The organism is Nostoc cycadae WK-1 (assembly GCF_002897135.1).
Lineage (GTDB): Bacteria > Cyanobacteriota > Cyanobacteriia > Cyanobacteriales > Nostocaceae > Nostoc_B.
Window position 1 is genome coordinate 300,277 of sequence record NZ_DF978421.1, and the last position, 57,671, is coordinate 357,947.

Sequence of the window (57,671 nt, forward strand, 5' to 3'; positions counted from 1 at the left end):
CATTGACTCGCACATTAGTAGCATTTTTAGAGCGCTCAAAAGAACGAAATAAAATTGCTGTAGTTAATAAAACAACCACCAATGCTACCATAGCCACTGTTGGCAATACAAAACCAGCATTTACAGATTCTCTTCTTCTCTTGCGGAGAAATAAAGTTCGCAGCAGCCAATTAATTTGCTTTTTAACTGCAAATAAAGAGTATTTACTAATTTTTTTGGAGATTATTTTGATTATCTTGACTAGCTGGCGTTTTAAAGACATAACTGCTTTCCTGTCAAGTGATTTGATGCTAATTTATTTTTGGCAATTGTGAAATTTACCTGTTGAGTAATTCTCCAGGCTCAAGTTTTTTATTGATTGCTAATTTTTCTTGATGCTATTGAACTAATTCTTCAACACAGTGAAACACCAGACAATGATGTTTAAGTTATATCATTGCTAAACTTTTTATATTTTCCGGAAAATACTGATTTTTCCAATTAAATGAATTTGCTGCTGATATGGGATAAAATACGGAGGCTTCATATTAACTTTAAAGATATATATTCCAATGGAATACAACTTTATGAAGCTGGATTTGGGAAGATACGCTTAGGCTACCCAACTTTAGAAGAAAAAATATCAATTGAATATAAAAAATATGAATTAATTAAAAACCTCCCTATTGTGGGGAGGTTAATAGCATCAATATTTTGAATTCATTAGCTGTTGATACCTTGCTTGAAGGTGAGTTTAATTAATCTCATTGCCTCATCCTAACTATTTCAAAAGATGAGCATGAAAAACTCACAACTAGGTATTTATATACAAAAGGTGCATAAATACCAACTCGTTGAATTCACCTTGCGGGATGGTTTAGTAATGGTTCAGGTTAATACCTGCTTCTTTAGCCATTGCTTCTAAACCTTTGACTTCTAAGGTTTTGATGGCTTTGGTAGATAGCTTAAGTTTTACCCAGCGATTTCCGCCTTGCCACCAAACGCGCTTATTTTGGAGGTTAGCCTGTTGAAGACGCTTTGTACGGCGATGAGAGTGAGAAATTGCAAAGGCGTTATTTGCCTTTTTACCAGTTAGTTCGCAGCGACGAGACATAGGATTCGACTTAAATACAACCTTTCTATTTTAGGGCTTCGGAAACAGAACAGCGATAATTAAGAGCAGGACTTACGTAACAATATCACTTGTTTTGGGATGTAGCGATTTTAAAAACCTCTAACCTTTATGCAAACTAGTGATTTTTCGTTTTCATCCGTAAGTCCTGAGAGAACTGTTTAGCTCTACTTACTGGCTTGTTCTGTCAGCTTAGTAAGTACGTCATTTGAGCGCTCAACGAAAGATTTCATTCCTTCAGTGTCAAACCCTTTTTGAGACATCAGCGCCAAATCATAAACATGTTGACAAATCAAGTTCACTAGCTGGCCTGTGGGTGATTCTGCTCCGTCTTGAATAATACTACCTTGGTTGAGATTTGCCAGATTTTGAATTAGGGGATGGGAAGTATTTACTAGCAAAATGTGGTCTTCAGGAAATTCTGCATTTTGCTGCTGCATCATGGCATTCATTTCTCGCAGGCGGCGGAGAATTTCTGGTAATAGCACCATTGCTGGGGGTGTCCCTTGGGGGTCATCGGATTTTAAAGCTTCGGTGCGAATGTTAAGTTTGGGTTTGTTAAGAGCTTTTTCAAATAGCTCTTTAATAACTTCGCTTTTGGTTTTGTTGGTTTTGGGGTCAACAATTTCGCCTGATTTGTCTTGATCTAGCAGGGTATTATCTAAGTCAGAGTCTACGCGGGTAAATTTGACATCGTTATATTCTCGTTCTAAGAAGTTGATGAAGTGGGTGTCAATGAATGAGTCCATAAACACAACTTCCAAGCCTTGATTTTTGTGTAATTCTATATATGTGGCTTGGCTGGATTCATCTGTACTATAGAAAACGCGGTTTTCGTGGCGTTCTTTGTTGCGTTCTAAGTATTCTTTGATAGTTGTGTAGGGAGCGCTGCTAGATGTTGTTGGAGTGACATCTTGCCAAGCATCACCTTCTGAGGATTGGACTTCAACGGCGGGAGTTTCAGCCGCTTTTTGGGCAACGTTGGCGGTGGTACGGAAGACAATAATGTCTTCGACTTGTTTCTTGAACTTTTCGTCGTTGAGAGCGCCAAATTTGACGAAAGTGCCGAGATCCTTCCAAGCATTAATGTACTGCTCACGGTCATCGCGGTAAAGTTCTTTGAGGCGATCGCCTACTTTCTTCGCTATATAATCGCCGATTTTGCGGACAGTGCGATCGCCTTGTAAAGCACTGCGCGACACGTTCAAAGGAATATCGCTACTATCAATTACACCTCGCATCGGCATCAGGAATTGCGGCATAATTTCTTCGCAGTTGTCGCTCACAAAAACTTGATTGCAGAATAATTTGATTTGCCCTTTAGTTACATCCACATCTGGGCGCATTTTCGGAAAATACAAAATACCGTTGATAATAAAGGGATAATCTGTATTCAGATGCACCCACAGTAATGGTTCTTCTTGGAAAGGATAGAGATAGCGATAAAACTCCAAATAATCTTCTTTGGTTAAACTACTGGGGGACTCTCGCCAAGGAGCTTTTTGCCTGTTTAATACTTCACCATCCAGCTTGATGGGTACTGGCATAAAGTCACAGTAGGTCTTGACAAGATTTTTAATTCGTGATGACTCTAAATACTCCTCCTCATCTGTCATCAGGGTGAGGGTGATAGTTGTACCGCGAGTAGTACGGGGAGACTCATCTAGGATAAATTCTGGCGAACCATCGCAAGTCCAGTGAATTGCTTGTGACCCTTCTTTATAAGATAGTGTATCAATTTCTACCTTTTGCGCCACCATAAAGGAAGAGTAAAAACCCAACCCAAAATGACCGATAATCGGTTGGTCGGCTTTTCCCTGATATTTGTGGATAAATTCTTCGGCGCTGGAAAAAGCAACTTGGTTAATATATTTTTTGACTTCCTCTGCTGTCATCCCTATACCGTTATCGGTAATGGAAAGAGTCTTTTTATCTTTATCAATGGCCAGTTGAATTTCTGGTTCGCCTACATCACCATCATATTCTCCAGCACGGGATACCATTTTTAGCTTTTGAATAGCGTCTACAGCATTAGAGACTAATTCCCGCAGGAAAATCTGATGATCTGAGTAGAGAGACTTTTTGATAATTGGGAAAATATTCTCAGTATGAATACTGATAGTGCCTTGTTCTAGCATAACTTATGGTTAGATAAAAGATTCTCATTGAGGATCTTAAAGGTAGAGTGAGTGTTATTGCTCTGTTTTACAGCCTGATTTTCCCCCAATAGCTGTTCGGATTTCCCTACTGAATTAATTTTGGGTGGATTTAGGCACAAGATGTATCTAAAAATGGTGGTGGCATTTTGGAAGAGCTTTTCTTAGAAAGAAGTAATTATGAATAATTAAGTTAAACAATTAAATCATTAATTAATTGTTTAGTTTTCTGGACTGCGACATGCCAATTTAATCGCTGTTGATACTCATTAAACGATGATATGGAAAGTTGTTTATAATCATTATAATTAGCCATAAGTTTAATTATATAGTTGCAGTAAGCTAAAATATTTGCATCTAATGGAAATATTTTTCCATTGAGATCATCATGTATTAAAGTAGCTAGTCCACCTACATTTGTAGATATAGCAGGTACTCCAAAGGAGTTAGCTTCAGCCACAACGTGAGGAGTACAGTCTGCTGTAGTTGGCAAAATTAAAAAATGAGCTTCTGTAAATAATTGATTTATTTTTTCCAATCCAGATTTTTTAGATTTATCAATAAAATCTATATTTTTTACGAATTGTGGTAAAGCCTCATTAATATTTGGTTTGCATCCAACTATTGTTAATTCACATTTTAACCCCAGATTATTTAACTCTTTTGTAATTTGAAAAGCTACGTTACCGCCTTTCCTTATCCAGTCAACGCCTATAAATAATAGTTTGCATGGACTGATAGATTTAGATTGAATAATATTATATATATCCTCAAAGCTACGATTACATACTAAATTAGCTCCATAAGGAACTACTTTAATTTTATTGGCAGGAATATTATATGTCGTCATAGCTGTTTTAGCAGCCCAATCAGATGTATAGATAATTAACTGACACCGATTTAAAGCTTCTGCTTCCATTAAATGGATGTTACGAATATTTTCTTGGCACAAATTATTCATATGCCGATAAAAATTTATCAAAGAACTGAGCGTAGTATCTGTCCAGATTACAATCGGTTGCTTACAGTCTAGATAAGCAATTGGCACTATATTTTCTGGACATAATACTATATCTGAATTAAGATTTTTTAATTTTATCTGAACTTGACGAGCATAATCTTTCGTTATTAATGGTTCTGCCCAACGATAATAATCTTTTTTGGATATATAGTGGTAAAAGCTCCATTTTAATTTAGTTAAAGCTGTAAAATTTTTACTAAGTGGGCCTAAATAGTCTAGTTCAATAGATTCATCTATTAAATGTTTTGATATATGATAGGCTGCGGCACAAACTCCTTGAACATCTTTTGACCAAGAGTTTTGATTTAAAATATCATTTACAGTGGTGTAAGCAATTTTCATAAGTTATTGTATAAGTTTTATTTAAATTTATAAACTATTTTCACTAAATTTCTGTTTTGATATAACCAAAAAAAGTACTAACATCAGATATTTTTGGAAATTTATCAAGTAATAGTTTAGCTATTTGCTTAGGCAATATACTCATAATTATTAGTTTAATGATAGCTTTATAAATAATCATTTTTTTTAGAATAGTGCTGTCATTGATGATAATCATCCATAAAAAACGAGCAGTATGAAAAGTTTTTTGTTGTCCTGGCTCTACTGTAAGAGCTTTGTAGCTAAGATATTTATAAAGGTTAGCAACTCTATAAGGTTTTAACTGCTTGAATGTATGAGGTACATTATTAAATACTTTGTTAATAATTCTTAAATTTGATGCTTCAGAGCCTAAAATATTGGAAGACTTAGAGTTAGTAGATATTCGATAAAGAATTTGAACTTTTTTGATAGGAATAAAATTATAATTAGCAGCTAATTTTAACCACATATCAGTGTCTTCTGCATTAGTTAGTAATTCATCAAATTCACCAACTTCTCTAAAAGCTTGTCTACGCACCATCACATTAGAACCGCTACCAATAAAGTCATCTAGTAATAGTTGTGCATAAACGTTACCTGTCCAAGTGGCATGGCTGCATTTCCGTAAAAAATTATCATTTTCATCAATTGCATCAGTAAAACTATAAGCCACAGTAGCATCGTTATGTTCTTGTAATGCCTGATATTGTGACTTCAGTTTATCTGGTTTCCATAGATCATCAGCATCTAAAAAGCTAACAAATTCAGTATTAGTATGTAATAATCCACGGTTACGATTTACAGCCGCGTTTGCTTGAGGATAGGTAAATAATTTGATGCGACAGTCTTGAAAACTAGAAATCTGATTTAATGTTGAGTCGGAGGAAGAAGAATTAATTATAATTAATTCAAAATCAGGTAAACTTTGCTCTAAAACAGATTTAATGGTTTTTTGAATTGTTTTCTCAGCATTATAAACAGGAATTATGACAGATACTAGTGGCATAATATGAGCTAGTAATTTGGATATATTTACTTGTTTTTGACATTGACAATAACTTTCTGCATTTTTAGTCTCCAGATATAAACAGGACTAATTAGAGTACTGATAAGTCTTTCCATTTCACAAGCTGCGACAATATCAGTAGATATAACTTGTCGATAAAAGATGAAATGCAATATTACTTTACGGGTATCGTTCAACAAATATGCAAAAAAAGCAAAAGGTCTTTGCCAAGTTTGAAGTAACAACATTCTTAAGTAATATCGAGTTAAACCAATTCCACGCATAAGCGATAAAAGGTAGCCTTTTTCTAAGCGCCAAGCAGGAATGATATGATCTACTTCCATTGCTGGGTTATACCAAATTTCCCAACCGGCTTTTTGAATATAAAATAAGGCTTCAGCATCTTCACCACCTAACATAGATGAACCAATTCTTCCGACCAGGAAAAGTTGCTGAGGAACATTTTCTTTCCACGCATTTCTTCTGACTACTAAGCCAGCTGTGGGAGGGAAACCTTGACGATGAGGATAATACTGATGAGGTGTTTCACCTCTTTCAGTAATTGCTAAGTAAAATAAGATTGGTTTAAGATGTTCTGGTGGTTTTACTTCAAAACAACCATGAATTTGACTAGCGTAAGCTCCAGCTTGCTGATGAGCTTGTGCAAATCGATAAGCTGCTATAATCCAGTTAGCATCTGGTAAATTATCATCATCTAAAAAACCGACAAGTTCACTTTTGGCTTCAATAATTGCTCTATTTCTAGCAAAAGCTGCTCCTTGTTCGGCTTCAAATATATATCTTAAAGGAAATGGTTGTTGCCAGTTTTGTTGATAGTTATAAATTAGTTTTGCTGTACAATCCTTACTATTATTATCAACAATAATAATTTCCCAAGTAAGATTTTCAATACCAACCTGATTTTGTAATCTCTCTAATACTTGAGGTAAACGTCTCTCGCCATTGTAAGTAGGAATGGCTACAGTAAAATCAATAGACATGGCGAAACAATTCTTAAATTAATACATCTGATATCAAAAGAATTGACGACAGGTGTGACACAGACAAATCATTTTTTGAAAGTTTTTGCCGTAATTTATAATCAATTCAGAAATTAATTGTCATGAATAAGTTTTTGCTAAGGCATAAAATTTCACGCCCCTAGTCTCACTTGTTTATTACATTCTTTTTTGCAATTAACAAAATTTATATAGTTGTGTTAATTGTCAATTTGAATCACAACAATTTAACATATTAGATATTAGAGAAATAAGCAGTGAAATTACCTAAATCTAGTTCTCTTAATAGATATTTATGCAGTGGGCAATTTTCTCTCAAACATAAACCCCAACCCTTTCTCTACAAGGGAAGGGAAGAATTAAAGCCTCTAACGCCACTTGCTACAACGTGACGGCACTTCTTCCTTCAATGGGGGAAACAGCGCAACACGGTGGCTCATCTTTGTAGGGGAGAGGCTTAGAGAGAGGTTTTAAGAATAAGTCGCATATCGTGTTATTTAAATTAACTAGAATAAATTTTCATTCATTCTTTGTTCTAGTAAATCCAACAAACCATCGACATCTTTACAAATTTGGGCAAAACAATCAGGTGGTGATGGTTCTGGTGCAAACTGAATTAACTTAACTTCCCCTTTGCCAATTCCAATCATCAACACTTCTACTTCTGGTTGATGATGTTCAATGATTCCCAGAATTTCTTGCAGGCGATTTTCAACGTTATCATTTAATTTTTCTATCGCTTCTTGTGGACAATATACAAAGTGGGGAGTTGGTTGTAAATCGATGCCGATAGTACCCTGGCTATTGCCATGTTCTAACCATAATGCCCAAGATAGCGCTGCCAGTTCTGGTTGATTTGCTTTAACAAATTTATCTAACTGACTACGCCACTTACTATCTGCTGATTCCGGCTGGGTACTACCAAACATCATAATTAATTCGTAATTCCTAATTCGTAATTCGTAATTAAGGCACGAATGTCTCTCGCGCCTTTGCGTGAGGCTATGTCAAACCCGACTGCACGCGCCATAAACTAGCGTAAACTCCATTTTTCTCTAGCAATTCCTCATGGGTTCCCGATTCTACTAATTGTCCATATTCCATGACATAAATACAATCGGCATTGCGGATAGTGGAAAGACGATGAGCGATCGCAATTGTGGTTCTATTTACTGTAATCTTTTCTAGCGATCGCTGAATAGCGGCTTCGGTTTCATTATCAACAGCTGATGTCGCCTCATCTAAAATCAAAATTGGCGGATTTTTTAACACTGCACGAGCGATCGCAATTCTTTGGCGTTGTCCACCAGATAGCTTTTGTCCGCGTTCTCCGACAATTGTCTCATAACCTTGGGGCAGATTTTCAATAAATTCATGGGCTTCTGCCACGTTAGCCGCTGTAATGATTTCCTCTTGTGTAGCAGCAAAAGTCCCATAAGCAATATTTTCTGCTACCGTGCCGTGAAAGAGAAATACATCCTGGCTAACTAAGCCTATACAACGGCGCAAATCACGCAAATTTAAGTCTTGGATATTAATTCCATCTACTGTAATTTTGCCAGTTTCCACCTCATAAAACCGCAATAACAGCTTGACGAGGGTGCTTTTACCGGAACCTGTAGAACCGACAATGGCGATCGTTTTGCCAGCGGGAATTTGCAAAGATAGATTTGTAATTACCGCAAATCTATCTTTATAAGCAAAGGTGACATTTTTAAATTCCACTTCACCGCGTACTTTATCCACAGGTAAGGCTACATTTCCTGGATGAATTGTAAGTGGTGTATCCAATAAATTCATTACTCGTTTAGTAGAAGCCATCGCCCGCTGGTATTGGTCAAAAGTATCTCCTAGTCTAGTTAAAGGCCACAACAACCTTTGAATTAAAAACACCAAAACACTGTATGTGCCGACCGTCATTTTTCCCGCAACAGCAGCCATTCCACCATATAATAGTAATGCGGTAAACCCAACTAAAATCAGCATCCGAATTAGGGGAACAAATGCAGCCGAAAGTTTAATTGCTTTAGAGTTACTTTTTTTATAAGCTTCGCTATCTTGGGCTAAACGGTAACTTTCATAATCTTCGGCGGTAAAACTTTTAATCGTAGTAATACCGCTTAAATTATTTACCAGTCGCCCATTTAAATAGCCGACTTTTTCTCTGACATCAGCATAACGTGGTGCAAGCAGCTTTTGAAAAGCAAAGGAACCCCAGAGAATAAAGGGCATCGGCGACATCGCCATCCACGCTACACTAGGAGCCAATATAAAGAAAGCTCCACCGATAATGATTACCGTCGTGGCAACCTGGATAATGTCATTGGCTCCCACATCCAAAAAGCGCTCTAGTTGGTTGATATCATCACTGAGGATGGACATCAAACCACCAGTGCTGCGTTCTTCAAAATAAACTAATTCCAAATCTTGTAGATGGTTGTAAGCATCCAGTCGCAGGTTATGCTGAATATTCTGCGCTAAATTGCGCCACAGTTTAGAGTATGCGTACTCAAAAACCGACTCTAGTATCCAAATGATGGCAGTGAGTAGAGAAAGAATTAAAAATTGTCCAAAGACATCTTTTACACCCAACTGAGCAATGATAGAATCCTGCTGCTTTACTACTACATCCACCGCCACACCAATTAATCCCGGTGGTGCTAAATCAAAAAGTTTGTTGAGAATTGAACAACCAATTGCTAACCAAATTTGCTTACGATACTGGTGTCCGTAGTCAAGCAGGCGGTGGAGGGGATGCACTGAATGTCTACGCTTGTTTAATATCTGACGAGAATTAAATGCTATAGCCACAGTCGTTTACAATTGTGTGCATTTGATAATAACACGGAGAGGAAGTATCTGAATTTTGTAGATTTGAGCCAGCCTCAGCAGGCAAATAACCAATAATCTATTGATGGTACAATCCCCCAGAGCTACTTGTGGTATCAATCGAAAATCCCCAGCCCCTAAATTTATTTATGAAGCTAATTCAAAATCCAAAATCCAAAATTTAAAATTGCTTGACGTGTCACCATAATACAGGAGTTGCCGGAAAAGCTAAAAGGAGATACAACCTTGAAAAGTCAGCAATTGGGAAATTGGCAAACTACAGTTTTAGGAATTTTGTTAGGACTACTGGTGATTGTCGGACTAAATGCCTTTATTATTATCAACCCAGGACAAGCAGCGGTGATTAGCATTTTAGGTAAAGCTAGAGATGGTGCTTTATTGGAGGGTATTCACTTGAAACCTCCCTTTATTTCCGTGATAGATGTGTATGATTTAACAGTGCAGAAATTTGAAGTGCCAGCAGAAAGTTCGACAAAGGATCTGCAAAATTTATCGGCAAGATTTGCGATTAACTTTCGTCTTGATGCCTCACAAGTAGTTCAGGTGAGAAGAAAACAAGGAACATTAGAAAATATAGTATCAAAAATCATTGCCCCCCAAACCCAAGAAGCATTTAAAATAGCAGCTGCTAGAAGAACAGTAGAAGAGGCCATTACCAAACGCAGTGAATTAAAAGAAGACTTTGATAATGCTTTAGGCGATCGCTTAGACAAATACGGAATAATTGTGTTAGACACTAGTGTGGTTGATTTAACTTTCTCCCCTGAATTTGCTAGAGCAGTTGAAGAAAAACAAATTGCTGAACAACGCGCCCAAAGAGCAGTTTATGTAGCACGAGAAGCTGAACAAGAAGCCCAGGCAGAAATTAATCGCGCTAAAGGTAAAGCCGAAGCACAAAGGCTTTTAGCTGAGACTCTCAAAGCCCAAGGCGGGCAGTTAGTTCTGCAAAAAGAAGCAATTGAAGCATGGAAAACAGGTGGCGCGCAAATGCCTAAAGTTTTGGTTATGGGTGATAAATCACAAAGTAGTGTACCTTTTATTTTCAACCTGGGGAATGTTCCCAACCAACAATAATTCAGGTAAATTAATCAAGTAAATTTGACCTTGCCAATTTTAGATTTTAGATTTTTTGTTCATACGGGAAACTTATCTACCCCAATTGTTTCTCTTTAGAGACAGGATCAGTCCAAAATTCAAAATTAATCGGCTGTGTTCACCTTACACACAAAGCAAATCCTAGAAAACCATGATTAAATCTATGCCAAATTCCAATCAACTTCCCCTGACTGTCGCTGAAGCTAGAAAATTCCTCAACAAATTCAACTGTTTAGATATTGCACCAGTCCTTGATGCTTCCGAAAAAGCCTTGGTACGCCAAGCTTTAATCCTAGTTACTAAACTTTCTGATTATCAAATATTGGGAATTTGTGCCGACACAGCAGAAGAAGCACTATTAGCAATGAAAACTTATTCGCGGGCTTTGGGTTATGGAGTACCAACTGATTTACCCGCAACTGATGGCCCAGTTTATATCAAATTAAACGGCAAAAATGGTCTATGCTATCTTGATTCCTACGCCGGACATCATCGCGGTGTATTAGTATCTTGCCAATCTTATGATGAAAGAGGAATCAACGAAATGTATGGACATCTACCCCTCGATTTATTTGCTTAAAACTGGGAAAATGTAGGTGAGGCAATAACCTGACCTACTAACTCTCACAAATAATAAGTCACCATATATCATGAGTATTATTACACTCCAATCTATTAAAAAAGATTTTGGCATCAAAGAAATATTAAAAGACGCTAATTTTAGCATTGATGCTAATGATAAAGTTGGTTTAATTGGTACTAATGGTTCTGGTAAATCAACTCTATTAAAAATGATTGCCGGACTAGAACCAGTTGATAGTGGGCAAATTATCACTAGCTCTGGTGCTAAAATCATCTACTTACCTCAGCAACCCGATTTAGATGAAAATCGCACAGTTTTAGAGCAAGTTTTTGCTGATAGTGGCGAACAAATGAAACTTGTGCGTGAGTATGAAGAATTATCAGATAAACTCGCTCATGATCCCGAAGATACTCAGTTAATGTCTCGTCTATCTACAATTATGCAACGGATGGACGCAACAGGCGCATGGGAACTCGAAACCAACGCTAAAATAATTCTCACAAAATTAGGAATTGCCGATTTTGATGCACCTATAGCCACTTTATCTGGAGGATACCGCAAACGCATTGCCTTAGCAACAGCATTACTATCAGAACCAGATGTTTTGCTCATGGATGAGCCGACAAACCATCTTGATGCGCTATCTGTAGAATGGTTGCAAAGTTATTTAAATCGCTTTCGCGGCGCATTATTATTAATTACTCACGATCGCTATTTCTTAGATAAAGTCACCAATCGCATCATCGAAATTGACCGAGGTGATATCTATACTTATACAGGTAACTACTCATATTACCTCGAAAAGAAAGCCTTAGCTGAAGAATCTGCCGCCAGTACTCAACGCAAACATCAAGGAGTATTGCGACGAGAATTAGAATGGTTAAAGCGTGGCCCTAAAGCCAGAAGTACAAAACAAAAAGCCAGAATTCAGCGTGTCCAAGCTATGCGCGAAACTGAGTTTAAACAAGGCTTAGGTAAAGTAGATATTTCTACAGTCAGTCGCCGCATTGGCAAAAAAGTTATTGACTTGAAGAATATCTCTAAAGCTTATAATGACAAAACTCTGATTAAAGATTTTACTTACGAATTCAGTCCAGAAGACCGCATTGGTATTATTGGCGGTAACGGTGCTGGTAAGTCCACCTTAATGAATATTATTACCGGGCGAGTACAACCTGATGCAGGTAACGTAGAGATTGGTGGTACGATTCACATTGGTTATTTTGACCAACATTCTGAAGAATTACTCACGGCTTTGAATGAAGATCAGCGTGTGATTGACTACATCAAAGAAGAAGGTGAATTTGTACAAATTGCTGATGGGACGAAAATAACTGCTTCCCAAATGTTAGAGAGGTTTTTATTCCCTGGAAACCAGCAGTATGCACCAATTCATAAACTTTCTGGGGGAGAAAAACGCCGTTTATTTTTGCTACGCATATTGATAAGTGCGCCCAATGTCTTAATTTTAGACGAGCCTACTAATGATTTAGATGTGCAGACATTGGCAGTGTTAGAAGATTATTTAGAAGATTTCTCTGGGAGTGTAATAGCAGTTTCTCACGATCGCTACTTTTTAGATCGCACCGTTGACACAATTTTTGCTTTAGAGGAAGGCGGTAATCTTCGTCAATATCCTGGTAATTATTCTGTTTATCTCGACTATAAAAAAGCTGAAGAAGCAGCACAACAAGAAACAGCTAAAAATAACGATAAACCGAAAAACTCTGAAGTTCAATCAGCAACTCAACCTAAAGATTCTGAAAGCAAAAAACGCCGCCGACTATCTAATTGGCAAAAGCGTGAATTTGAACAATTAGAAGCTAAAATTTCTCAATTGGAAGCTGAAAAAGCTGAAGCAGAAACAGCGATGAATAAAGTTTCTCCAGGAAATTATAGCCAAGTACAAAAACTATATGAGCAGGTAGAAACTCTTAAAAAAGCAATTGATACAGCTACCGAACGTTGGTTAGAATTAGCCGAAATAGAATCTTGAAATTAATGAAGCTTTGTTGAAGTTTCTCTGATTTTTTGTTGTGGAGAGCGTAACCCCTTGCCCTTTGGTAAGGGCATTTTTATGATTAGATTAGAATTCCGCTATCCAGAGATTGTTTACTTACAATGTTGAGTCAACAATTTATCTTATGCTTTAGCGAGTAAGCTTTAAACTATTGTGTCTTCCATGCCAATTAGTTGAATTGTTTCGATACAGTCAAATCAAAATGACTTTTTCCCTAAGTGCCTGGTGATAGTTTACAGCCTATCTTACCGTTCAACCTAGCTCAATACCATGTTAAGTTCTCCAGTTGTTCTGTCTTTGATTGTCACCCTGATTGCTTTGGGTGCTGGAATCATGGGACTATCTATTCTTAGAACACGAAAAATTCTCACATTTTTCAAGACAGAACCAGATAAACTCAGTTGGCAAATTATGTTTTCGCTCATGGTTTTTTTTCTGGGTGGTTATTCGTTATGTATTTATTTAACAATTACGAGACAGTTTGAATGGATACCATTACTGACTGGTATGGTTTTCTTTTTTGGCGCATTATTTGTTTTGTTTAGCGTTACTATTTACTACCAAACACTAAAAAGATTGTTTCTAGTACAGGAACAATATCGTATAGCCAAAGAAAACGCAGAATCAGCTTTATCTCAATTAAAAGCAACTCAACAATCTCAAATGCAATTAATTCAACGCGAAACTATGTTAGCTTTGGGAAAAATGGTAGCTGGAGTTGCCCATGAAATTAATAATCCAGTCAGTTTTATTCATGGCAATTTAGAATATCTTCGTCAATATACTAATGACTTACTCAATCTTTTAACAACTTATGCTTCTGTATATCCGAATCCAGATCTCAAAATCGTCAAAGCTATTGCTAAAAGCGACCTGAATTTTATCCATCTCGATTTGCCAAAGCTGCTGGAATCAATGGAGAATGGTACAAATCGCATTAGTGAAATTGTAGAATCACTTTCTAGTTTCTCACGTTTGAATGAATCTGACTATAAAAAAGCTGACATTCATCAATGTATTGATAGCACACTTGTCATTTTGCAGCATCGGCTTAACCGTTATGTGAGTCATATTGAACCTATTTCAGTAATTAAAGATTATGGCAAAATACCTCAGATTTATTGTAATCCTCGCCTTTTAAATCAAGTATTTCTCAATATAATTAATAATGCGCTTGATGCTTTAATTCAAAAAGAAGCTAATCTTGATAAAAATAAAGCTGAAACATTAACTATTTGGATTCGGACAATTCAATCTCAGGACAATCAAATTACAGTTTCATTCACTGATAATGGTTGTGGTATGAATGAAAATATTTGCCAAAGTATTTTTCAACCTTTTTTTACTACTAAGCCTGTTGGTCAAGGAACAGGTTTAGGCTTATCTATTTGCCATCAAATTATTGTCGAGCAACATGGTGGCTCAATTAAATGTGTTTCTTTGATTAACCAAGGTACTACAATCGATATAATACTGCCGATAAGAAGATAGTTATCATCTATTGATATAATGATTAACTTAACAACTCAAAAATTACGAAAAAATGCAATTCAGTTTTTAGAACAAAATCCTAAACAACGGCTACAAACTCTCAAATTGTTAGGAATAGGTCGTTATGAATTTTTGACTAAAGTTAAATTGAATGAAGCAAATATAGTTTGTATAATGAGATTTTTTCAAAATCCTCAACAGCTAAAATTTCCTAATTTAGTTAGTGCTGATTTGTCTGATTTGGTATTAGATGAGGTAAATTTCATTAGAGGGAATTTAACTTATGCTAATCTACAACGTAGCAGTTTAGTTAATGCTGACTTGCTCTTTGTTAATTTTACTAAAGCTGACTTACGTGATGCTGATTTAACAGGTGCAACACTGAATGAAACAATTTGGCTAGATGCTTTAGTGGAAGGTTGTCAATTTGGTCAAGGTATCGGTTTAACTCAGCTACAGTCTCAAGATTTAAAACTACGGGGAGCTAAGTTTACTCATCCAAATAATGAGAATTGAAATCCGAAAAATTATAAGATGATGATACTGAAATTTTTCTGGATAAATTGATGAGTAATTCTATTAAGTTACCTAAAAAACTGATGCTGTTGGGTTCAGGCGAACTCGGCAAGGAATTTGTAATTGCTGCTCAACGTCTGGGTAACTATGTAATTGCTGTTGACCGTTATGTTAATGCTCCGGCTATGCAGGTTGCTGATTGTGCAGAAGTCATTTCAATGCTGAGTGCTGATGATTTAGAAGCGGTAGTTACAAAATACCAGCCTGATTTGATAATACCAGAAATTGAAGCAATTAGAACAGAGAAGTTACTAGAATTTGAACAAAGAGGTATTACAGTTATCCCGACGGCGGCGGCGACTAACTACACAATGAACCGTGACAGAATTCGGGAATTAGCACACAAAGAATTAGGCATTAGAACGGCTAAATATGGTTATGCAGTAACTCTAGAAGAATTAATCTCAATTTCGTCAGAAATTGGCTTTCCGAATGTGGTGAAACCTGTAATGTCATCATCTGGGAAAGGTCAATCTGTAGTTGCAAATCAATATGAGGTTGAAAAGGCTTGGAATTATGCGATCGCTAATTCCAGAGGCGATAGTCAAAAAGTCATTGTTGAGGAATTTATCAACTTTGAAATTGAAATTACATTGCTGACAATTAAACAATGGAATGCGCCAACAATCTTTTGTTCGCCTATCGGTCATCGTCAAGAAAGAGGTGATTATCAAGAGTCTTGGCAACCAGCAGACATATCTGAAGACAAAATATTACAATCTCAAGCTATAGCTAAAAAAGTTACCGATGCTTTAGGCGGCGCAGGCATTTTCGGCGTGGAATTTTTCATCACCAAAGATGAAGTAATTTTTTCTGAACTTTCACCTCGACCTCATGACACGGGTATGGTGACATTAATTTCCCAAAACCTAAATGAATTTGAATTACATTTAAGGGCTGTTTTAGGCTTACCGATTCCTCATATTGAACAACTTGGCCCTTCAGCTAGTGCAGTCATTTTAGCTTCTGAAAAATCAGATTCAATTTCTTTTATCGGAGTTGCTGAAGCTTTAGCCGAAAAAGATGTCGATATTAAATTATTTGGTAAACCGTCGGCTCATCCTTATCGACGGATGGGTGTGGCCTTAGCAAAAGCTGAGACGGTTCAACAAGCAAGAGATAAAGCGATAACAGCCGCTAATAAAGTGCTAATAATCTCGACTTAAAGAATAGAGAATACTTCAGTAATAGGGTTTATATATTGAGTCATATTTGATTTCTCAAAATTGGCGAATTAGATCCCTGGCTTTTCAAATAAGTCAGGGATGTTTTATTTACGAATATTTTTCACAAAATATGTAAATTTATTAAATTACTATAATAAACTCATTTCAACGTAGTTTTTTGTTAGTTTTCCAAATTTTTAGGGAATTCTGGATCTCAAGTAGATTTGTGAATGACTCCAGTCCAGTTCCCAATATAAAACCACACATTAAAGAGTGGAATCCCCTCAGAAAACTTGCAAGAGAATAAGTAATCAAAAAGCATGAGCGAAATATCAGAGCCAACCAACCCCCAAAACGCTCAACCTTATCAGGGGATTGGAGCTGAAACTGAGAGAAATTCCAATCTATTAGAACAAGCTCTACATCAATCAATTGAATATGCCCCGATAGGAATTGTCATATTTGATTGCGATATGCGTTATCTAGCTGTAAGTCATAAATGGCTAGAAGACTATAACTTAACCAAAGATATTATTGGACACTCCCATTACGAGATTTTTCCTGATGTCCCCCCAGAATGGAAACAAATTCACCAACAGTGTTTAGCAGGTGCGATCGCTCAACGTGAAGAAGACCCTTATCCCCGCGCCGATGGTTCTGTAGAATGGGTAAGCTGGTCAATTCGTCCTTGGCATCTCGCAAACGATGAAATTGGCGGCATTATGATGTTTACCCAAAACATCACTCAGCGCAAACAAACTGAAATCGCACTCCAACACAGTGAAGAACGCTATCGATATCTCAGCACTGCCACTTCTGAGATGATTTGGACAGTTCCATTAGATGGTGTTACAACCTACGAAAATCAAGCTTGGAATAAATTTACTGGTCAAACCGCGGCTGAATCTCAAGATTGGGGATGGTTAGATGCGATTCATCCTGATGATCGCCCAATGACAACACAAGCATGGGAAAGTGCGATGAAAACACGCACTATCTATCAACAAGAATTTCGACTGCGTCGACATGATGGTGAGTATCGTTACATCTTGATGCGAGGTGTTCCCATATTAGCGGCTGATGGTAGTGTCCGAGAATGGATTGGCACTTGCAGTGATATTCACGATCGCAAACAAGCCGAAGAAGAGTTGCGGGAAAGCAACATACTACTGAATTCGATTTTAGAAAGCACTCCCGATTTTATCGTTGTCAAAGATTGCCAAGGTCGTCATGTCGCTCTTAACACTAATTTAGCCAATTACATAGGTAGACCAATTGAGGAGATTATTGGCAAAGACGATACGGAAGTTTTGCCATTAGATGCGGCCCTAGCCATCATGGCAAAAGACCGTGAGATTATGGCTACAGGCAAACCACAGAGTTATGAGGAAGAGGTTGTTAAAGATGGAATCTTCAGCACATTCCTCACCTCTAAAGCTCCGTGGCGAGATGCTCACGGGAATATTCTCGGCATTATTGCCACAACACGCAACATTAGCGATGTCTACGCCGAGCTTCGCTTACGCAAACAAGCAGAAGAAGACTTGCAAGAAAGCAATATACTACTGCGCTCAATTTTAGAAAGCACACCCGACTTGATTGTTGTCAAAGATGATCAGGGAATTTATTTCACCCTCAACTCTGGTTCTGCAAACTTTCTGGGTAGAACTGTTGAAGAAGTCATTGGCAAAGACGATACGGAAGTTTTTCCTCCTGAAGTTGCTTGTGAAATCATGGCAAAAGACCGCCAGATTATTGAAACAGGTATTGGTATAACTTACGAAGAAGAACTATCGAATGGGAAAAGTGGAGGAACTTATTTAACATCCAAGGCTCCTTGGCGGGATGATCAGGGCAACATCCTGGGTATCATTGCCATAACACGCAATATTAGCGATCGCAAACAAGCTGAAATAGCCCTTGCTCAAGCTAAAGAAGCCGCAGAAGCCGCCAGCTATGCTAAAAGCGAATTCCTAGCTAACATGAGCCACGAGTTACGCACACCACTGAACGGCATTCTTGGTTATGCCCAAATATTACAGCGTTCCAAACATCTCAACGAAGAAGAGCGATCGCGCATTGATGTCATTTATCAGTGCGGTTCCCATTTGCTCACCTTAATCAACGACATTCTTGATTTGTCCAAAATCGAAGCCCAAAAAGTGGAACTGATGAGTAGTGATTTCCACTTTCCTGCTTTTCTGCAAGGTGTCGCCGAAATGTGTCGTATTCGTGCAGAACTCAAAGGTATTCAATTTAGTTATCAATTTGCTAGTGAATTACCAGTTGGTATCCGTGCTGACGAAAAACGTCTGCGACAAGTGTTAATTAACCTTCTGAGCAATGCCATCAAATTTACCGATGCAGGTCAAGTCACCTTTACCATTAGCTATGCTTTTGAAGGCAAAATCCGCTTTGAAGTCCGCGATAGTGGAATTGGTATCCCGCCAGAAAAACTCCAAACTATTTTTCAACCCTTTGAGCAAACAGGTGACAGGCGGCGACAAATCGAAGGTACAGGATTAGGATTAGCCATTAGCCAAAGAATTGCTGAATTAATGGACAGCACCATTCACGTTCAAAGTGAGATTGGCGTTGGCAGTATTTTCTGGTTTGATGTTGACTTACCAGAAGCTCAGGAGTGGGTAAAAACTTCTCAAGCTGATGATTATGGGCAAATTATTGGTATTAAAGACCGTCAACCCAAGATTTTAGTTGTTGATGATAAATGGGAAAATCGCTCCGTAATTCATAATTTGCTCAGTCCCATCGGTTTTGAAGTGACGGAAGCCAATGATGGTGAAGAGGGTTGGCAAAAAATCACAGAATTTCAGCCGGATTTAGTCATTACTGACTTGCTGATGCCAAAACTTGATGGTTTTGGGTTAATTCACCGCATTCGTCAGTCAGAAGCTTTTAAGCACATCATCATTATTGTTTCTTCAGCCAGCGTGTTTGAAAGTGATCAACATCGCAGCATCGAAGCTGGTGGTAATGATTTTCTCCCCAAACCTGTACAGGCGATCGCGCTATTTCAAAAATTGCGGAAATATCTCGATTTAGAGTGGCTGTATGAAGAGCAAACAAGCGAAAACCAGTTAATTATAGATAATGCTGAACTAGTATTACCCCCTCAAAATGAGATAGAAACTCTCTATGAGTTAGTAATGAAAGGTAATTTTAAGGGAATTATAAAACAAGCAGCCTTAATATCACAAATCGATCAAAAATATATTCCCTTTACCAAACAGCTGCATCAACTGGCACAAGGTTTTCAAGACCAAGAAATTCTGGCATTAATTCACTCTCACAAGTAAGCGTTATGAGCTTTACAGTCGAACAAACGGCAACAGTTTTAATTGTTGATGATAATTCTGCTAATTTAGGTGTCTTATCTGATGCTTTAGATCAGGTAGGTCTGGAAGTATGGGTAGCGAAATCTGGAAAAGTCGCCCTAGAGCGAGTCAAATATGCTCTACCCAATTTAATTTTGTTGGATGTCATGATGCCAGAAATAGATGGATTTGAAACCTGTCGTCTATTAAAAGCAGACCCAAAAACTCAAGATATTCCCGTTATCTTTATGACAGCACTATCTGATACAACCAACAAAATCACAGGTTTTAAAGTTGGTGCAGTAGACTATATCACCAAACCTTTTCAACAAGAAGAAGTCTTATCACGAGTAAAACTGCACTTAAAATTGCATGATTTAGCTGTAAAATTAGAACATAAAAATGTCTTATTAGAGCAGAAAGTTACTGAGGTTAGTCAAGCTTACGATGAACTGAAAAAAGTCCAAATTCAGTTAATTCAAAGTGAGAAACTCTCTAGCTTAGGACAGATGGTAGCGGGAATTGCTCATGAGATTAACAACCCTGTAAACTTCATTTATGGCAATCTCGTTCATGCCAATGAATATACTCAAGAAGTTCTCAACATCCTACATTTATATCAAGCTGAATATCCTAATCCTACACCTCGCATTCAAGCAGAATTAGAATTAACAGACCTAGAATTTCTTGAGAGCGATTTATTAAAATTGCTCAACTCAATGAATTTTGGCGCACGGCGAATTCGAGAAATTGTCAAATCTATGCGAATTTTCTCGCGTACAGACGATGCTACCCTCACCGAGACAGATATTCATGAATGTCTTGATGGCACGCTAACAATTTTAAATTATCGTCTGAAACAAAAAACGGACAGTTTCAAAATCGAAGTAATTAAAGATTATGGTCTGTTACCGCCAGTGGAATGCTATGCGGTGCAAATTAACCAAGTTTTTATGAATCTTTTATCTAACGCTATTGATGCCTTAGATGAATACGACCAACAGCGTTCTTTGGCAGAAATTCACCAAAAACCCAGCCGCATTGAAATTCATACAAACATGATTAGTGATGAATGGGTTGCTATTCATATTACTGACAACGGCCCAGGAATTCCGCCAGAAGTTCAAGCAAAATTATTTGAACCTTTCTTTACAACTAAACCTACGGGTAAAGGGACGGGATTAGGTTTGTCTATCAGCCACCAAATTGTTGTAGACAAGCACGGTGGTAATATTACCTGCAAATCCATTCCTGGAAATGGCACAGAATTTATAGTCAAAATTCCCATCCAACAACGTGTGTCTCAAGTCGCCTGAGTTGAAAGTGCTGAGTATCGCAGGTGAGAGTGAACAGGCAACAAATGACAAATGACCATTGACCATTGACTATTAACCAATTCCCAAATCTACAGCGATGCGATGAGCGCAAGCAAAACCAGAAAAGGCCACAGCATTCAACCCTTGACCAGGAAAAGTGCTATCACCAACACAATAAAGTCCCTGAATAGCTGTGCGATTAAATGGCATTCCTAACAATCCCCACAATTTACGTCGGGGAATTGGCCCATAAGTGCCATCTTCTCGTCCTAAGAAACGACGATGAGTGCGGGGTGTGCCTACGGCTAGGTAATCTAACCCTGCATCTAACCCAGGAAAAATATTTTCTAGTCGCTCAATAATTCGCCAAGCTGCGGCTTCTTTCTTCGCTTCATATCTATTTGCCGACAGACCTAGCCAACCATCAATCCAGTGAGGTGTAAAGGCATGAATGATATGATGTCCCTCTGGTGCTAAATCTGGGTCAAGTAATGTGGGAATTGAAACAAAAATTGTGCCTTCTGCTGTTGTCATTTTCGCCCAATCTTCTAACAGAATATGATGGCATTCTGTGTCATTGGGTAAAATTGAACTTTTGACACCTATATGTAAACTCAAAAAACTGGGTGATTTTTCATAACTTTGTTGCCATATTTTCTCATTATTGGGTATTTTATCTACAGGAATTAATTTACCAAAGGTATCCCAGCGTGTAGCGTTAGAAACTATGCGTTTACCTCGATAAATTTGACCGTTAGCTAGTTCTACGCCGACAGCACATCCCTTTTCTATAATAATTTTTTTGACCCTAGCTTGATACTGAATCTGACCGCCAACTTTTTTTAAACCCTCTACTAGTTTTTGAGCAATTATTCCTACTCCGCCTTGAGGATAATTGACACCACCATAATGTCTATCAGAAAAGACCATACCTGCATTAATCATTGGTGTCATGTTCGCTGGTACTACTGACCAGCAATAACATTCCATATCAATAAATTTTAATAATAGGGGGTCTTTAATATAACGTCGCGCTACATCTCCGACATTTTTTGGTAGATACTTAAGTAAACCAAGACACGCTAAAGGATGCTGGAAAAACATCCGCATGAGATACCGAGGTTCTTCTAGCGACAATAAATCCATACTGTTCAGGCAATTAAAAACTTGCCAACATTCGTTATAAAAACGCCGAATGCCTCTTGCTTCTTGAGGAAAGTAAGCAGTAAGATTTTGCAAAAATTTCTCATAATCCCGGTCAACTTTAATGTCTAATTTATCGGGAAGATGATAATGAATCTGTACTGGGTCGGGTATTGTTTTTAGATCAACATTTACAGCATCCAGGGCGCGAGTTAACAAGTTAGTTGTGCCGTTTTTCCCCAAGCCGAAAATCATTGAAGCTCCGACATCAAAGCGATAACCGTGATTTTCAAAATAGCCCGCACTACCACCGGGAATTAGATAACGTTCTAGCACCAAGACTTTAGCGCCTTTGGCTGCTAGTTGAGTGGCTGTTACCAAACCCCCCATTCCCGAACCAATGATAATTGCGTCAAACACAAAATTGTCATTTGTCATTGGTCATTTGTCCTTTTTTATTGGTTATTGGTGTGACAAAATACAAAATACAAAATAGCCTAATTTCCGTTGAGAAAGTTTAATCTTTTTACTTATATCTGGAATGGGCTGTGTTTCTATGCCTAAAACTCTAACAAAGTACCAATAACTAACGACTAATGACCAATACACAAAAAAAGAGGGACAAGCCTGCTACTGCTGGCTAATCCCGTCTGCCGATCCTTAAAGAGAGGAGAACACTGATTAATAATATAACTGTGATTGAGAATCTATGTCAACTATTAATGAAAAAGATTTTCAATAATTTTTGGTGTGTTGATTTTGGCTATCAGCCATACGCAGGAAAGAGTATGATGAGGTTTCAGTTCCTATAAAATCAAAAGTGCTAATTTCCAGCTATGACGGTACAACTGCGTGTTTACGTTCCTCCCCATCCCTTAATTAAGCACTGGTTGGCAGTTGCCCGTGATGCTGCTACACCTTCAGTATTATTTCGTAGTGCGATAACTGAGTTAGGTAGATGGCTAACTTACGAAGCGGCGCGAGAGTGGCTACCGACGATAGAGGCGACGGTGCAAAGTCCTTTAGACTCTTGTCCAGCAACTTTTATTAATCCAGAAGTGCCTGTGGCTGTGGTGCCGATTCTACGGGCGGGATTAGGATTATTAGAAGGCGCACAAACTTTGCTACCTTTGGCTTCGATTTATCATTTAGGCTTAGTGCGGGATGAAGAGACGCTGGAAGCTCGATGTTACTTGAACAAATTGCCAGAAAAATTTGATCCACAAACAAGAGTGTTAATCACAGACCCGATGTTAGCAACAGGTGGCTCGATTATGAGGGCAATGGCAGAATTAACACAACGGGGGATTGATCCGGCGTTGACGCGAATTGTCAGTGTGGTAGCGGCTCCACCAGCATTGCAGAAACTGAGTGCGGCTTATCCAAGTTTAATAATTTACACTGCAACTATTGATGAAACAGTGAACGATCGCGGTTTTATTGTACCGGGATTAGGAGATGCTGGCGATCGCATTTTTGGTACTTAAGCTACTATGCAGCTAGGCAAAGAAAATCGCTCAACACAATATTAAAGATTGTAAGGTTGCTTCAAGGCGGTAAAGTTATGAGTCAGCGTGATGGTTTTGCTAGTGGTTTTTTAGCAGGGGCGCTTTTTGGTGGCTTAGTTGGGGGCGTTTTGGGGGCTGTAATTACTTCTCGCCTCGACCTCGAATCAACAGAAGAAGAAGCTGAACTGAGCAATGGTGCTGTAGAACCGAAAAAAAACTCCACAAAACGGCGGATGAGAGCCTCAGAAACTGGTGATTTGGAAATGGAAACGGCTAGGCGATCGCTAGAAGATAAAATTGCTCAGTTAAACGCCACAATTGATGAGGTGAGAAAACAATTGGGTGATGTTAACGGTAATGCTAGTCAAGGCGTGAGCGATCGCTCCTCAATACAAGAGTAAGCCTTCCTCAAGTTAGTTTTCGCTTTCAGACTCATCGGAAATTCCGGTAACTGCTAGTCGTGGTCAAAATAGACACTGATTCGCAGACAGTATGACAACGACTAAACTAAAATCAACTATAAGACCGCTTGTGAAACTTAGCAGGAAACCGAAAAATCCATGTATTTACTGATTAGCACTCTCAATACCTTCATACAGCTTTATACTGCTCTACTATTCATCAGAGTTCTCTTGACTTGGTTCCCCACCATCAATTGGTACAATCAGCCTTTTTCTGCTTTAAGCCAAATTACTGACCCATATCTCAATGTATTCCGTTCTATCATCCCCCCCTTGGGCGGTATTGATATTTCTCCCATGTTGGCGATTTTATTACTGCAAGTAGTAGGCCAAGTAGTAGGTAGTCTGGCTGGTGGTCTGCAAGTCTTTGCATAACTATCAGTTAGAAGTTACTAGTTTGAAGTCTGGGTTCACCGACCCAGACTTTTTATTTTTAGCCGTAGTCACTCAACACTCATCTTCGGACTTGGCTACTAAATCCCGATGCTTTAAATTGCTTTAGCTGCAAAGGTAATGGCTGATTTGCAGGTACAGAAATTCTGAGTTCAAAATCGCTAGTCCCTGGTGGAACTTCGGCTATAGAACCAAGACGGGTGCGGTTTTGCATTACTGAGTCATTGTTAGCATCATAGATCCGACCATAGATATCTGCATCGTATACAGTTTTGTAAGTGCCATTTTCTGCCTTACCTGTGACAATAAAGCAATTAGCCGCTGCACTACCACTACTAGTAACCGCCCCCTGAGCCAGTTCTGGGGGACAATCTTTATAAGAAATGTCAAATAGTCTAATCTGTGTTAGAGCTTCGGCTGTGGGAGTTATCACCCATGATAGAAACGTGATTAGACAGAAAGTAAAAATTATCTGAATCAGTTTTGAGTAGTGCTGCATAACCAAAGTTGGGAAATTCAATAAAAATGCTTTGCTGTGTTGTTTTTGCATATTTCACAAAGGTAACAAATTACGCTGAGTGAACTTAGCGCTAAAGATTTCTTGTCATCACTTAACACTCAGCACTATTTTTAACCTCAGCTTACCTGAATTTCATAACCAAGAGATTGCAGACTTTAATTTATCGTTAGATAACCCATCAAGTTTTTTTGATGAATTTTTGTATTTTCCAGTTGACAATACCCTAACACATCAAGTTTTCTTGATATGAGGGATAGACAAACTTAATTACAACACGCTGCAAAGAGATAGATGACAACGAACACCATCTCTAAACAACTTTCTTTTCTTGACCGCTACCTGACATTATGGATTTTTTTGGCAATGGGTGTTGGGGTTTGCTTAGGTTATTTTTTGCCGAGCATCGAAGCATTTATTCATCAATTTCAAGTCGGAACAACTAATATACCTATTGCCATTGGCTTAATTTTGATGATGTATCCGCCCTTAGCCAAAGTGCGGTATGAGGAATTAGGGGATGTATTTCGCAATGGCAAGATTCTCGGTGTGTCTCTAGTTCAGAATTGGATTATTGGGCCACTCCTGATGTTTGTTCTGGCAATTACCTTTTTACGAGGTTATCCAGAATATATGACGGGGTTGATTTTAATTGGACTAGCCCGTTGTATTGCAATGGTAGTTGTATGGAGTGACTTAGCACGCGGAAATACAGAGTATACGGCTGGATTAGTGGCTTTTAATAGCATTTTTCAGGTCATTTTCTACAGTCCTTATGCGTGGTTTTTTATTAGTGTGTTGCCACCATTGTTTGGGTTACAAGGCAGTGTCGTGAATGTCAGTATTGCTGAGATTGCCCAAAGTGTGTTTATCTATCTCGGTATTCCTTTTATAGCTGGATTTTTCACTCGTTACTTTTTAGTGAAGGCAAAAAGTAAACGTTGGTATCACGAAGAATTTGTGCCAAAAATTAGCCCGATTACGCTGATTGCTTTGCTATTTACAATCGTGGTGATGTTCAGCTTGAAAGGGAATTTAATTGTTCAGATTCCTTTGGATGTGGTGAAAATTGCTATCCCACTAATCATTTACTTTATCGTGATGTTTTTAGTGAGCTTTTATATGGCTTGGCGAATCAAGACTGATTATTCCAGAGCCGCCAGTGTAGCGTTTACCGCCGCAGGGAATAATTTTGAATTGGCGATCGCAGTGGCCATTGCCGTCTTTGGGATTAATTCTGGTGTAGCTTTTGCAGCGGTCGTTGGCCCCTTGGTGGAAGTACCTGTGTTGATTGGTCTCGTTAATGTTGCCTTCTGGCTCCAGAAACGTTATTTCGCAACACCTGAATCTCGAAGTTTGTAATTTAACAAAATTTTAGAGGAGTTAACCATGAAACGTGTAATGTTTGTCTGCAAAAAGAATTCGGCTCGTTCGCAAATGGCGGAGGGTTTTGCTAAAACCCTAGGTAAAGGAAAAATAGCCGTAACTAGTTCCGGGTTAGAGGCGAGTCAAGTTAGACCAGAAGCGATCGCAGTTATGCAAGAAATTGGTATTGATATTACCGATCAACATTCCAAAGCACTAAGTGATTTTCAAGCCGAAGACTTTGATGTAGTGATTTCTCTGTGTGGTTGTGGTGTGAATTTACCGCCGGAATGGTTGGTGCGCGAAGTATTTGAAGATTGGCAGTTAGATGATCCCGCAGAACAGCCTGAAATTTTCCCTAGAGTGCGCGATGAAATTAAAGAACGGGTGGCGCAATTAATCGAATCTGTGAATCAAGCATAAACTTATTTATTTCCATCTATGACAACATTCGACCATCCCCCCAGAATTTTGTTTTTATATGGCTCGTTGCGCGAGCGTTCCTACAGCCGCCTGTTAGCCGAAGAAGCCGCCCGCATCATTGCAGAATTTGGTGCAGAGGTGAAGTTTTTTGACCCCAGAGAACTTCCAATCTACGGTAGTGTCCCTGACACCCATCCCAAAGTTCAGGAATTGCGGGAATTAAGTTTGTGGTCGGAAGGACAAGTTTGGTCTAGCCCGGAGTTACACGGTCAGATTTCTGGGATTATGAAAAACCAAATTGATTGGATTCCTCTGAGTATTGGAGCCGTACGCCCGACGCAAGGTAGAACTTTGGCGGTTATGCAAGTCAGTGGTGGTTCCCAATCTTTCAACGCCGTGAATACATTAAGAATTTTGGGGCGATGGATGCGGATGTTCACTATTCCTAATCAATCTTCAGTGGCGAAAGCATATCAAGAGTTTAACGAAGATGGCAGTATGAAAGATTCGCCTTACCGAGATCGCGTTGTGGATGTGATGGAAGAACTTTATAAGTTTACTTTGTTGTTACGAGACAAGGTAGATTACCTGACTGATCGCTACAGTGAACGCAAGGAGAAAGCTGCAAAAGAAGTAATTGAAGTGGCGAACAAAGCCTTGAAAGTTAATTAAAATCAAATTTTGGCGATCGCATCTCTGTTATGAGAGAATTCACAATTAAATAGGCAATAGGGAATAAGACTATTGCCGTTTACTGTCTAACTAGGGATTTTGTAATAATTAGAGACATAACCCCTAAATTGCTATTGACGACCTATGAACCCAGATGAGATTAAAACAGCATTGCAAACAGCCTTTAAGCGTTGTGATGTAGCCAGCTGTCCTCTCTCTGAGACGCAGAAACAGATATTACTGCAAGTAGTCAAGCAAATTCCCCAAGATTCCACATACGATATTGCTAACCCTTTAGACGAATTAGACTCAGAAGAACTATTAGCATTTTTAAAGTTTGTCAAAACCGAAGAACAACAAAACCGCACATGGAAAGTGCAATTGTTAAATGATTGGCTGCACAACCAAGACTCAGGTGCAGTACAATTTATCCGAGATCGCTATGGTTTGCAATGGTTGAATCGCGTTGAGTCATATCATTTTGACAAATATGCTGACTTTGAGGATGCACTGAAGTTAAGAGTAGGCGATCGCATTGAGGTTTCCAATGCTCTATGGGAATGGGTGCAAGAAGATGGCCCTTGTAAACGGGAATGGATTCTCTGCATAGTGATTCAGGTCGATGAAATCAGCAATGCTAACAAATCTCCTCAAAATTGCATTATTCGTTTCCCTAACGGTTCCGAATTTGAAATTCAAGGTATCTACGACTGGAACCGCTATAACTGGCGTTGGCCTCAAACTCAAAAATATTAATAGTATAGATTTTGCATTGTATTTATCGAATACAGAGAAATTCTGCCACCCTACTTATTGCCATAATACTTATTTCTTGAGGTAGACGGAAAAGCAGGTAGGTCTTAATAAGATACTGGCATAATCTTTGCAAAACTAATTATGAATATTATTGCTTGGATCATCCTCGGTCTGATTGCTGGAGCCATAGCTAAAGCTATTTATCCTGGTCGTCAAGGTGGTGGCATTCTGGCAACTATGGTTTTAGGAATCATCGGTGCATTAATTGGCGGAACTATCGTTACCCTTTTAGAAACAGGCAGGTTACAATTCACAGCGGCAACCCTGAGCATTCCGGGAATAATTGTTGCCATTATTGGTGCAATTATCGCTATTTTTATCTGGAGTTTGCTAACTAATCGCGCTAGTTATTAGTCGAATAAAAATTATGGTTAGGTTGATTTTATTGTTACTATTGCCCATAAATATAAATACTCCACTTTTATTCAAAGTGGAGTATTCTGTATAAAGATATAACCTTGAGGCTACAGTTATAGTTAGTTTATTTTGTGAGAGTTTTGTAACTAATCTATAGCTTTTTTAAGTTCATCTTTGATATTTTCTGTGGTGTGAATTACTTGCGCCTCTGCTTGTTTAGCTTTACCTTCAGCTTTATCTGAGGGATTTCCTGTAACTTCACCAATTACTTCTTGCACTTTGCCTTCAATATTTTTTGCAGTGGCTTCTACTCTATTTTCAATACTCATATTTTTTACCTCGACTATTTCTAAACTAAGGAAAAACATACCAGGATCACCTAAGTTTATTTATCTATCAATAGAGAGAACAGTTAATCATCATGGATATCTTTAGACAGATATATACAGAAGTACTGGTATGGAATAGAAAAAAGAATACAGGTCATACGATTTCACTTTATGAATGATACAAATACAGATGTAATACCGTTTCACTTTAAGTTTGATACAAATAGACCGCAGGGGGGCAGAGGGGCGGAGGAGAAATTATTCGTATCATTTATTTAGTGAAATGGTATGAGGGCGTAAATAATTTTGCATAACAATTAGGACAGTTTTATAAAACTTGATTTTAAAGTACGATCGCTTGTGAGAAAATCATCAGACATTTATGCTGAATGATGCGATCGCATTGTGGGGAATTTTCCGTTAAACTTCTGCACAGATGAATATCAGAGGATTAGTTCTCAGCTTGCACTGACAGAAAGTAGCTGAAAGTGAAATACTTATCCTGCTGATGTCTTATGGCTAAAGGCAGATGAAACACCTAAAATCGCGATCGCAAGACCTGCGGAGTTTGTTTGAAAACAACATTACAATCGAATATGTGGCAGAACCTCTCAAAGCTGTGTCATCCCAAGCTGAGGTAGCAGAGGTATTACAGTGGATGCAGGCAAAAGATTTTGATGTTGTCGGCATTGAAACGGAAGACAATATCACTGGTTATGTTGAACGCTCTAGTTTAATCCAGGTAAAATCCGGCAGATGCGGTGATTATCAACGGGTGTTTCATTCCCAAGAACTGATAGCCATTTCCACCCCACTTATGAAGTTACTGCCTATTTTGCGACAAACTCCTCGCTTATTTGTCTTAGATTGCAATCAAGTTAGTGGAATTGTGACTTGTGGCGACTTACAAAAAGCACCAGTGCGAATGCTTCTGTTTGGCTTGGTGACACTGCTAGAAATGAATCTCCTACGGCTAGTGAGACTGTATTATCCTCAAGATTCTTGGCAGAAATTCCTCAAACCAGAACGGATAGAAATTGCTAAACATCTGTGGCGAGAAAGTCAAGAAAGAAACGAAGCCACAGACTTATTAGATTATCTCCAGTTTTGTGACAAACGAGAATTAGTTTTAAACCAACCAGAACTACTTCAGCAACTAGAATTAAAGTCAAAGCGGTTTGGCGAACGCTTCTTAAAATCTGCTGAACAGTTACGCAACCGATTAGCGCACGCGCAAAATTTAGTCACTGGTTCTTCTTGGATAGATTTAATCTCTCTCGCAGAAGCGATGGAAACCTTGTTGATTCGCTGTGAAGAAATCGAGTAATCCTGAACTCAAGTTAATTATTTTAGGACTTACGTAAGAACCCTCTCGAATCCTCTTTACTTCGTGTCCTACCCTTCGGGAAGCCACTTCGTGTCTATGCGTCCTTTGCGGTTTGTTTTTTCATAATTTTGCGTAAGTCCTGTATTTCATAAAAAAACCTCTACGTACCTCTGCGCTAACCTCCCTTCGGGTTCACCAGTCGCCTGCGGAGGGAGACCCTCCCGTAGCGCTGGTTCACCGCGCCACTTTGCGTTGAAAAAAACTATGATTTGGAACAGCCTCACAAATAAACCGTAAAAGTAGAGACACACAATAGCGCATCTCTACTTTTGAACTCAGATGTTAGTTATCTATCTGCAAGTAAATTTTCAACGCTTCATTGACTACTTCCGTCATAGATTTACCTTGACTCGTAGCAGTTTCCTTCAACTTGCTGTAAACCTCGTCATAAAGACTAATCCGAGGACGTGATCTACTTGGTGCAGCTTTCTTTTTAGTTGTGACTACTTGAAGTGGTGTTTCTGGTGTAGTGACGGCGACAGCTTCAGGCTGGTACTGAGCCGCAAATTCTCGAATAGCATCAAAACCAACCCGTGAACAAAAATCCCCAAAGCTTTCATCCGCTTCCCGTGACTTCTGGAAGTAAACAAAAATCGGCTCTAGGAAACTTTCTATGTCATTGTCGTGTAACTTTTCTACAATGGGTTGCGCCAATCTTGTTTGATCTGGTGAACCTCCCAACCACACTTGATAAGATTCTGGGCCACTACCCACAAAACCCAATTCTGCCATGTAAGGACGAGCGCAGCCGTTGGGACAGCCTGTCATTCTTACCACAAAATGTTCATTTTGTAAACCAACTTGATTTAACAGCGCCCGAATGCGTTGTAAAATCCCTGGTATTGCCCGTTCTGATTCTGTGATAGCCAAACCGCAGGTAGGCAAAGCTGGGCAAGCCATTGCATAACGAACTAACGGTTCGATTTCATCGGGGTTAGAAACGACACCGCAACGGTCAAGAATCTCTTGAATGGCTGATTTGTTTTTTGGGTCAATATCGCAGAAAATCAGGTTTTGGTGGGGTGTCAGGCGGATAGGTAGGTGAAATTTTTCGACAATTTCCCGCAAGGCGGTTTTGAGTTGTAAGGAACCTTCATTCTTGACGCGACCATTGTCGATGGAAATACCTAAAAATAACTTGCCATCACCTTGTTCTTGCCAGCCGAGGAAATCCTCATATTTAAGTTCTGGCAATGGTTTGAAGGGGGCGACTGGTTTACCAAAATATTCTTCAACTTTGGCGCGGAATCGATCTACACCCCAATCATTGATTAAGTATTTTAAACGAGCGTGACGGCGTTCAGTGCGATCGCCATAATCTCGTTGAGTAGCCACAATTGCCTTGACAATTTCGTAAACATCTGCTTTGTCTACATAGCAAATCGGGTCTGCTAATCTGGCAAATGTTTCTTCTTTATTGTGGGTTCTGCCTAAACCACCACCTGCAAAAACATCAAATCCTTCCAGTTCCCCTTGAGAATTGGTAATCACGACCAAAGTCAAGTCTTGGGAATATAAATCAATGGAATTATCTCCCGGTACTGTCACAGAAACTTTGAATTTCCGGGGCATATAGTAAGTACCATACAGCGGTTCTTCGCTGTCATGAACAATCGTGCCAGTACCATTACTTTGCCGCGCCGCCTTCACCGCTGGATCTTCTTCCGCACTGATGGCTTTTTCCCCATCCAGCCAAATTTCGTAATAAGCACCAGTTTGGGGTGAGAGCAAATCAGCAATATTTTGGGCATATTCCCAAGCATACTTATATTCAGGGCGATTTTTGAAGGGAACTGGTGGAGCCATAACGTTACGATTAATGTCACCACAAGCGCCCAAAGTCGAACCGAGATTTTTGACAATAGTCGCAATGGCGGCTTTGAGGTTCTTTTTTAAAATTCCATGCACTTGGAAACCCTGACGAGTGGTCGCCCTTAATGTATGGTTGCCATATTCATCAGCCAGCTGATCTAAAGCCAAATATAGTTGCGGCGGTACGAACCCACCAGGATTCTTTGTCCGCAGCATAAATTGGTAATCTTTCTCCTGTCCCTTCACGCGATTATCGCGGTTATCCTGCTGGTAGGAGCCATGAAACTTGAGGATTTGGATCGCATCTTCAGTAAAATGAGTAGTATCCTCAAGGATCTGCGTTGCTACAGGTTCACGCAAAAAATTACTATGTTCTTTGATGCCTTCTACTTTTGAGGGCTTACGGCTGGTAGGTGAGGGAGGAGCAGATTTAACCATGAGAGTTGTATAGTATTCTCAATAAAGCAAGGATGAAAGCCAAAGCTAAGTTATTGGCTCATTGATTCCCGGTAATCCGGTCGGAAATATGAGGAATACGACAATTGTAACACGGCAAAAAGCCGGCTTTGTCGATAGTTTTACACTTAACAAAACCAGCATATATAAGTAGGTGGTATAAATCAACTTAAAGTTTGTTGGTTTTCGTTGACTTTTACCGATAAAGTCTGATCTTCCATCAACATTCAAAGTTCAACAACACCATTCATCATATTGGGCTGCAATTCCACCAATTTACTTCATAGCTAATCAACAAAAGGCAAAAGAATTACAAATTATTATCTTTACCTGTTGATGTCTTTCGATTGCCGAACATCTAAAAATGTGAGAATTAATCAGAAAAATTGTGCCTACGTAAAAATTAAATTCTAACTTGTGACAGAGCAAGTTATTTAAAGCGATAACCAATACCACCATTGATGCTAACAGCAGAAGCCGGACTATTTTGATAAGCACGTAGTCCAACTTTGGCATTTGTATAGATGAGGAAGTTATTAGCAACTTCTGATTCCACACCAGCACCTACTACTACTGCATCTCGATTACCTAAAGGACTAGGTGAACCATCTTTATCCAGAAAAGAATAGCCACCAGTGATAAAGGCGTTAGTTCTATTAGCAATTGGCACGTCTAAAGAAACTTCTGGGATGATAGTACTCGTCTTATCATTCCAGAGAACATTACCGCGTGCAGAAATCGGGAGGCTTCCTAATTTCACTCTACCTGTGAGATTACCGCCAAAATTAGCGGCATCATTGTTGAGTCCGCCGTTGGTAACGCCAGCTGCAACACCCGCACCAACATAACTAGCATCAGTACCTTTTTTCTGTTCAGCAGCAGCTTGACCAGCGTTCATTACAAGAGGCGCAATCACTAAAGAAGACAATGTAGAAATTGCCACGAAAGACTGAAGTAAACGTTTCATATTTTTGCCAATCTTTTGAATTTTTGCTGTTATATACTAGGTCGAAAGTTGTGTAAAAAGGTTCCAGATAATTTTCAATATCTATGAAGTTATTGTTGTTATTGATGCCGAAGAGTTGATAGTAAATTTACTCTTTGATTTTGCATAAAATTTTCAGATATACGCAGCAATTCTGATCTAAACCGGACATTTATCTAGAGTAGGCGCTTGAAGAACTGTCACATTCTAGAGATAAAAATTGATTTTTTTTAGCATGAATTATGCAAATTTGATGATTTGGAAATTTTCACTAAGACATGACAATTGCCTGTAACGGTAATAGCAATAAGCTATGGCAGAAATATATAAAGTTAATTAATCAGAATTCAGTCCCTATTGGGCTAACTGTATTCTGGCTGTGAAATTTTGGCGTTTTTCGTGGAGATGGCATAATGCTAACCGCTACACAAACGTTGTCTGGTTTGATGGGTTTATGTGTCGGTGATGCCTTGGGTGTCCCTGTGGAGTTTACTAGCCGCGCTGAACGAATGAAATTCCCAGTCACGAAGATGCTAGGTTACGGCACATGGCATCAACCGCCTGGAACTTGGTCAGATGATAGCTCCTTAACGTTTTGCTTGGCAGAAAACCTTTGTCGCGGATATTCCTTAGATGATATAGCTTTGTCGTTCTGGCGGTGGTACAAGCAAGCTTACTGGACTCCTAGGGGGGAAATCTTTGGTATTGGTCAGAGTACCCATGCAGCTATTATGCGGATTAACCAAGGAGTTCCACCTTTAGAAGCTGGGGGAACCAGCGAAATGAGCAATGGTAATGGTTCTTTGATGAGAATTTTACCAATGGCTTATTGCTATGAAACCTTAGATTTCCCGGAATTGATTTCACGAGTGCATCAGGTGTCTTGTATTACTCATGCTCATGTGCGATCGCAAATGGCCTGCGGCATTTATACTAGTATCGCCATTGAACTACTGCAAGGTGCTGACTTGCCCACAGCTTACACTCAAGGCTTAGAGAAAATTCAACCTATTTATTCTGCACCACAATTCCTAGAAGAAATGCCCTATTTTGCAAGAGTATTTAGTGGTGAAATAGCCAGCTTACCAATTGAAGAGATTAAATCTGGTGGCTATGTCATTGACACACTAGAAGCATCGTTATGGTGTTTGTTAAATAGCGCGTCTTATGCAGAAGCAGTATTAAAAGCTGTTAATTTAGGTGGACACACAGATACAACTGCGGCTGTGACTGGTGGGTTAGCAGGAATTTATTACGGTATTGAGGGTATACCTCAACTATGGGTGAATCAAGTTGCTCGCAAACAAGACATCGTGAATTTAGCGAAGCGGTTTAATTTAGCTGTGTACACTCACAATTAGGGAACAGGTGACAGGGAACAGGTAAGTAAATAGTGTTCATTCCTCCTGCCTCCTGCCTCCTGCCTTTTAATTAAAGGGCAGACAAAGAGTAAACTTGACCATCAATTAACAGTCTGGTAATGCCTTTGGCTTGGAGATGAGTCCGAGCCTTATGGAGCATTCTACTATCAGGAACTTTAATCACGCGATCGCGCTTTGTTGAAAAACGCTTGGCCACGCGGTGGTTATCAAAGATTGGTAAAGTTCTTTGCTGAGTTTCTAGAGTCGGAATTTGCCCCAAATCACCAAAGTCCTTGAGTGGCCGGGTAATTAGCTCTGCTGAACGGTCAATTACCAAATAACAAGTTCTTGGCAAATTGGCTGCCGACAATGGTAAAACTTGAACTGGTGCTTCACCTAACCTGCGTCTAGTAACTAAAGGTCTTGATTCTTCAAAGTCATCTTCATCCTCCTCATAATCTTCATCATCTAAATCGTCGTCATCTAAATCATCTAAATCATCTAAATCTTCAGAGTCATCCAGCAATTCTTCGCCCAGCATTTCGGCGAAAGCAGCAACTTTTGGCCGTTCCTCATCCAATATTGGACTAGGAATGCTAGGAATTTCCGGTGGTTGTTCTGGCGGAATGTCTATTTTTCTAACTAATCGTGGCTTTGGTTTTTCTGTTGGCGCTGAAGAACGTCGCCGTACTCTTCTAATAGCGGAATTTGAGTCCTCTGAATCTTCGTCTGGTTCTTGTTCTGTCTCAATGATTGTCTCCTGCAATTTGAGCTTGGGCAACTCTAAAGGTTTGCTTTCGCTTTGAGGAAGTTCTATTTCCGGCTCTTTGTTAATCAACAAAGGCAATTGCTCATAGTTTACCTGCGCCCTACCTTCAGGAGTGCGAGCAGCCCGTTTCAAAGAAACTAGGTATTCGTACTCATCCTCTGGTAAGGTACTTTTGAGCAAGCGACTAATTGTTGAGTTACTCACGTCATAGCGTTCTGCTAAAGTCGATGTCGTTTCAGCAGTCTCTCGATATAACTTAAGAATTTCTTGTTTATCTGAATCTGTTAGTTTTCTCACGGTAGACACCAAATCTATGCTCGTTTACGTCCACGCTCCCGGCGAGTCCGGCTCAATGATGCGTCATGTTCTAGGACTGCGCCCATACCGAATAACACTCCACTAAATACCCAAAACACTTCTAATATGTCTCCACTTTGGTAACTAGGCCCTTGAGCGAATTTAAACCACATATCTGCAATGTAAAGCGAAAAGGCCGCCGCTGCAATCATTCGCCAAGATTGAGCCACCCGTCCTCCCCAAAAAGCTAAGAGTAAGGTTGTAGCAATAATCAGCAGCACTACATCACTAACTACATAAAACCAATTCAAAATCGCAGCGAGTAATTCTGTTGGTGTTGTTTGTTGCATCGAAATCCACCATGCCACCAAACTGCCGAACACTCCTATTGCTGATACAATCAGCCATTGCCATTTTTCGAGATTAATGCGTCTTGATGCCACAGCTAAAATCATGCCTACGCCCAGGGAAATATAAGTCAATACAAAAAACACATCGCCAATCGATACATCTGGTTCTTCTTTTAAAATTATTTCTGTATAGCCAAAAAATATCCCTCCCAGGAAATAAGAAAGCATACCAATGGCAATTGCCAACCACACATTTCGACTGCTGACGATTTGGGGGCTACGCCAATTCCTTAAGCATAAAATACCAGCACCCAAGTAAGCTAACGCTTCAAAAATATTTGTGCCAATCACATACCATTCGGCACGACTTTCTACGCCGTTGGCTCCTGGAATTTTAGCACTAAATAGCAAAAAATATAATAGTGCAGCTACAGCCCAGGCAATCCCGGCCAAAATAATATTGCGATTACTGAAGATGGATTTAGAACTTAGAGAATTATTGTTGTATGAGCTACTCATAAGAATTGACTATGTATATGCACGCGGGAAGTTTGAAGTTTGTAGACGCTTTTAGCGGCTTGCAGTACCCCTACGGGGAAGCAAGCTACGCGTAGGTCTCCCTTTGGGAGAAGGCTAGTCTGAAGTCTGAAGGATAAAGTACTATAGAGGTTTCAGACTTTATCCTTCATAATTCATACTTTTTCATGCTATTGCCAGAGTTTACTCAGTGAAGATTGGTTTAACCAAGAGATAAATAGCGATCGCTCGCCATCTGCCATATCCTGTAACCTATCTGCTACTTTGTTGGCAAAATTGGCATTACCAAAATAGGTTTTCCCTAGCTTGTGCAGTTCTTGTAAAAAAGTTGTTACATGATTTTCTTGCCAAGCAGGAAGTTTCGTTCCTTCTAGGGGATCTATTGTCACTAAGTGTTTAACTGATTCGGGGGAAGAAGTTTCGGGAAATTTCTGCTGTCGCAAAACTTCGCCCAGATCTTTTTCAAATAATGTTAGTTGTTTAGCGCCTAAAAACTCTTCAATATCCAAATGAACAGCTTGCAGCAGCAAAATACTGGCTTGGATGAGTATTCCTGTTTTGTTATGACCACCAGTATCACCATCTAGCTGTTCTAAGCGGATTTTACCCCAGATGCTAAAACGATCTGGTTCTTCTAACAAGACACAAGCTTTGCCGCGATTATCTGTCAAATCTCTCCACAAGGCGCGAGCTTCTTCTTCTTGATTAGCTTTAAATAAACTAATCAGCCGAAAGGTTTGCCCCTGATAATGGAGGATCGGCACTTGCTGATCCCTTTTTGGGTGCTGAATGCTCGATATTTCAACATCCTGCCGTTTGAGAATAAACATGGCACTAGCAAATAACTCCTCACAGGGGCTTTGTGGATATGCGATCTATAATCTGATTTAGTAACATCGCCAAGAGTGCGATTACTTAGCATATTTTTGGGGTAAGCTGTGCGATCGCTCTTTAGCCACCTTAGTGTAAGCTACCCAAAGGATATCTCCACTAAAATGCAAATAACCAGCCTCGACCACCCAATATAGCTAATCAATGATTGATTTGCTTTGTTCGACTAGCATCTTAGCCTTGCCATAGCAAATCTGCAATTTTTGATTGCTTATTGCTGGCGATAACGATATAATTGTATAGATGACTCTTTTCAGAGCCATAATTTTATGTTGGGCGCGTAGCTCAGTGGATAGAGCAATTGCCTTCTAAGCAATCGGCCGCAGGTTCGAACCCTGCCGCGCTCGTTTTAAGTTAAAGAAAAAATCTTAAGCCAAGTCATAACATTAACACTTAAGTGTGTGGAGTATATCTAGGTAAGGTGATTCGTAAGATTTCCTTATTTCTTTATCTGCTACGCATAATTTATTCAATATTGAGGCACTAGGTTGTTCTTAACCTTGGCTGTGCAGAGAATTTAGCAAATTGAAGTAACCATTGTTAGCGTTATTTTATTTACCTTTAAATGACTAAAATTTAAAGTAAAATTGCTGAATATAATCCTGTTTAAATTACATTTGTCTCAATTCTAAGTATATCTTTACAAAAAGAAATAACATATAAATAAAATTTTTAGAGACTATTAATAAGCTAAGTATCATAAATTACTAATATTAAATTTAGAGAAAATAAAGGGTTTTTTAGTATAAATATCCAATAACTATCATTATTTTCATAAATCCTTTCCCTAAACTTAAATTACTAAGAATATATAAGTCTGGCAATCGATTTTAATTTTATAAATAAAATATTTTTGAAACAAAAAAATATTTGGTAATTATTCTCTACTTTATTATAAAATGAGTGCAAACAAAAATTGTAGCGATATTCGCCTGCATATCATAGGCTAAAAAACGCTGGTAGACCAGTCATTTCTACTGAATCTACAGTAGTTTAGGGTTAGCAGCGCAAGCAAAGCTTGGGTGAAAAGCTAGTCAAATATAAGGCAAGTGTAATTCATCATTATTTAGCCGTCTACCTCAACAGAGTTGAGGAAAATTTTTTGCATCTATCTGGTCATTTTATCAAGATTAATGACTTAGCTCATTGTGCTTGATTCAAGCTTCTGAATTTTAATTCGTTTTAACGGCATCCTGCTATTTGGATGCTAATTTCAAAGTTTACAAATTTATATTTGTAAACTATTTGCACACATTTACCCCGAAATTAAATATTATGAATGACTTTCAGTTTATTCGGACTGTCTGCATCTTAGCGGTAGCCTATCTATCGAGTATTTATTTGTGGTTAGCATTTTACCAACACACAAATGAATAACAAGACTACTAGAACAGGTAATTTAATAATGAACAAGGTCTAATTAACTTTAGGCCTTGTGCCACTACAATAGTCAGCCTCAAATTTTAAAATTATTTGAGTTATTGGTAACTTATTTATTGGAAATATGATGCTTTTATTACCAGAAATTATGAAAGATAAAGAAATACAAATTGGCTTATTTGGTTTGGGGTTCGGTATTTTTATATTATTTGTAACTCTGTCAAGTTTATCCTTAATAAAATTATTTCTGATTAAGTTAAACTTTATCCAGATTGATGATATATGTCAAAAGCTATTTAAACCGAATAAAAGTTTATTAATTGTTGTAAGTTTAATCGGATTTATTGAGATTGTTGCGTTATTAATGCCGAATAACTATTGGACAAACTCATTAGAAATTATTGTTAGTTTAAGTTTAGCGATCGCCGGAAGTTGGTTAGCAGCACAGATATTTAAAAACTTCTTTGATTTTTATTTACTAAATGCTGCATTTAAGAGTGGGCAAAAAATCAGTAGTGAGTTACTCATTCTTTTAAGATGGGTAGTTAATATTAGCATTATTGTGACAGCAATTCTAATTTATGCTCAAACGCATAAAATTAATATATTAGGGTTATTAGCAAGTTTAGGAATTGGTGGTTTAGCAGTAGCCTTTGCGGCGCAAAAAACTTTAGAACAAATTCTTGGTGGTATTGTTCTTTATCTTGACCGGCCATTTGTAATTGATGATTATATAGGACTACCCGATGGTACTTTTGGCAGAGTTGAATCTATCGGATTAAGATCCACACGCATTAGAACTTCTGGTAAAGGTACTGTGATGATAGTTCCTAATAGTGCTTTGACTCAATTGAATATTGAGAACTTCACTGGTGCGAAGAAAGTCATGTCTATACTTTATTTGACATTCTATCGAGCGATTAGCAGTGAAGAACGCGCCTTAATTCGTCAAGTAATTCTCGATAGTACTAATGATATTTTTGGTATTGATTCACGGAATACAGAAGTAACATTTAAGAATGTTAATCATTCAGGAGAACTAGACAAAACTCAAGCACAAGTCACTTTCTTTATTTTGGGTTCTGGTGATGTTTCAATGGAATTACGCCGTCAGCTTTTAGATTTAGCTACTCAAACTATGACTCAGTGTTTGAAAGAGTATGGTATTGCTTTCGATATAGAAGAACCAACAATTTATGTAGACTCACCGATTACGATTTAGAGATAATGATAAATATTTACCAATTTATTTTGAGCTTGTTTCAGCGTGAAACCACAATATTAGTCTTATCTAAGTTTGGCATATTTCTAGGGCTTATTTTTCTGTCTTTGTTGGCAGGAAGATATACTCCAACATTCGTCAGAATCATTACTCAAAGGTTTGCACCCCAACAAGTAGCCAGCATTTATAATAATCTGGTCGAACCTTTAAGGAACTTATTTAGAATTGCTGGGACTTTAATTTTAATTTCATTATCTTTAGCATGGATCGAAGATTATCACTCAATCTATAATTTATTATCTCCAATTGTTGATTTATCTGTAATTATTAGCATTGCATGGCTATCTTCTCGCCTCTTTCGCCAATTTCTTCGTTCTTATGGGATTGAAATAGTCAGAAAATTTGGTCGTGAAGTCGATGAATTACTTTTAGTATTTGAAACTTTGGCAAATGTCATTATTGGATTTATTGCTGTTTTAGCTTTTGCCCAAAGTCAACAATTTAATTTAATTGGTTTATTAACTGGCTTAGGAATTGGTGGTTTAGCTGTGGCTTTTGCTGCCCAAAAAACCTTAGAACAGTTACTCGGAACTATTGTTTTATATTTGGATAGACCCTTTGTGCCAGGGGAATATATTCGTTTACAAAAATCTAACCAAATTCCTGAAGGTTTGTTTGGCAGAGTAGAGTCAATTGGAATTAGATCAAGCAAGATACGTACTGCGGCTAAGAGTACATTATTTATTATTCCTAATTCCATATTGGCAAACTTAGAAATTGAAAATATTACTCGTGGTAAAAAAGTGATGGTATTACTTTACCTCGATTTTTTACATATCCTGCAAGAAAAAGAACAAGCTTTAGTACAACAGGTAATTGTTGAGAGTACTAATTCTCTGTTTGGGATTGACCCAGGAAGTACTAGTATTACTTTTTTAAATCATCAAGATGAGCAGCAGTTCACGCGCACAAGAGTAACATTTTTTATTTTGGGTTCTAGTGAAAATTCTCTACAATTGCGTAAACGGCTGTTAGAGTTGGCTAATGAAAAAATCTCTAAAAAGCTATTTAATCATGGTATTGAATTCAAGCTGCAAGAGCCGACTATTTATGTTGAATCACCTGTGACTATTTAATTACAGAGAAACACAGATAATTTATCTGTGTTTCTCTGTGGTGCTTGCTCCGCATAGGAGTTGCTCTGCAATAGTTAAGTTCTGTAACTATTGCAACGCAGAAATTTCAGTTAATACGCTATCTAACTCAATAGTATTTGCCCAAGCAGGAACACTAACTTCTGGCGTACCTATAACCATCGTGGTTTCTTGGCGCAAGTCGAAGTCATACCACTCATTACGCCATTTTAAGCGAAACTGGAGGCGAGTCCAGGTAGGAGGTAGGTTGGGGCAAGCTACAGGGCCAAATTGCGTCATCCGCACACCGCCAAAGCCATAGACTACAGACTGCCAAACTCCTCCCGCACTAGCGGCGTGAATGCCTTCTGCTGCATTGCGTCTGACATCTTCCAAGTCTACTAATGCCGCCCGTAAAAAGTGAGTGTAGGCTTCAGTTGGTTGATTTAAGTCACAAGCTAAAATGGCATGAATTGCCGGGCCTAGGGAAGAACCGTAGGTGTGGTCGGTGCGTTGGCTGTAATATTCCCAGTTACTAGCCAGGGTTTTATGGTCGTAGCGCTGACGCAGCAAGTACAACAGCATCAACACATCCGGCTGCTTGAGAATTTGTTTTTGGCTGGTGGCTTCAATTCCTAACAGACCTTGCAGAGATTTGGTACGAGGTTCGTAGTCAGCGAGGTTAACATCTTCTAGTTCAAAAAAGCCTTCAAATTGCTCGATTAAACCTGTTGTTTCATCTTGGTTAACAAATATGCGTTCTTGAATTTCTGCCCAACGATGCAGACGTTCTGTAGTTAAGTTCAATTGTTGCACTAACTCTGAAGATTTTTCAGGATAAGCTTGCTTGAACCAGTCCCAAAGCGCCAATGCAGATTGTAAATGCCACTGTACCATGAGGTTGGTAAAGGCGTTATTATCGACGCGATCGTGGTTTTCATCAGGGCCGATGACATCTAAGATATCGTAGCTGTGGCGTTCTTCGTTCCAGTCCACGCGGCTTTCCCAGAAAACTGCCGTATCGAGAATAATTTCTGCGCCATAGTCACGCATCCATTCATCATCGTCGGTAATTTGCCAGTAGTGCCAAACTGCATAGGCGACATCAGCAGTAATATGTACTTCAATGTCACCGCACCAAATACGTACTAACTCGCCGTTCGCGCCAGGAACCCAACGAGGCGTGACTTCATCACCGGTTGTGGCACTTTCCCAGGCAAACATAGCCCCTTGATAGCCGGCTTCTTGGGCTTTACGCCTTGCTCCTGGTAAGGTGTGATAGCGGTATGTGAGTAGGTTACGGGCTAAGGCTGGTTGAGTGAAGGTGAGAAAAGGCAGAATGAAAATTTCCGTATCCCAAAAGATGTGGCCGGAATAGGCAAAACCAGAGAGGGTTTTTGGTGGGATGCTGACTCGGTTATCGTGTCTGGGTGCAACAGCCAGGATTTGAAAAAGATTATAGCGGACAGTTAACTGAGCTTGGCGATCGCCTTCAATCACAATATCGCTGTCTTGCCAAACTTCTTCCCAAGCGGCAATGTGTGCTGCTAATAAGGTACTATACCTTGGTTCATCGGCTAGTCTATATAAAGCTGAAGCTATGGGAAGCTTACATTCTCTGGAAGTAAACACAGTAACAATCTTTTCTACTGTCACCGTTTGGTGTGGCGTACACTCTAGAGTTGTTATTAAGACTGGTGAACCAGAAGCATTTTCGACAAAAATAGGTGCATGATCATCACCATCGACAACCAACTTAGCAGCCATCCCCAGGTTAATGCCTGAGTGCAGAGTTTTGCTTTGCTGCCAAATTATTTGATCTAACCCACCTTGGTGTACAGTTTGCCAATGGGGAACACCTGCGGTTCTTGGTTCAGCATCAAATCCCGCTGTGACGGTAATTTCCCCAGTAAAATCAATAGATGTGATTTGACAACGAATAGCCAAAACATGTTGATCTGCTAAACCTGCAAAACGCTCAAAATGTAAATCTAGGGTATGACCTTGAGGACTGCGCCAACGCACATCACGACTCAGCAAACCTAAACGCAAGTCTAACCGACGCTCATATTGCAGAATCTCTCCAGAATCCATACTAAAGCGATCGCCTGCCACAGTCACCACCAATGGCAACCAGTTAGGACAGTTAACCAGTTCTGTATAAGCAATATTTACATCATCATAAACACCATTAATTAGCGTTGCTGCGCTATCTTGTGTATATCCTTCTTCAAAGCTTCCCCGCGTTCCTAAATAGCCATTACTGAGGGTAAAAACTGTTTCTTTGTGATGTAGCTGTTTTGGCTCAAATTTTGTTTCAATAACGTTCCAGTTATTAGCGTCAAGCAGTTGCTGAGTATCTATCGAATTACCAAGAGATTCGCCGTCGAGCATGAGTAATTAAACCTACAATTCCAATGGTGGTTGTCAATAAGATGAAATCTATTTCTAGGAGGTAAAATTATTTGGCTACTTCTCTTCAAAGCAGATGTTTGAATTTGGTTTCACCAGCAAAGATTGACATTCATTATATAATAATGTTCTTTATTTCATCCCTCTCTAGCTAGATTTTATTAATAGCTCAGATTTATGCCAAAAGATTAAGACACCACATCAATTGATACATTTATTTATTTAAAGTGTAAATATAAATTGTTTTAGTAAATAAGTTTAATTATTAATTAATAGTATGTAGTTAACTAATTAACATCACACACATCTATATATCTAAATAAAGGTGTCTAGACATTACATTTTTGTCTAAACACTGTCATACATTTTTTAGCAAGCAGTCTGTTCAATATCTTCATGCTTGGTCTGTTCATAGAATTACAGCACCAAAATTTAAACCTGCAAGTTCACCGCGTTAAAGTGATTTCTCTTTGATGGCGGTGTCCACAGCTATAAGTTTTTACCAAAAACTCAAGAAAACTTAATCTAAAATGCCTAGCATTAAATTTTGCTATCTGTTAGCCAGCATAAATCATTTACTTAAGCGTACATTTACTGAGGTTTTGCCGATTTAATCGTTATTAATATATATGTAATATTCGGGGTATTTAAAATGACAAATCTGCCTATTCAGTGTGCAAATTTAAAAGAGCAAGTAGAATTAATTTTACAACTTTTACAGCAAGAACCTGCTTTACGTTCTCAAGATATCACACCAGCACAAACTTCTTTAGGCAAGGCAATATCTCCGAAATTTGAAATTGTGTTTGCAGGTGCATTTAGTGCAGGTAAATCTATGCTAATTAATGCACTACTAGAGAGAGAATTACTTTATAGTGCTGAGGGACATGCTACAGGTACAGAATGCAAAATTGAGTATGCAGAAGTTGATCAAGAAAGAGTAGTTCTCACATTTTTAAGTGAAGCTGAAATTCGGGAACAAGCAAGTTTTTTGTGTCAACAACTAGGATTTGTCACAGCAGCGAATATCAATCAAAGTGAAGTCAGTAATTTACTAAATCAAGGCTGTGAAGTAATTATTCAGCAAGAAGGTGGTGAAAGTAGATCTGAACGAGCCAAACAAGCTAAAGCATTAATTTTATTACTAACAGGATATGACGAGAATTGTGAGCATATTCACACAGTTAATAATGCCACATATTCAATGGAAAAATTTAACTTTTCCAATTTGAAAGAAGCTGCGGGATATGCACGTCGTGGAAGCAATAGTGCGGTTTTAAAGCGAATTGAATATTATTGTAACCACCCTCTATTAGAAGACGGTAACGTTATTATTGATACACCAGGAATTGATGCACCAGTAGAGAAAGATGCACAGTTAACCTATAGTAAAATTCAACATCCAGATACATCAGCCGTGGTGTGTGTACTGAAACCTGCATCGGCTGGTGATATGACCAAAGAAGAAACGACAATGTTAGAAACAATGCGGGGAAATGGAGGAATCCGCGATCGCGTCTTTTATGTCTTCAATCGCATTGACGAAACTTGGTACAATACCCAATTAAGGCAGCGATTGGATGATTTAATTAGCAGTCAGTTTCGGGATACCAGCAGAGTTTATAAAACTAGTGGCTTACTCGGTTTTTACGGCAGTCAAATTAAACAGACAAGTTTACAGAATAGGTTTGGCTTAGATTCTATTTTTGCCGAAAGTGTTAAAGGTTTAAATGGACAGGAAGAAACACCACAATTTGTTTACGCATTTAATAATTACTGTGTGACTTCTGGTAAGCTTTCTCATACCAATTTTCGGATTTCTCTGAATGGTTTTGAAACGCCAAATGAAAATTATCTACGGATTTTATCTCAGCAGGGTATACCTTTAATTAATCAGCTAATTCTTGATAGTGGAATTGAGGAATTTCGGGCAGCAATTACCCGTTACCTCACAGAAGAAAAGCGTCCGCTGCTGTTTCAAAATCTCGCCGATGATTTAGAAGATATTTGTATTAAGTTGAAAAAAACTTATCAGTCAGATTATCGAGATTTAGACAGTCAACCACGAGAAATTGAAGCGATGAAGTCGCAGGAATTACAGCGGCTTAATCAACAACTACAACAAATAGGTAAAGAGTTTAACCAGCATTTAATAGAAGAAGTTAACCAAATAAATAATCAGGCTTGTGATGCTTTTGAAACAGACTTTCGCCAATTGCAATCACGCATGATTAGACGGTTAGATGAATTGCTAGATACTTTTTCTGTAGCTGATGCTTATCGACGTGCTACTCTCAGTCATTTGCGTAATGCAACTGCACCATTAATTGCGATTTTAGTAGAGGCATTTTATTATTTATCAAATCAATTAGAAGATATTTTAGTAAATTCCTCTGAACAATTAGTGGCGAATTTATTCCAAAGGTTGATGGAAACAATTCGGAAGACAGAATACTATCGTCAGTTATATCGCTTGTTGGGTAATGATGGTGGGATTGAACAAAAGATAAAAGCTATTGAAAAACAGGTATCATTAGCCTTAGTTAGTGCAGCGAGTGTAGAATGCGATCGCTTCGTTCGAGAAAGTCCTAGATTTTATGATGAAGGTACTTTTTCGATTTATCAGTTTCGTCAAACTTTGCAGCAAACTTCGCAAAGTTATGACAGTGAAAGTATGGTAGAAGCTGAACCAGCAATTAGGCAATTATTAAAGTTAGATTTTGAACCCAAAGTTTCCCATACAATTCGCAAATCTTTCCGCCAAACTATCAATCAAATACTGAAAAAGCAGTTGCTTCCAATGGCGGAAAATCAAGCTGATGAAATTTTACAACAGTATCCCCAGGCGCGTGTTTATTTAGAGCAGACTTTACAACACGAAGCAGAAGAGAAAATTTCGCATAATCGCCGCTTACTCAGTACTTTAGAACAAAAAATTGAGAGTTATAACGCCGCAGTATCTGGAATTAATAGTTGTTTGCAGGCGATGCAATTATATGATTATTTACTGCCAGTGATTAATCTGAGTGAATTAGATGTGGTTGAAAAGATTGCGGCTAGTAATGGTGTGGTAATTTCTGATGGTTTATTAGATGGTGTGGCACAAATGTAGGCTTGATTAACCGCTAGATTTTGGTAGGTTGGGTTAAGCGATAGCGAAACCCAACAAATAATGTATGTTTTGGTTTTTGTTCAATTGTGTAGTTTCATAATTATATTTTCAGAGAATAAATATATGGAATATAACTCTTATCTAAAAGAAGCTAACGATGATGAAGTTTTAGAATTCGGCTCTTTGCTATGTAAATTAGGTAAATTTAAACAAATTATAAATTCAGCTTTATCACAAAATCTTTCAAGAATAATTAATGATAAATTAAAAGAGGAAGGACTAAATTTAAAAGTGCGTTATGCAACTGGAAGAAGAAATTCAGATGGTACAAATAAATATGAATTGACTGAACCAAATTGGTATAAAGGAGATGTTAATTGCCAAATTTTGAAAATTGGTACAAACAAAGGCTGGCAAAACGGAAAGTTTAGAATCAAAATAATCTTAGAATTTTGTGCTGATGAAGCAGAAATTGAACAAATACCAGAAATCACAAAATCCGAATCGCCGCTTGATGATCTGCGTCGCAAAATTGATGAAGTAGATTCATGAATTCTTCAAGAAGCCTACAAATATGAAAATATCGAAATTAACGACAAAATTTTTGCTTAGTTTATGCAAAATAGAGGTTGATATGAAAGATTTATATAAGTCACTAGAATGTAATAATGATGATGTTGTAGAAATTGGGGAGAATACTTATAAAATCGACAGATTTAAAAAAGCTATTATTCAATCATCAAAGAATTCTTTGGAAGAAGAATTAGATAATTACGGAGTCGAAATACCATGTATGAAATTTACCAAGAAGGTATAGATTGCCAAATACTAAGACTAGGTTCTCAATGTTAGAAAAAAGGAAAAGTTAAATTCAAACTCACTGTTGAGTTCTATGTTGAAGAAGATGTAGCAATAGAAATTGCAGAACCAGAATCGCCTCTTGATGATTTACGCCGCTTGATTCACGAGGATAATTTATGAATAAAACGCCACGTATTCGCATTCCACCAGAAGTAAGACAATATGTATTTCAACGTGATAAATATCAATGTCAAAGCTGTGGTAAGACGGCGGAAGACACTAATTTGACTATTGACCATATTATTCCTTTGGCGCAGGGTGGTCAAAACGATATCAGCAATTTGCATACTCTTTGCTTGACTTGTAATCAAGTAAAATCAGACAAAACAGATCAGCGTTTTCGACGACGTTTTCAAAGTTAGGCTAATCTAGAATAGGCTGTTAGTTTTTAATTTGTATGTCTCGAAAAGTCAACAGCAATTCCCGTAGATTTGCTAAACTTAGAACCACAGTATTTTATTTTTTAGCGGCGATCGCAATTTTAGCCGCAGCCTTTCCTAAGCTATATGAAATTAAGACGAAAGCTGGAATTAACATATCAAGTAGGTATCACGCAGGCTCTTTTTTAGAAAAGCATACTCTTGGGTTATTTCGGTGTGAATGGCTTTATCCGTATCACTGCGATCGCCACAATGGAAAAGTTTAACGGTTAAAGTATAATATTCCTAAATCAAAATACCCGAATTATTGAATAATTCGGGTATCTGAGTAAAAAAGTTACTGACAAATTTAAAATTATTTTTTTTCTAAACAGCGCCACTTTTTCTATTAAATAAAATAGCAACAGTTTTAAAAATTAACTTTAAATCGTACAGCAAACTCCAATTTTTTTGATATTGCAAATCGAGTCGAATGACATCTTCAAAGCTGCGGACTGTAGACCGCCCATTAACTTGCCATTCTCCAGTCATTCCTGGCTTTACATCTAAACGTTGCCACTCTGGTACTTCATAACGTTCAACTTCATCAGGTGTTGGTGGTCTAGTGCCTACTAAACTCATATCACCTTTTAAAACGTTCCAAAATTGTGGCAATTCATCTAAACTGGTGCGGCGTAAAAATCGCCCTACCTTGGTAATTCTGGGGTCGTTTTCATTTTTGAAAAATGCACCCTGTACTTGATTTTTCACTAAAGCTTTTTTGGCTTCCGCATCTACACACATAGAGCGAAATTTCCAAATCTTAAACCGTTTACCCATCCAGCCACAGCGGGTTTGACTAAATAAAATCGGGCCAGGATCATCGATGGTAATAGCAACCACAATGGGAATTAATAAAACTCCTGTAATTACTAAACCTACTAATGAGCCAACTATATCTATCAAGCGTTTCATCCACGAGGCTATGGAGGGATGAGTGGTGGGAAGTGGCTCTGGTTTACGAGAACTATTTTTAGGCGCTTCTATGACGCTTTTCGCTTCTATCAATGCTGCGTCGCTACTAGACTCTATCGGAAAAACTTGATCTAATCCTGTCAGGGTTAGCACCGCCATTACTTGAGGGGTAACATTCCGCAGAATTATCGTAATTCCTTGTTCTTGGGCAGTTTTGTAATTACTGACCAGAGCGCCTAAACCACTACTATCCATAAAAATAGTTTGCTGAAAATCAATAATGATTTTCTGGGGATATGGGTTTGCTTGGGTTAAGTCTTGGCAGGTTTGCTTAAAGCCGACTGCTTCCAGCACGCTTAACCGCGGAGATACCTGCACTATCGCCGTTTCATTTAGGGAAGTAACTGGGAAATTTACCTCTGTGGGTTGGCTAGTCATGAAGCTCTGCACTTTCGTTGCCATGTAAATTTAATCTGCCAAACATGATTGTGTCCTAGAAAATTAATTAACCTCACATTTACAGGGTAAGCATAAAGACTGATTGTTAGTTATCTGGGGTGAGCGCCGAGATTGCCAAGGACGATTCACAATAGAACAAGAACTAAAAAATGTACTTGTTTTTGTATCGCCACAGTGCGATCGCTTTGCCACTAGCCCATGACTGCTAACATTACAGTTGAACCTACCGCGCGTCTGATTGAGGTCTTTTCTGCTATTCAAGGGGAAGGATTGAATGTCGGGACACGTCAAATTTTTATTCGCTTTGCTTTGTGTGACTTGCGCTGTCATTTTTGCGATAGCTCCCACACATGGAATGCACCCACTACCTGTAAGGTAGAACGATCACCTGGATTACGAGACTTTGAAATTCACTCTAATCCCGTCCCCTTAACCATATTACTCGAATGGATTAAACGTCAAAATCTACCGTTGCTACACGATAGCATTAGCGTAACTGGCGGCGAACCCCTTCTACATGCCCCTTTTTTGCATGAATTTCTGCCCCAAGTGCGATCGCTTACTGGTCTACCTATATACCTAGAAACTGGTGGACATCGCCCAGATCAACTGGCAATGATTTTGCCTTACCTAGACTCTGTTGGTATGGATTGGAAACTACCCAGTGTCAGCGGTGAGACTTATTGGCAAGCTCATGCAAAATTTCTCCAATTATGCCACAACAACCCATCTGTGGATGTTTTTATCAAGATAATTATTTCGCAAAGTACAAATCCAGATGAGTTAAAACAAGCTGCTTTATTGATAGCAGATATCAATCCAAATATCCCTGTCTTTTTACAACCTGTCACACCTTTACCCGTTTCGGAACAATTTACTCCTACACCCATACTTGCCCCAAATCCTGATCAAGTGCTGATGTGGCAAGTGTTGATGAAAAAGTTTGTGCCTCATGTCCGGGTTGTGCCGCAAACTCATAAAATGCTCAATCAACTATAAAGATTGCTGAGTTTTCCGTAGTGTAAAACTTTGATGAAGATTTTCCCGGATCAACACCGTAATTTATTAAGTAACTATGTGACATTAACTACCTTAATTTTTCGTTAATCTTTCTTTAATCTAGAAGTCCAAAGCTGAAAAAACTGTGTCCTTTTGGGAAATGTACATGATTTCGGTAAAGCATTGGATTTCTGGATTCAGCCTTTCGCTGATAACTGCCGTAATTAGTATTACAGGCTCGGCAACCACGGCTCACGCTCTTTCTCTGGTTAATGGCATCACAATTCCGGCGAATAGTACAGATTTATCTTCATCTAATACCAATAGTGCTAACACTAATCGCCTAGGGTTTTTCTCTGACTTGTACTACGATCGCTACAACAATGTGTATTACAGCCTAGCTGACCGCGGCCCTGGTGGTGGTGTAATCAGCTACAACCCAAGGGTACAAAAATTTTCTTTAGATGTTGACCAAAACACAGGTGCAATCAGTAATTTCCAGTTATTAGACACTATTCTCTTCACCCAAAATGGTCAAAACTTTAACGGTTTAAATCCTGGAATACTGAATGGAAATGCTAGTGTTCTTGGCCGCAGCTTTGACCCAGAAGGATTTGCGATCGCACCGAATGGGAATTTCTACGTTTCGGATGAATATGGCCCTTCTGTATACGAATTTAGCCAGACGGGTTCCTTTATTCGGGCATTTAACACCCCTAGTAATTTGATCCCCAGACAGAGTGATGGCACAATTAACTACGTTGATGGTCGTCCAACCATTTCCACTGGTCGCCAAGACAATCGCGGCTTTGAAGGCGTAACCCTCAGCCCAGATGGTAGTAGACTATTTGCTATGCTGCAAGACCCGTTAGTTAACGAAGGTTCCCCAGATGGACGGCGCAGCCGCAATTTACGGATAGTCGAATTTGACACCAACACTGGTAATAGTACGGCTCAATACCTCTATCAGTTGGAAAGCTTGGCAGATATTAATGCCCGTGTAGCTGATAATACTTTTGGTGCTAATTCCCAAGGGCGAAATATTGGTATTAGCTCCATTACAGCCTTAAACAACAATGAATTTTTAATTCTGGAGCGAGATAATCGCGGTATAGGTGTAGATGATCCCACAGGTGCAATACCAGTCGCCAGCAAACGCATCTACAAAATTGACCTGACTGGTGCAACCAATGTGGCTGATATTAGCTTGACAGGTACAAATAATTTACCGGATGGAGTTACACCTGTTAGTAAGACTTTGTTTGCGGATATTGCCGAATTTCTAAGAAATGCTGGACAACCCATTCCCGAAAAATTTGAAGGTTTAGCGATCGGGCCGCAACTTGTTGATGGTTCTTACGCCTTAATAGTAGGTACAGATAATGACTTCAGCGTCACTCAAAATGGTGATAATGTGCAGTTTGATGTTTGTACAGATGGGACTAACTTCTCTCAAGTCCCCATTGACAGCGGTTGTCCCACAGGACAATCTCTAATTCCTACTTTTGTTTACGCTTTTAAAGGCAGTCCACAGGAATTAGCTGGATTTGTGCCACCACAAAGAGTCCCAGAACCAACCACAACTGCTGCACTAGTTTTAATGGCTGCTAGTAGTTTCTTTGTGAAGCGACAGTTTAAATCTATGCAAAAGTAAATAAATTCTTGTTTGGGTGGGTATTGCCCACCCAAGATAATTCTCTGCGGCTACATTTCGCTATCTTCTGGAGAGCGAGATTTAGCTTTTGCCTTGTTGGCACTACGTTTGAGGGCAGAAAGTCGTGCTTCATAACGAGACCGTTGGCGTTTGCTGGGAGTAGTATCAATTAAACTTTTCAAAGCACTACCAAGACTTTTGTAGGCATTAGGTAGACTGTAACCAAAGCGAGTTGCTAGTGCGATCGCTTTTTCATCAGCATCCAGCAATTCTCGCATTTGCTTTTCGCCATTATTCTTTTGATAAAGTCGCCAACCAGAAACGCCACATAGCGCTAAAGCTAACACCAACAACAATCCATCTTGTACCCACAACTCACCCACAGCACCGCCTAAACCAATAGCTAATGCTGCCATTTCCCAACCATCTTTGGGAATTGTGTCCATTTGAATGCGGGCAACTTCATGCCAGAACAGCAGATTACGCTGATCCATTGCGAGAGCATCCCATTTCACCAAGTCAATTTGAATTTCTACTTGGTCTTTACCAATTTCTTCGCTGCGGATCAGGGGTGGATTGACCTCAGTTGTGCCTTCAACTGTGACCCAGCTTTGTAATTCTGGTGGTAGTAAGCCTTTTAATCGCCGGAGTTCACTCATTTCTGCTTTGGCAGAGGAGGTTGCATAGGATGTCATAAAATCCAGCCCTAGAAAATTTCAGTATATAGTGAGGGTATCACTTTGGAGTATAGCTATTTAAGTGGTGATTCGCCTCAGTCACTTGGAAAAGTCCCCCGCTTTTTTCTAGCTTCCATTGCCTTTTCCAAAAGTTCTAGTAAACCGGGTGCTTCTTCCTGAATACTGAGTAACATTCTTTCGCCAATCTCGATATTCCCTGGATCTTCCCCTGTAGCCATGACTTCTTTCAACCTAGGGATAGCTATGCCATCAACAATCTGAATCAACCCACTTAAACAGCGTTGAAATTGCTTTTCTGTCAAAATTGAGTCTTCCAGAGGAAATTCAATAATGGCACGGATTTCACCATCAGCTGGGTCATATTCCCATTGCAGCATTTTGGTTTCCCAAGAAATGGCTAACATTGTCTGGAGAATTGCCGCTTTGTGAGGATGGTCTTGTACTCCTGCCAAAACTTGAGGCGCAAAAATGCGGAAAAATTTTCCCTCCTCATCTAATTGAACAACTATGAGAAAATCTTCTAGGTTATCAGCTTCCACCCCTGTGATAATTCGGTCTTCTTCATCATCAAAGCGGTAGTCCCAACCTAGTTTGTCTAAGTAATCGGCAATCTGTCCGAGATTTGCTCCCATAAAAGCCTCATAAGAAATGGTGGAGCGGCTGTCACCAAAACTAGTGTAACCTGCTAGGGGTCTATGTTTAGGTTGATGTGGCTACTTCTGCTTGTTGAGAATTATGCAATAAGTTTCTGCATCATAAATTCTATGAAATAGGAAAATCATGTTTTAGGAAGTACTCATAAGGACAAAATATCTAGCAATCTTTGTATCTCAAGAATCAATATTTAAGTAATAGTTAAAAACAGCAATAACCTATTTTAAAAAATAGCCGTCTTAAATTATTAGTTAAAAACCAGATGCCCGACTTATTACACAAGTCGGGCATCTGAGACTCTCGATTTTAAAAATCTACAAAAAGCTTTATATTACAAACATCGACTGATTTTTTACCAAAATATTGTAGTCGTCAACACATTTTTCAGCGTTTAATATTTACGAAGTTTATGCGGAAATCAGCTTTCATCCTCGCGATCGCGCCCTTAATTTTTACTGTCGCTGCTTGTAGTGGAGAATCAGGACAAACAACAAATACAGCTAATCCTCCTACTAGTAGTTCCGCAAACCAAGCAACTCGAAATCGTTGGGATACTATTAAAAGCCGTGGTCAATTGATTTGTGGCGTTAGTGGAGAAGTACCAGGATTTAGTTTTGTAGGAACTGACGGTAAATACAGTGGGATCGATGTAGATATTTGCCGAGGTGTAGCTGCTGCTTTGTTTGATAACCCAGATGCAGTAGAATTTCGCAATCTCAATGCTAAAGAGCGATTTACAGCCTTACAAACAGGAGAAGTCGATATTCTCAGTCGCAACACCACTTGGACACTCAGCCGTGATACCTCTGTTGGTTTAGAATTTGCGCCTGTCGTCTTTTATGATGGTCAAGCCATCATGGTTCGCAAAAACAGCAACATTAAGTCCTTAGCAGAATTAAAAAATAAAGCAATTTGCGTGCAAACTGGTACAACTACCGAACAGAACCTAGCAGACCAAATGCGGAAACGGGGAATAGCATACAAACCCGTTGTTTTTGAAGATGTAAATATTACCTTTGCAACCTATGCTGAAGGACGTTGTGATGGAATTACCGCCGACCGTTCCGCTTTAGTGTCGCGACGTTCACTCTTACCCAAGCCGGAAGATAACGTAATTCTTGATGAAGTTATCTCCTCAGAACCTCTAGCACCAGCAGTTGCCAAAGGAGACACTAAGTGGGGTGATATTGTCAAATGGGTAGTTTATTCTCTAGTCAAAGCCGAAGAATTGGGTATTAATTCCCAAAATTTGGCTCAATTTGCCAATAGTAATGATCCTGACATCAAACGCTTTTTAGGCACAGAAGGCAACTTAGGTGAAGGACTAGGTTTAACCAACGATTTTGCAGCCAGAATCGTTAAACATGTTGGTAATTACGCCGAAGTATACGATCGCAACCTTGGCCCTAAAACCAAACTCAACCTTGCCCGTGGTCAAAATCAACTCTGGTCAAAAGGCGGATTGCTTTATTCCCCACCATTTAGATGAAGTATGAAACTTCATATAGAAATTCTAAATTATTGACAAACACCTCCTCCCTTATCCTCCTTGTCTCCTCATGCCAATTAAATGACCAATGACCAATTCCAAACCCTCCATTTCGCGTGATTATCGCTTTTGGCAAATCACAGCACAATTGATTGCTATATTTGTGGCAGCAATTTTAGTAACAATACTTGGGAGTAACCTTAACCGTAACTTACAGCAATTAGGTATTCAATTCGGATTTGATTTTCTCAAGCAGCAAGCATCTTTTGATATTGGGGAAACGCCAATTGCTTACAAAGCAACTGATACATATACTCGTGCTTTATGTGTGGGTTTAGTTAACTCTTTGCGGGTGGCGATCGCTGGCATTTTCTTCACCACAATTGTTGGCATAACCGCCGGAATAGCCCGTTTATCTGATAACTGGTTAGTACGGCATCTCAGCTTAATTTATGTGGAAATTTTCCGTAATACACCTTTACTACTGCAATTACTATTTTGGTATTTTGCTGTTTTTTTGAGTTTTCCCAAAGTAGACAATAAAATGTCTCTTTGGGGTTTTATAAGTTTCAGTCAAAATGGCATAGAAACACCTTGGGTTAATTTTTCTCCAGAGTTTTCGGCTTTACTGCTGGGATTGATTTTTTATACAGGTGCGTTTATTGCAGAAGTTGTCCGAGGTGGGATTCAATCAGTACCTAAAGGACAATGGGAAGCAGCGCAATCGCTCGGCTTAAAACCAGGATTAGTGATGCGGCTGGTGGTTTTTCCCCAAGCTTTGCGGGTAATTATTCCGCCATTAACTAGTCAGTATCTAAATTTGACGAAAAATTCCAGTTTAGCGATCGCTATTGGTTATCCAGATGTTTACTTCGTCGCTTCTACCACCTTCAACCAAACAGGGAGAGCCGTAGAAGTAATGTTACTACTTATGCTCACTTATCTTACCTTGAGCTTAACTATCTCCATCATCATGAATTTGCTGAATCGTACCGTGCAAATTAAAGAGAGATAACAGGGGTAAAAAATCAGAAATGACGAATTATCAATTAACTTGGCTGCGGAAAAACTTATTTAACACTTGGTACAATAGCTTACTAACTATTGTCTGTTTAATATTTTTATTTTGGGCATTGCAGGGAGTGATAACTTGGGTAACGACTAAAGCACAATGGACAGTTATTCAAGTTAATTTGCGTTTATTCTTCGTTGGGAGATTTCCGCAAACCCTATATTGGCGAGCTTGGATTGTTTTGGCGATCGCTAATAGTTTATCATCTATAAGTTGCGGAGTTTTCTTTAACAAACAACAGTTTACCAAGCTGAGACTCGCTATTTTCGCTTTGATTACCAGTCTATTATTAAGTTTTTTACCACTCGATTTAACATCACGTATCTGGTTACTATTTAATGCCTTTTTACTGTTAACAGGTTCTTGGATTGGCAAAACATTTAATCAAGTAATATCTCCTTGGCTATCTCTAATCTGGGTATTATCTTTCCCGATAATTCTGTGGCTAATTGGTGGAGGATTTAGCTTACAATATGTATCAACAAATTTATGGAATGGTTTATTACTAACTGTACTAATGGCTTTAGTCAGTATTATACTTTCTTTCCCCATAGGAGTTTTATTAGCTTTGGGGCGGACGAGTAAACTGCCTATATTACGTTGGTTTTCTATCTTATATATCGAAATCGTACGAGGATTACCGCTGATTGGAGTTTTATTTCTGGCTCAGGTAATGTTACCTTTGTTCCTACCAACAGACTGGCGTTTAGATAGAGTAATTAGAGGAATTGCGGGATTAGTTTTATTTAGCGCTGCTTACATGGCAGAAAACGTTCGTGGTGGGCTGCAATCCATTCACCGTGGTCAAATTGAAGCAGCCAAAGCATTAGGATTAAAAACTTATTTAGTGATGTTATTAATTGTGCTTCCTCAAGCTTTGCGTGCCGTTATTCCAGCAATTGTTGGTCAATTTATTGGTTTGTTTAAAGATACTTCACTCTTATCTTTAGTAGGTTTAGTTGAATTAACTGGCATTGCTCGTTCCGTATTAGCACAGCCACAATTTCTCGGACGCTATGCAGAAGTATATTTATTTATCGGATTAATTTATTGGATATTTTGTTATTCAATGTCTTTAGTGTCTCAGCGTTTAGAGAGACAGTTCAAGTAATTATGCAACTAAATTGAATTCCTTGATGAATAAATTTTTGAAAATTCAAAATTATTCACTATCTCTTTCATTAGATAAGAATTTCATAAATTCTGCTAAAGAACCAACAGTTATAGCCACATCCATCAGGTTTTCTAACTGTGC

The 57,671-nt window shown here is 38.7% G+C and carries 51 protein-coding genes, 1 tRNA gene and 1 pseudogene (2 of these 53 only partly in view); 32 read left to right on the forward strand and 21 right to left on the reverse strand.

What is annotated here, in order from left to right; genetic code table 11:
- The 8 genes from hpsA to NCWK1_RS01220 all read right to left on the reverse strand — a co-directional run.
- Positions 1–262 carry the 5' portion of a hormogonium polysaccharide biosynthesis protein HpsA gene (hpsA, locus tag NCWK1_RS01180; protein ID WP_103123426.1) on the reverse strand. 4,451 nt of this gene lie to the left of the window's left edge, so the window shows 262 of its 4,713 coding nt (coding positions 1–262); the start codon lies at positions 260–262; its stop codon lies beyond the left edge, outside the window.
- A 594-nt stretch (positions 263–856) separates the two neighbouring features.
- Complete coding sequence (gene rpmB / locus NCWK1_RS01190; RefSeq protein WP_096582101.1) at positions 857–1,093, reverse strand: 50S ribosomal protein L28; 237 nt, start codon at positions 1,091–1,093, stop codon at positions 857–859.
- Between the two features lie 185 nt (positions 1,094–1,278).
- Positions 1,279–3,249, reverse strand: coding sequence for a molecular chaperone HtpG (gene htpG / locus NCWK1_RS01195; RefSeq protein ID WP_103123428.1), 1,971 nt, complete (start codon positions 3,247–3,249; stop codon positions 1,279–1,281).
- 211 nt (positions 3,250–3,460) lie between these two features.
- On the reverse strand, positions 3,461–4,630 hold the full coding sequence (locus NCWK1_RS01200) for a glycosyltransferase family 4 protein (RefSeq protein WP_103123429.1): 1,170 nt from the start codon (positions 4,628–4,630) through the stop codon (positions 3,461–3,463).
- Positions 4,631–4,673: 43 nt separating this feature from the next.
- A complete protein-coding gene (locus NCWK1_RS01205) occupies positions 4,674–5,657 on the reverse strand; it encodes a glycosyltransferase (RefSeq protein ID WP_103123430.1) in 984 nt (327 codons plus the stop codon).
- A 26-nt stretch (positions 5,658–5,683) separates the two neighbouring features.
- Entirely contained in the window at positions 5,684–6,658 is a 975-nt protein-coding gene (gene hpsE, locus NCWK1_RS01210) for a hormogonium polysaccharide biosynthesis glycosyltransferase HpsE (RefSeq protein WP_096582093.1), read from the reverse strand.
- 524 nt (positions 6,659–7,182) lie between these two features.
- Positions 7,183–7,608, reverse strand: a complete 426-nt coding sequence (ccmS, locus tag NCWK1_RS01215; protein ID WP_096582091.1) for a beta-carboxysome assembly chaperone CcmS — start codon at positions 7,606–7,608, stop codon at positions 7,183–7,185.
- Between the two features lie 70 nt (positions 7,609–7,678).
- On the reverse strand, positions 7,679–9,487 hold the full coding sequence (locus NCWK1_RS01220; protein WP_187308019.1) for an ABC transporter ATP-binding protein: 1,809 nt from the start codon (positions 9,485–9,487) through the stop codon (positions 7,679–7,681).
- A gap of 264 nt (positions 9,488–9,751) precedes the next feature.
- On the opposite strand from NCWK1_RS01220, the gene NCWK1_RS01225 reads away from it, so the two are divergent.
- The 8 genes from NCWK1_RS01225 (at position 9,752) to NCWK1_RS01260 (ending at position 21,108) form a co-directional block, all read left to right on the forward strand.
- Positions 9,752–10,600, forward strand: coding sequence for a prohibitin family protein (locus NCWK1_RS01225; RefSeq protein WP_187308020.1), 849 nt, complete (start codon positions 9,752–9,754; stop codon positions 10,598–10,600).
- 184 nt (positions 10,601–10,784) lie between these two features.
- Entirely contained in the window at positions 10,785–11,201 is a 417-nt protein-coding gene (locus tag NCWK1_RS01230; RefSeq protein ID WP_096585492.1) for a DUF1824 family protein, read from the forward strand.
- A gap of 70 nt (positions 11,202–11,271) precedes the next feature.
- Positions 11,272–13,200, forward strand: a complete 1,929-nt coding sequence (locus NCWK1_RS01235) for an ABC-F family ATP-binding cassette domain-containing protein (protein WP_096582087.1) — start codon at positions 11,272–11,274, stop codon at positions 13,198–13,200.
- Between the two features lie 294 nt (positions 13,201–13,494).
- Positions 13,495–14,715: a sensor histidine kinase gene (locus NCWK1_RS01240; protein WP_103123431.1), complete on the forward strand. Its 1,221-nt coding sequence runs from the start codon at positions 13,495–13,497 to the stop codon at positions 14,713–14,715.
- A gap of 18 nt (positions 14,716–14,733) precedes the next feature.
- Positions 14,734–15,231: a pentapeptide repeat-containing protein gene (locus tag NCWK1_RS01245; protein WP_103123432.1), complete on the forward strand. Its 498-nt coding sequence runs from the start codon at positions 14,734–14,736 to the stop codon at positions 15,229–15,231.
- A gap of 50 nt (positions 15,232–15,281) precedes the next feature.
- The gene (purT, locus tag NCWK1_RS01250) at positions 15,282–16,457 is read left to right on the forward strand and encodes a formate-dependent phosphoribosylglycinamide formyltransferase (RefSeq protein WP_096582081.1); all 1,176 of its coding nucleotides are present in this window, start codon (positions 15,282–15,284) and stop codon (positions 16,455–16,457) included.
- Positions 16,458–16,777: 320 nt separating this feature from the next.
- Positions 16,778–19,774 (forward strand): PAS domain-containing hybrid sensor histidine kinase/response regulator, encoded by a 2,997-nt coding sequence (locus NCWK1_RS01255; protein ID WP_103123433.1) that lies wholly within the window; start codon positions 16,778–16,780, stop codon positions 19,772–19,774.
- Positions 19,775–19,779: 5 nt separating this feature from the next.
- Complete coding sequence (locus NCWK1_RS01260; RefSeq protein ID WP_103123434.1) at positions 19,780–21,108, forward strand: hybrid sensor histidine kinase/response regulator; 1,329 nt, start codon at positions 19,780–19,782, stop codon at positions 21,106–21,108.
- 72 nt (positions 21,109–21,180) lie between these two features.
- Here NCWK1_RS01260 and crtH read toward each other — a convergent pair whose 3' ends face one another.
- Positions 21,181–22,689, reverse strand: coding sequence for a carotenoid isomerase (crtH, locus tag NCWK1_RS01265; protein WP_103123435.1), 1,509 nt, complete (start codon positions 22,687–22,689; stop codon positions 21,181–21,183).
- Positions 22,690–23,087: 398 nt separating this feature from the next.
- Between crtH and upp the strand changes: the two genes are divergently transcribed.
- The 3 genes from upp (at position 23,088) to NCWK1_RS01280 (ending at position 24,595) form a co-directional block, all read left to right on the forward strand.
- A complete protein-coding gene (gene upp / locus NCWK1_RS01270) occupies positions 23,088–23,738 on the forward strand; it encodes a uracil phosphoribosyltransferase (protein WP_096582073.1) in 651 nt (216 codons plus the stop codon).
- Positions 23,739–23,815: 77 nt separating this feature from the next.
- Positions 23,816–24,160 (forward strand): ssl2009 family thylakoid membrane protein, encoded by a 345-nt coding sequence (locus NCWK1_RS01275; RefSeq protein ID WP_096582071.1) that lies wholly within the window; start codon positions 23,816–23,818, stop codon positions 24,158–24,160.
- Between the two features lie 159 nt (positions 24,161–24,319).
- Positions 24,320–24,595, forward strand: coding sequence for a YggT family protein (locus NCWK1_RS01280; protein ID WP_096582069.1), 276 nt, complete (start codon positions 24,320–24,322; stop codon positions 24,593–24,595).
- 79 nt (positions 24,596–24,674) lie between these two features.
- Here NCWK1_RS01280 and NCWK1_RS01285 read toward each other — a convergent pair whose 3' ends face one another.
- On the reverse strand, positions 24,675–25,112 hold the full coding sequence (locus tag NCWK1_RS01285) for a biotin carboxylase (RefSeq protein WP_096585489.1): 438 nt from the start codon (positions 25,110–25,112) through the stop codon (positions 24,675–24,677).
- Positions 25,113–25,424: 312 nt separating this feature from the next.
- On the opposite strand from NCWK1_RS01285, the gene arsB reads away from it, so the two are divergent.
- The 5 genes from arsB to NCWK1_RS01315 all read left to right on the forward strand — a co-directional run bounded on the left by arsB (position 25,425) and on the right by NCWK1_RS01315 (position 28,760).
- On the forward strand, positions 25,425–26,492 hold the full coding sequence (arsB, locus tag NCWK1_RS01295; RefSeq protein ID WP_103123437.1) for an ACR3 family arsenite efflux transporter: 1,068 nt from the start codon (positions 25,425–25,427) through the stop codon (positions 26,490–26,492).
- A 27-nt stretch (positions 26,493–26,519) separates the two neighbouring features.
- Positions 26,520–26,918: an arsenate reductase, glutathione/glutaredoxin type gene (arsC, locus tag NCWK1_RS01300; RefSeq protein ID WP_103123438.1), complete on the forward strand. Its 399-nt coding sequence runs from the start codon at positions 26,520–26,522 to the stop codon at positions 26,916–26,918.
- A gap of 18 nt (positions 26,919–26,936) precedes the next feature.
- Complete coding sequence (arsH, locus tag NCWK1_RS01305; protein WP_103123439.1) at positions 26,937–27,590, forward strand: arsenical resistance protein ArsH; 654 nt, start codon at positions 26,937–26,939, stop codon at positions 27,588–27,590.
- A 144-nt stretch (positions 27,591–27,734) separates the two neighbouring features.
- A complete protein-coding gene (locus NCWK1_RS01310) occupies positions 27,735–28,346 on the forward strand; it encodes a hypothetical protein (RefSeq protein ID WP_096582061.1) in 612 nt (203 codons plus the stop codon).
- A 141-nt stretch (positions 28,347–28,487) separates the two neighbouring features.
- Positions 28,488–28,760 carry a GlsB/YeaQ/YmgE family stress response membrane protein gene (locus NCWK1_RS01315; protein WP_096582059.1) on the forward strand — a complete coding sequence of 91 codons (273 nt, stop codon included), beginning with the start codon at positions 28,488–28,490 and terminating at the stop codon, positions 28,758–28,760.
- 149 nt (positions 28,761–28,909) lie between these two features.
- Here NCWK1_RS01315 and NCWK1_RS01320 read toward each other — a convergent pair whose 3' ends face one another.
- A complete protein-coding gene (locus NCWK1_RS01320; protein ID WP_096582057.1) occupies positions 28,910–29,092 on the reverse strand; it encodes a CsbD family protein in 183 nt (60 codons plus the stop codon).
- A 529-nt stretch (positions 29,093–29,621) separates the two neighbouring features.
- On the opposite strand from NCWK1_RS01320, the gene NCWK1_RS01325 reads away from it, so the two are divergent.
- Entirely contained in the window at positions 29,622–30,419 is a 798-nt protein-coding gene (locus NCWK1_RS01325) for a hypothetical protein (protein ID WP_096582055.1), read from the forward strand.
- A 342-nt stretch (positions 30,420–30,761) separates the two neighbouring features.
- Here NCWK1_RS01325 and sir read toward each other — a convergent pair whose 3' ends face one another.
- Complete coding sequence (gene sir / locus NCWK1_RS01330) at positions 30,762–32,729, reverse strand: sulfite reductase, ferredoxin dependent (protein WP_103123440.1); 1,968 nt, start codon at positions 32,727–32,729, stop codon at positions 30,762–30,764.
- Between the two features lie 448 nt (positions 32,730–33,177).
- Positions 33,178–33,714, reverse strand: a complete 537-nt coding sequence (locus NCWK1_RS01335) for a porin family protein (RefSeq protein WP_096582049.1) — start codon at positions 33,712–33,714, stop codon at positions 33,178–33,180.
- A gap of 431 nt (positions 33,715–34,145) precedes the next feature.
- Here NCWK1_RS01335 and NCWK1_RS01340 point away from each other — a divergent pair, with 431 nt between their 5' ends.
- On the forward strand, positions 34,146–35,093 hold the full coding sequence (locus NCWK1_RS01340) for an ADP-ribosylglycohydrolase family protein (protein ID WP_103123441.1): 948 nt from the start codon (positions 34,146–34,148) through the stop codon (positions 35,091–35,093).
- A 70-nt stretch (positions 35,094–35,163) separates the two neighbouring features.
- On the opposite strand, the gene NCWK1_RS01345 is transcribed toward NCWK1_RS01340, so the two are convergent.
- The 3 genes from NCWK1_RS01345 to NCWK1_RS01355 all read right to left on the reverse strand — a co-directional run bounded on the left by NCWK1_RS01345 (position 35,164) and on the right by NCWK1_RS01355 (position 37,876).
- Entirely contained in the window at positions 35,164–36,159 is a 996-nt protein-coding gene (locus NCWK1_RS01345; RefSeq protein WP_103123442.1) for a transposase, read from the reverse strand.
- A gap of 14 nt (positions 36,160–36,173) precedes the next feature.
- Complete coding sequence (locus tag NCWK1_RS01350; RefSeq protein WP_103123443.1) at positions 36,174–37,028, reverse strand: hypothetical protein; 855 nt, start codon at positions 37,026–37,028, stop codon at positions 36,174–36,176.
- Between the two features lie 188 nt (positions 37,029–37,216).
- A complete protein-coding gene (locus NCWK1_RS01355; RefSeq protein ID WP_096582039.1) occupies positions 37,217–37,876 on the reverse strand; it encodes an Npun_F0813 family protein in 660 nt (219 codons plus the stop codon).
- 335 nt (positions 37,877–38,211) lie between these two features.
- On the opposite strand from NCWK1_RS01355, the gene NCWK1_RS01360 reads away from it, so the two are divergent.
- The 3 genes from NCWK1_RS01360 (at position 38,212) to NCWK1_RS01370 (ending at position 41,675) form a co-directional block, all read left to right on the forward strand.
- Positions 38,212–38,284 (forward strand) — tRNA-Arg (locus NCWK1_RS01360).
- Positions 38,285–39,441: 1,157 nt separating this feature from the next.
- On the forward strand, positions 39,442–40,539 hold the full coding sequence (locus NCWK1_RS01365) for a mechanosensitive ion channel family protein (protein WP_096582037.1): 1,098 nt from the start codon (positions 39,442–39,444) through the stop codon (positions 40,537–40,539).
- Between the two features lie 5 nt (positions 40,540–40,544).
- The gene (locus NCWK1_RS01370; protein WP_103123444.1) at positions 40,545–41,675 is read left to right on the forward strand and encodes a mechanosensitive ion channel family protein; all 1,131 of its coding nucleotides are present in this window, start codon (positions 40,545–40,547) and stop codon (positions 41,673–41,675) included.
- 87 nt (positions 41,676–41,762) lie between these two features.
- Here NCWK1_RS01370 and NCWK1_RS01375 read toward each other — a convergent pair whose 3' ends face one another.
- Positions 41,763–44,066 carry a glycoside hydrolase family 65 protein gene (locus tag NCWK1_RS01375; protein WP_103123445.1) on the reverse strand — a complete coding sequence of 768 codons (2,304 nt, stop codon included), beginning with the start codon at positions 44,064–44,066 and terminating at the stop codon, positions 41,763–41,765.
- A 670-nt stretch (positions 44,067–44,736) separates the two neighbouring features.
- Between NCWK1_RS01375 and NCWK1_RS01380 the strand changes: the two genes are divergently transcribed.
- The 6 genes and pseudogenes from NCWK1_RS01380 (at position 44,737) to NCWK1_RS01400 (ending at position 48,703) form a co-directional block, all read left to right on the forward strand.
- The gene (locus NCWK1_RS01380) at positions 44,737–47,196 is read left to right on the forward strand and encodes a dynamin-like GTPase family protein (RefSeq protein ID WP_103123446.1); all 2,460 of its coding nucleotides are present in this window, start codon (positions 44,737–44,739) and stop codon (positions 47,194–47,196) included.
- A 123-nt stretch (positions 47,197–47,319) separates the two neighbouring features.
- Positions 47,320–47,748 (forward strand): KGK domain-containing protein, encoded by a 429-nt coding sequence (locus tag NCWK1_RS01385; protein WP_103123447.1) that lies wholly within the window; start codon positions 47,320–47,322, stop codon positions 47,746–47,748.
- Positions 47,749–47,830: 82 nt separating this feature from the next.
- Positions 47,831–48,013 (forward strand): KGK domain-containing protein, encoded by a 183-nt coding sequence (locus NCWK1_RS30350; RefSeq protein ID WP_281259075.1) that lies wholly within the window; start codon positions 47,831–47,833, stop codon positions 48,011–48,013.
- A gap of 86 nt (positions 48,014–48,099) precedes the next feature.
- A pseudogene (locus NCWK1_RS30355) lies at positions 48,100–48,177 on the forward strand (hypothetical protein); the annotation flags it as partial.
- A complete protein-coding gene (locus NCWK1_RS01395; RefSeq protein WP_103123448.1) occupies positions 48,174–48,419 on the forward strand; it encodes an HNH endonuclease in 246 nt (81 codons plus the stop codon). The pseudogene NCWK1_RS30355 and the gene NCWK1_RS01395, both read left to right, overlap by 4 nt.
- 35 nt (positions 48,420–48,454) lie before the next feature.
- Positions 48,455–48,703, forward strand: coding sequence for a hypothetical protein (locus NCWK1_RS01400; protein WP_103123449.1), 249 nt, complete (start codon positions 48,455–48,457; stop codon positions 48,701–48,703).
- 100 nt (positions 48,704–48,803) lie between these two features.
- Here NCWK1_RS01400 and NCWK1_RS01405 read toward each other — a convergent pair whose 3' ends face one another.
- Complete coding sequence (locus tag NCWK1_RS01405; RefSeq protein ID WP_103123450.1) at positions 48,804–49,853, reverse strand: anti-sigma factor antagonist; 1,050 nt, start codon at positions 49,851–49,853, stop codon at positions 48,804–48,806.
- Between the two features lie 195 nt (positions 49,854–50,048).
- On the opposite strand from NCWK1_RS01405, the gene NCWK1_RS01410 reads away from it, so the two are divergent.
- Both NCWK1_RS01410 and NCWK1_RS01415 read left to right on the forward strand, forming a co-directional pair.
- Positions 50,049–50,849: a 7-carboxy-7-deazaguanine synthase QueE gene (locus tag NCWK1_RS01410; RefSeq protein WP_103123451.1), complete on the forward strand. Its 801-nt coding sequence runs from the start codon at positions 50,049–50,051 to the stop codon at positions 50,847–50,849.
- 166 nt (positions 50,850–51,015) lie between these two features.
- Complete coding sequence (locus tag NCWK1_RS01415) at positions 51,016–52,503, forward strand: esterase-like activity of phytase family protein (protein WP_103123452.1); 1,488 nt, start codon at positions 51,016–51,018, stop codon at positions 52,501–52,503.
- Between the two features lie 50 nt (positions 52,504–52,553).
- Here the strand turns inward: NCWK1_RS01415 and NCWK1_RS01420 are convergent, their stop codons facing one another.
- Positions 52,554–53,198: a DUF3318 domain-containing protein gene (locus NCWK1_RS01420; protein ID WP_096582016.1), complete on the reverse strand. Its 645-nt coding sequence runs from the start codon at positions 53,196–53,198 to the stop codon at positions 52,554–52,556.
- Between the two features lie 77 nt (positions 53,199–53,275).
- A complete protein-coding gene (locus tag NCWK1_RS01425; RefSeq protein WP_096582014.1) occupies positions 53,276–53,833 on the reverse strand; it encodes a type III secretion system chaperone family protein in 558 nt (185 codons plus the stop codon).
- Between the two features lie 431 nt (positions 53,834–54,264).
- Here NCWK1_RS01425 and NCWK1_RS01430 point away from each other — a divergent pair, with 431 nt between their 5' ends.
- From NCWK1_RS01430 to NCWK1_RS01440, 3 genes are all read left to right on the forward strand, one after another.
- Entirely contained in the window at positions 54,265–55,344 is a 1,080-nt protein-coding gene (locus NCWK1_RS01430; protein WP_103123453.1) for an amino acid ABC transporter substrate-binding protein, read from the forward strand.
- Positions 55,345–55,432: 88 nt separating this feature from the next.
- A complete protein-coding gene (locus tag NCWK1_RS01435; protein ID WP_103123454.1) occupies positions 55,433–56,359 on the forward strand; it encodes an amino acid ABC transporter permease in 927 nt (308 codons plus the stop codon).
- A 19-nt stretch (positions 56,360–56,378) separates the two neighbouring features.
- Entirely contained in the window at positions 56,379–57,527 is a 1,149-nt protein-coding gene (locus NCWK1_RS01440; protein WP_103123455.1) for an amino acid ABC transporter permease, read from the forward strand.
- A 51-nt stretch (positions 57,528–57,578) separates the two neighbouring features.
- On the opposite strand, the gene NCWK1_RS01445 is transcribed toward NCWK1_RS01440, so the two are convergent.
- Positions 57,579–57,671, reverse strand: partial view of a DUF4351 domain-containing protein gene (locus tag NCWK1_RS01445; protein ID WP_103123456.1) — the 3' portion only. It continues 834 nt past the right edge of the window; only the last 93 of its 927 coding nucleotides appear in the window; its start codon lies off the right edge, out of view; the stop codon is at positions 57,579–57,581.

Excerpts from the sequence above, each read along its gene's own strand:
- rpmB (WP_096582101.1), bottom strand. The coding sequence starts at position 1,093 with ATGTCTCGTCGCTGCGAACTAACTGGTAAAAAGGCAAATAACGCCTTT.
- htpG (WP_103123428.1), bottom strand. The coding sequence starts at position 3,249 with ATGCTAGAACAAGGCACTATCAGTATTCATACTGAGAATATTTTCCCA.
- NCWK1_RS01200 (WP_103123429.1), bottom strand. The coding sequence starts at position 4,630 with ATGAAAATTGCTTACACCACTGTAAATGATATTTTAAATCAAAACTCT.
- NCWK1_RS01205 (WP_103123430.1), bottom strand. The coding sequence starts at position 5,657 with ATGCCACTAGTATCTGTCATAATTCCTGTTTATAATGCTGAGAAAACA.
- hpsE (WP_096582093.1), bottom strand. The coding sequence starts at position 6,658 with ATGTCTATTGATTTTACTGTAGCCATTCCTACTTACAATGGCGAGAGA.
- ccmS (WP_096582091.1), bottom strand. The coding sequence starts at position 7,608 with ATGATGTTTGGTAGTACCCAGCCGGAATCAGCAGATAGTAAGTGGCGT.
- NCWK1_RS01230 (WP_096585492.1), top strand. The coding sequence starts at position 10,785 with ATGCCAAATTCCAATCAACTTCCCCTGACTGTCGCTGAAGCTAGAAAA.
- NCWK1_RS01235 (WP_096582087.1), top strand. The coding sequence starts at position 11,272 with ATGAGTATTATTACACTCCAATCTATTAAAAAAGATTTTGGCATCAAA.
- NCWK1_RS01240 (WP_103123431.1), top strand. The coding sequence starts at position 13,495 with ATGTTAAGTTCTCCAGTTGTTCTGTCTTTGATTGTCACCCTGATTGCT.
- NCWK1_RS01245 (WP_103123432.1), top strand. The coding sequence starts at position 14,734 with ATGATTAACTTAACAACTCAAAAATTACGAAAAAATGCAATTCAGTTT.
- purT (WP_096582081.1), top strand. The coding sequence starts at position 15,282 with ATGAGTAATTCTATTAAGTTACCTAAAAAACTGATGCTGTTGGGTTCA.
- NCWK1_RS01255 (WP_103123433.1), top strand. The coding sequence starts at position 16,778 with ATGAGCGAAATATCAGAGCCAACCAACCCCCAAAACGCTCAACCTTAT.
- NCWK1_RS01260 (WP_103123434.1), top strand. The coding sequence starts at position 19,780 with ATGAGCTTTACAGTCGAACAAACGGCAACAGTTTTAATTGTTGATGAT.
- crtH (WP_103123435.1), bottom strand. The coding sequence starts at position 22,689 with ATGACAAATGACAATTTTGTGTTTGACGCAATTATCATTGGTTCGGGA.
- upp (WP_096582073.1), top strand. The coding sequence starts at position 23,088 with ATGACGGTACAACTGCGTGTTTACGTTCCTCCCCATCCCTTAATTAAG.
- NCWK1_RS01275 (WP_096582071.1), top strand. The coding sequence starts at position 23,816 with ATGAGTCAGCGTGATGGTTTTGCTAGTGGTTTTTTAGCAGGGGCGCTT.
- NCWK1_RS01280 (WP_096582069.1), top strand. The coding sequence starts at position 24,320 with ATGTATTTACTGATTAGCACTCTCAATACCTTCATACAGCTTTATACT.
- NCWK1_RS01285 (WP_096585489.1), bottom strand. The coding sequence starts at position 25,112 with ATGCAGCACTACTCAAAACTGATTCAGATAATTTTTACTTTCTGTCTA.
- arsB (WP_103123437.1), top strand. The coding sequence starts at position 25,425 with ATGACAACGAACACCATCTCTAAACAACTTTCTTTTCTTGACCGCTAC.
- arsC (WP_103123438.1), top strand. The coding sequence starts at position 26,520 with ATGAAACGTGTAATGTTTGTCTGCAAAAAGAATTCGGCTCGTTCGCAA.
- arsH (WP_103123439.1), top strand. The coding sequence starts at position 26,937 with ATGACAACATTCGACCATCCCCCCAGAATTTTGTTTTTATATGGCTCG.
- NCWK1_RS01310 (WP_096582061.1), top strand. The coding sequence starts at position 27,735 with ATGAACCCAGATGAGATTAAAACAGCATTGCAAACAGCCTTTAAGCGT.
- NCWK1_RS01315 (WP_096582059.1), top strand. The coding sequence starts at position 28,488 with ATGAATATTATTGCTTGGATCATCCTCGGTCTGATTGCTGGAGCCATA.
- NCWK1_RS01320 (WP_096582057.1), bottom strand. The coding sequence starts at position 29,092 with ATGAGTATTGAAAATAGAGTAGAAGCCACTGCAAAAAATATTGAAGGC.
- NCWK1_RS01325 (WP_096582055.1), top strand. The coding sequence starts at position 29,622 with ATGAAACACCTAAAATCGCGATCGCAAGACCTGCGGAGTTTGTTTGAA.
- sir (WP_103123440.1), bottom strand. The coding sequence starts at position 32,729 with ATGGTTAAATCTGCTCCTCCCTCACCTACCAGCCGTAAGCCCTCAAAA.
- NCWK1_RS01335 (WP_096582049.1), bottom strand. The coding sequence starts at position 33,714 with ATGAAACGTTTACTTCAGTCTTTCGTGGCAATTTCTACATTGTCTTCT.
- NCWK1_RS01340 (WP_103123441.1), top strand. The coding sequence starts at position 34,146 with ATGCTAACCGCTACACAAACGTTGTCTGGTTTGATGGGTTTATGTGTC.
- NCWK1_RS01350 (WP_103123443.1), bottom strand. The coding sequence starts at position 37,028 with ATGAGTAGCTCATACAACAATAATTCTCTAAGTTCTAAATCCATCTTC.
- NCWK1_RS01355 (WP_096582039.1), bottom strand. The coding sequence starts at position 37,876 with ATGTTTATTCTCAAACGGCAGGATGTTGAAATATCGAGCATTCAGCAC.
- NCWK1_RS01365 (WP_096582037.1), top strand. The coding sequence starts at position 39,442 with ATGATGCTTTTATTACCAGAAATTATGAAAGATAAAGAAATACAAATT.
- NCWK1_RS01370 (WP_103123444.1), top strand. The coding sequence starts at position 40,545 with ATGATAAATATTTACCAATTTATTTTGAGCTTGTTTCAGCGTGAAACC.
- NCWK1_RS01375 (WP_103123445.1), bottom strand. The coding sequence starts at position 44,066 with ATGCTCGACGGCGAATCTCTTGGTAATTCGATAGATACTCAGCAACTG.
- NCWK1_RS01380 (WP_103123446.1), top strand. The coding sequence starts at position 44,737 with ATGACAAATCTGCCTATTCAGTGTGCAAATTTAAAAGAGCAAGTAGAA.
- NCWK1_RS01385 (WP_103123447.1), top strand. The coding sequence starts at position 47,320 with ATGGAATATAACTCTTATCTAAAAGAAGCTAACGATGATGAAGTTTTA.
- NCWK1_RS30350 (WP_281259075.1), top strand. The coding sequence starts at position 47,831 with ATGAAAGATTTATATAAGTCACTAGAATGTAATAATGATGATGTTGTA.
- NCWK1_RS01395 (WP_103123448.1), top strand. The coding sequence starts at position 48,174 with ATGAATAAAACGCCACGTATTCGCATTCCACCAGAAGTAAGACAATAT.
- NCWK1_RS01400 (WP_103123449.1), top strand. The coding sequence starts at position 48,455 with ATGTCTCGAAAAGTCAACAGCAATTCCCGTAGATTTGCTAAACTTAGA.
- NCWK1_RS01405 (WP_103123450.1), bottom strand. The coding sequence starts at position 49,853 with ATGGCAACGAAAGTGCAGAGCTTCATGACTAGCCAACCCACAGAGGTA.
- NCWK1_RS01410 (WP_103123451.1), top strand. The coding sequence starts at position 50,049 with ATGACTGCTAACATTACAGTTGAACCTACCGCGCGTCTGATTGAGGTC.
- NCWK1_RS01415 (WP_103123452.1), top strand. The coding sequence starts at position 51,016 with ATGATTTCGGTAAAGCATTGGATTTCTGGATTCAGCCTTTCGCTGATA.
- NCWK1_RS01420 (WP_096582016.1), bottom strand. The coding sequence starts at position 53,198 with ATGACATCCTATGCAACCTCCTCTGCCAAAGCAGAAATGAGTGAACTC.
- NCWK1_RS01425 (WP_096582014.1), bottom strand. The coding sequence starts at position 53,833 with ATGGGAGCAAATCTCGGACAGATTGCCGATTACTTAGACAAACTAGGT.
- NCWK1_RS01430 (WP_103123453.1), top strand. The coding sequence starts at position 54,265 with ATGCGGAAATCAGCTTTCATCCTCGCGATCGCGCCCTTAATTTTTACT.
- NCWK1_RS01435 (WP_103123454.1), top strand. The coding sequence starts at position 55,433 with ATGACCAATTCCAAACCCTCCATTTCGCGTGATTATCGCTTTTGGCAA.
- NCWK1_RS01440 (WP_103123455.1), top strand. The coding sequence starts at position 56,379 with ATGACGAATTATCAATTAACTTGGCTGCGGAAAAACTTATTTAACACT.